Source organism: Nocardia sp. NPDC050710, assembly GCF_040654375.1.
Taxonomy (GTDB): Bacteria; Actinomycetota; Actinomycetes; order Mycobacteriales; family Mycobacteriaceae; genus Nocardia.
Map to the genome: position 1 here is coordinate 1 of NZ_JBFAHV010000005.1, position 57,671 is coordinate 57,671.

Below are 57,671 nucleotides of genomic sequence, written 5' to 3' on the forward strand. Positions count from 1 at the left end.
CGCGTGTGCTTCGGCCGTTCGGCGGCGAGACGGCCGCGAACGGTCGCTCGTAAGACTCGCTCCGTGCGGGGTTGGGTTGGGGGCGGATGGTTGCGTAGCTGTTCACAGCCCGTATGTCTTGCGTCGGGCGGTCGGGCTTGCGAGTGCGTCGCGTGCGCTTCGGCTGTTCGGCAGCGAGACGGCCGCGAACGGGTCGCTCGTAAGACTCGCTCCGAACAGGGCTGGGAGGCCGTCGGACAGTTGGGGCTGCGGCGTTCGGTGTTCGCGGCCCCGGGCTCGGGATGCGGGTGGCCTTATATATCTGTGCTGCTCCGGAGGTCGCGCCGACAAATCGATTGGCCGGGCTCGGTAAGCTGCCTTTTCGTGGTTTCGCCCAAGTCCGAGGATGACGCAGCACTGGATCGACGTACCCGATTGCTGGCCGCGGCCGCGGTCACGCTCGGGAGGCTATCCGATGTGTTGACACCCCTTGGCGAATTGTTCGCGGCGCGCGGATTCGAGCTGTATCTCGTCGGCGGCAGCGTACGGGACGCCGTGCTGGGACGGCTCGGCACCGATCTGGATTTCACCACCGACGCCCGGCCCGAGCAGGTGCAGGAGCTGATGCGCGGCTGGGCCGATCACCTGTGGGATACCGGGGGGTTGGCATTCGGCACGGTCAGCGCCGCGAAGGACGATCAGCAGTTGGAGATCACCACCTTCCGCAGCGACAACTACGACCGGGTGTCACGCAACCCCGAGGTCACCTTCGGCGACAGCCTCGAGGGTGATCTGGTGCGCCGGGACTTCACCGTCAACGCGATGGCGGTGAAGATCGGCGCCGACGGTGCGCTGGAGTTCATCGATCCGCTCGGCGGTATCGAGGCGTTGCTGGCCGGGGTACTCGATACGCCTGCGGCGCCGGAGGATTCGTTCAACGACGACCCGCTGCGCATGCTGCGCGCGGCCCGCTTCGTTTCCCAGCTCGGCTTCGAGCTCGCTCCCCGGGTGCGGTCCGCGATCGCCGCGATGGCGGAGCAGATCGACCGGATCACCGCCGAGCGGGTGCGCACCGAGCTCGACAAACTGATCGCGGGCGCACACCCGATCGACGGCATCAATGTGATGTGCGAGACGGGCCTGGCGCAGCGAGTGCTGCCCGAGGTGCCCGCCATGAAACTGGAGATCGACGAGCACCACCAGCACAAGGACGTGTATTCACATTCGCTGACCGTGCTGCAGCAGGCGATCGATCTGGAGGACGGCGACCCCGACCTGGTGCTGCGCTGGGCCGCGCTGCTGCATGACATCGGCAAGCCCGACACCAAGCGCAACGAGCCGGGCGGCGGCGTCAGCTTCCACCACCACGAGGTGGTCGGCGCCAAAATGGTGCGCAAGCGGATGCGGGCGCTGAAGTACCCCAAACAATTCACCGAGGACGTAGCACGACTGGTCTTCCTGCACCTGCGGTTTCACGGTTACGGCAAGGGCCAGTGGACGGATTCCGCGGTGCGGCGCTATGTCACCGACGCCGACGATCTACTGCCGCGCCTGCACAAGCTGGTCCGCGCCGACTGCACCACCCGTAATAAGCGTCGCGCCGCCGCACTGCGCGCCACCTATGACGAGCTGGAGCAGCGCATCGCGCGGCTTCATGAGCAAGAGGATCTCGCGCGGGTGCGCCCGGACCTGGACGGCAACGCCATTATGGAGTTGCTCGGACTGGCGCCGGGTCCGGAAGTCGGCAAGGCCTGGAATTACCTCAAGGAGTTGCGACTCGATCGCGGTCCGATGACCAGGGATGAGGCCGAGGCGGCCCTGCTCGAATGGTGGAAGGCCAGGGGCTGATTCGCCGAGATCGGAAACGATCGGGTCAGAAAACGATCAGCGTGGTGCCGGTGACAATGGCGGAGCGGATCTGGGCCAGATCGAAGGATCCGGTCATTTCGGGCAGGTCGATGCGGAAGCGGACCAGATCGCCGTCGCGGGTGGCGTGCGCGATGCGCGCGTGATTCGGCAGCTGGTCGAGCAGCATATTGGGTGCGGTGATCAGTTGGCGCGGCATCCGGATGCCCAGCCAATTGGCCCGGCGGATCTCGACGGTGAGCAGGTTGTTCGTCACCGATGCGTCGACCTGCGCGGTCAGCCGTCGCCTGCGATGGCTGGCCTTGATCAGTCCGTTCTCCGCGACGCTCAGTTCCCAGTCCAGCTGTTGCTTGTTGAGCCAGCCGACCAGCGCGGCGATAGTGACTGTGCCGTCGAGGTCCAGGTGCGAGGCGCGCAACCTGGTCGGCACGCCGGGGATGAGCCGGACCCCGTGTGCGATCACGGTGACCGTCTCGATCGGGTGATCGTCCCAGCGCATCCGCGACAGCACGGTCTTGGTCTGGAAGTGCGCGCCGCGGCGGCGCACCTTGAGCACCTGAAGGGTGGCGTGCAGATCGTGGCCGAGCACGGTGGCGCTGACCTCTTGGCCGCCGAACCGGCTCAGGATGCCCTCGCTGAGCATGGTCATCAGGACGTCCGGCATCAACGCGGTGACGGTGCCCGCGCCCAGGTCGGCCATGGGATCCACCCAGGAAGTGCTGACGGAGATCCATTGCTCCAGCCAGGACTGGTCGAACAGACGCTTACCGAGATCGACGGCCCGTAATGGCGACCATGACTTCGGATCGAAATACGTGGCCATGATTGCTCCGAGGGTACTTGGCGGCGGCCGACACGACCATCCATGCGGATCCGGACCCGGTGCGTCGCATCCGACGCGCTGGCGGCCGGTCGTTGCCAGGTGGAAGTGATCCGGGTCACCGACGAGAATGGCTCTGGGACCGGATCGGTGTGAGACTCGGAGGATGCACATGCCGCTGGATCTGAACAGTGACCTCGGGGAGGGATTCGGCGCCTGGGCGATGGGCGATGACGCGGCCATGCTCGACATCGTCACCAGCGCCAATATCGCCTGCGGTTTCCATGCGGGCGATCCATCGATCATGCGCCGCACCTGTGCGCTCGCGGTCGAGAAGGGTGTGCGGATCGGCGCGCACGTCGGGTACCGCGATCTGGCGGGCTTCGGACGCCGCGCGATCGCGATGGAGCCCGGCGAGTTGCGCGACGAAGTGCTGTACCAGATCGGCAGCCTGGACGCTTTCGCGCGGGCGGCGGGCGATCGGGTCCGATATGTGAAACCGCACGGTGCGCTCTACCATTCGGCGGCGAAGGATCTTCAGTTCGCCGACGCGGTGCTGGCCGCGCTGGCCGAATACGATGCGGACCTGGCGTTACTCGGTCCCGCGGGTAGCCAATTGGAGCGGGCCGCGATGGATTTCGGATTGCGTTTCGTCGGCGAGGGATTCGCCGATCGCGCGTATACGCACGCGGGCACGCTGGCGCCACGGGGTGTGGCTGGTGCGGTGCTGCATACCAACGAGGCCGTGGCGCAGGCAGTTTCGATCGCATTGTCGGGCCGGGCCCATTCGGTGGACGGTGGCGGTAAGGTGAAGGTGGTGGCGCAGAGCATCTGCGTGCACGGTGATACGCCCGCCGCCGTGGAGATGGCGAGGCTGATCCGGAGCGCATTGGACGATGTCGGCGTACCGGTCGAGTCCTTCGCATGATCGGCCGCAGCCCTCGGGCCGTGGGGTTCACCCGGTGAATGATCGGCGCGCTTGCTCGGCGGCCGAATCGGATGCCGGGCAACGGATTCGCGCGGCGGGCGATCGAGCGTTCCTGGTGATCGCACCGGTGCCGGAATTCGTCTCGGCATTGCGCGCCCATCCGGTCGACGGTGTGCAGGATGTGCTCCCCGCAGCGGAAACGGTTCTGGTGACACTGGATTCGGTGCGTATGGCGGAATCGGTGCGACGTGAATTGGAAGCGCTGCTCGGCACGATCCAGCCGACCGGCGCCTCCGGTGTTTCCCGTGGAACACCGTTACCCGAGACTTCATCGCGCGAGCCGGTCCTGATCCCGGTCCACTACGACGGCGCCGACTTGGATGATGTGGCCCGCCTCCTGGGGATGACCGTGGCCGAGGTGATCGCGGCGCATACCGGAACCGTATGGCGCTGCGGATTCGTGGGCTTCGCACCGGGTTTCGGTTACCTGGAGTCCCCGGACGGACGTCTGACCGTGCCCCGCCGCGATCAGGCGCGCACCGCGATACCGGCCGGTGCCGTCGCGCTCGCCGGCGGCTATTCGGCGGTGTATCCGCGCGGCACGCCCGGCGGGTGGCAGCTCATCGGCCGCACCGAGGTTCCGATGTGGGATGTGGATCGCGATCCCCCCGCCCTGATCCGCGCCGGTGTCGCGGTCCGGTTCGTCGAGGTGGATCAATGATTCTGGTCGAGGGAATCGGCCCGCTGGCCACCATCCAGGATCTGGGGAGACCGGGCTGGTTCGATTCCGGTGTCGGTGTCGCCGGTGCCGCCGACTGCGGTTCGCTGCGGCTGGCCAACCGGCTGGTGGGCAACCCCGAGGGTGCCGCGGCGATCGAGGTGCTGCTCGGCGGTTTGGTGCTGCGCGCCCTTCGGCATCACACCATGGCGGTCACCGGCGCTCCCGCGCCCGCGACCGTGGACGGAATGCCGGTCGGTGCGGCGAGTCTGCTGGAACTCGAAGCCGGACAGACTCTTCGGCTCGGTCTGGCCGAGACGGGTCTGCGCAGCTACGTCGCGGTACGCGGCGGCATCGACGTCGCGCCGGTACTCGGCTCCCGCAGCCGCGACACCATGTCCGGTATCGGGCCGGAGCCGTTGCGCCCCGGTGATCGGTTACCGATTGGGCCGGTCCCGCCCGCCATACCGATAGTCGACGTCGCACCGGTCGCCACTTCGACCGACGAGATACTCACGGTCCGCGCGCTGCTCGGCCCCCGGGACGACTGGTTCACCGATGCCACCGCGCTTTTCGACGGTGAGTGGGCGGTATCCACCGACATCGATCGCATCGGCGCCCGCCTCGACCGGCGGTCCGGGCCCCCGCTCGAACGCCGGATCCGCGATGAATTGCGTACCGAGGGCATGGCTCTCGGATCCATTCAGGTACCGCCGAGCGGTCAGCCGGTGGTCTTTCTCGCCGACCATCCGATCACCGGCGGTTATCCGGTCATCGGGGTGGTCGTCGACGCGGACGTCGACGCGGTCGCGCAGGCCAGGCCCGGCCGGATCGTGCGCTTCCGGCCTGCCGGGTGACCACGGGATTCAGTTCGGCGAATCCAGCTGCGCGCGCATGAGATAGACGTTGTAGCTATCCCACGCCGACATGGTGAAGTACAGATCGTCGCCGGTCGACCACGGATGAATGAAGCCGCCGTAGGCCTTCGGATAGTCGGCGGTGTAGACCAGCGGTACGGCATCGGTCCAGATGCCCTGCGGGGTGGCGGATTCCCGCAGCACGATAGCGCCCTGCGCGGAATCGAGATACATCATCTGCCACTGCCGCGCGGCCGCGTCGTAGCGCACCGACACCTCGCTGGCGATGCCGAAGAACAATGGCGTGGCCTGGTTCTCGGCCGCAGGCGCCCAGGTACCGCCGACCCAGTACTGGTAGGCGGTCTTGTTCAGCACCTCGTTTTTCGGCACCCTGGCCAATCCGGTGACGCCGACGCGGCCGTTGGGCGTGCCGAACATGTAGACGTAATCGCCCTCCGGCACCATCGCGGCGACCTGGAACCGGCCGAGTCCGAAGAGGTTGTCCCACCTGGCGTGCTGATCTTTGGTCCAGGTGCGGCCGCCGTCGTCGGAGTAGGCGATGCCGCCGTAGTTGGTCGACCACATGCCGGGGATGCGGCTCCAGTGGTTGACCGACATATAGCTCAGGTACTGCCGGTTGCCGAGGGCGAATCCGGATGTCGGGATAACCGTGGTCTCCCAGTTCTTGATCTTGCGGCTGGCCAGGAACTCCGCGGCGTGGCATCGGCTGTCCTGCACCATGGTGTCCAGGGTCAGCCCGTCCGAGAGGTCACGGTCGGTGCTGAACCCCAGCACGTTGCTGCGCCAGTCGGGGCCGCCGGCGCCGCCGGCCTCCCAGCCCTCGCCGAAGGTATCGCCGAATACCACGGCGACCTCGCCCGGCTTGGTCTCCCACATCAGCCCGAGGTCGGTGCCGTCGACCTGCCAGCGCATATCGGTGCGGTTCTGCGATCCGTGCCCGGTCACCTGCTCGACCAGCTCCACCGATTCGACCCGGGGCGTGGCCACGGGTTCCGCGACCGGTCCCGGTTCGGCCGGATGAACGACCAGCGGCGGCGCGGGTTGCGGTGCGTCGCCCTCGCCGCCGGGCACCGGGATCGGGATGGGTTCGATCTCCGGCCGGATCTGGATGCGCGGCAACGAGAACATGCCGGATCCGGAGTCCGGTCCCGAACCGGAGCTGGAACCCGAGCTCGAACCGGAGGCGGACCCGGTATCGGGTGCGGTCCGCGGCTCGGCCGTCTCGACGGGTTCGGGCGTATCCCGGACGTCGGGGCACGGGTTGCGGCACGGATCCTCGGGCAGCGGCTCCGGATCGATCCGGGTGTTGTCCTGCGGCGGATCAGGCACCGGAACCGGCGTGAGCTCCGGAACCGGGATCGGGATGTCGATCTGCGGCGGTATCCGGACCATCGGGGGAGGTGGCAGATTCGGATCGGGTTCCCGTGCCAGCGGATCGAATCCGACCTCGCCGCAGCGGTTCACCGGCGGTGGCGCCCAGGGGGCAGGCGCGCCCTGGGCGGCGGGCGTCGGCACGGCGAGCAGTCCGAGTAGCGAGACACCGAAGAGCGCCGGTGACACCAGCCCCTTCGGCAGCACACCCATGATCTGTTGACTCCCTGTCGATTCGGATCGCGGCGAGATCAACTTACCGGAACGGGTCGCGCCGGGCCGGGCGGCTGGCGGAGCCGAATGTATCGAATTGTCCGTATCTCGGCGCCGGAATTCGAGGCCGAGGGAACCGGATGCTCTCCGGCCGCGTCCAACCAGATATGAACGAGATCGAGTACGTGTTCGGGACGGGTGACGGCACCGTTCACGTCTGGTCGTCCGAGGCGGACCTGGACTTGGCCCGAACCGGCACGGCCGATGCGCTGCAATTGGATTTCGACGGCGACGGCTTGGCCGACGACGCGCTCTGGGACCCACACGGCACCGGGGTCGCCGATATCGCCGCCCTCGATCTGGACGACGACGGCCTGCTCGATCACTTCTATACCGACCCCACCGGCCTCGGCACCTGGGGTCATCAGATCACCGGCTCCGCCGCCGACGCGGTGGACGAACCACTGGAATGGATCGTGCGCAGTGGTCCGTTACCGGACACGAGTTCTGAAACGCACAATGTGGTCGGTGGCGAACTCGCCGACGTGCTCGCCGATTACCCACTGAACCAGCATGATTCCCCGCAGGCCGGCTGGGACGCGGACCGGCTCCTGGATCATGTGGGCCTGTCGGTCGACCAGCGCGGCCGCGTCTCGGCGGGTGACGAGCATCCGCAGCACGCCGCCGACATGCCTTTCGGCATCTAGTCCAGCGCCGCCGGGCGCGTGCCGCGCCGCAGCGTGAATGCGATCGCCACGATTCCACCGCAGTAGACGGCCGCACCGGCGAGCACCACCGGCAGCGATCGTCCGTCGGCCGGGATGACCGCCGCGGTGATCGCGATCGCCAGGACGAACGCGATATTGAAGACGGTGTCCTGTAGTGCGAAGACCTGCCCACGCCGGGTGTCATCGATATCGATCTGCATGGTCGCGTCGCCGGTCAGTTTGATCGTCTGACCGGCCAGCCCGAACAGGAACGCACCGACCAGCAGCAGTTCGTGCGCCCGCTGTGCCCCTGCCTCTGCTACCGCGATGGGGGTGACCAGCGTCAGCTGCACCACCGTCGCGGTGAGTAGTCCGGCGACCACCGTGCGCGGCCGCCCCAGCCGCGGGATCAGCAGGGGCGCCACGATCGCCGCCACCAGCATGCCCGCCGCGGTCGCGGCGATGGCGACGCCGAAGCCGACCAATCCACCGCTGAGTCCGGAACCGTCCATGGGCACCTGGCGCAGGACGAGCACCATGATCAGGGTGTTGATGCCGAAGACGATCCGGTGCGTGCCGATGCCGAGCATCGCGGTGCTCACCTGCGGGGATTGCCAGACCGCGAGGGCACCGGTACGCAGGCCGGTGGCGATGGCGTGGATCGCGCTCTCCCCGGCCGCGGCACGGGCCTCCGGTCCCAGCACCCGGGCCCGGAATCGGGCCGCGACCACCACGCTGAGCACCGAGCCGACGCCGCTGACCGCCACCGCCACCGCCGAGCCGAAGTCGCCCGCACCGACACCGCCGATGATCGCCACCGATGTGGCGGCGCCCAGGCCCGCGCATCCGGAGGCCACCGTCGCGAGCACCGAATTCATCGGAACCAACCACTCCTGAGCGAGAACCTTGGGCAGCGCGGCGGACACCCCGGCCAGCACGAATCGGCTGATTCCGACGACGGCCAAGGCCAGCAGCAATAGCGGCGTCTCCCCGACGCCCATCAGCAATCCGAGGGCGACCACTCCGATCAGCCCGGCGCGGAGCACATTGGCGACCAGCAGCACATTGCGCCGATCCCAGCGATCCAGCAGCGCGCCCGCGTAGGGGCCGATCAACGAGTACGGCAGGAGCAGCACGGCGAATCCGGCCGCGATAGCCAGCGGATCGGTCTCCCGTTCCGGATTGAACAGGATGGCGCCGGACAGCGCCGCCTGGAACATGCCGTCGCCGAACTGTCCGGCGAAGCGCACGATCGCCAGGCGCAGCACGGCCGGATGTTCGCGCAGCGCCAGACGCCAGGCCGCACGCCGCGACGGGGGTCGCTCGTCGGCCGGTAGCGAGCCTTCGGGACGACCGGTGGACACGTTGCCGATTGTGCCGTGTTCGATGCCGTTCCCGCTCACGCGGGATGCGGCGAATCGAGCGTATCGACCAGGGTGCTGATGGTGGGACGCATGTCGGGTGGCATAGGGAGCCGGTCCAGGTCGGCGGCGTCGATCCAGTCGAAGGCGTCGTGCTCGCCCGGCGCCAGTGCCACGTCACCCGGATCGGCCTCGACCACGAATGTGAACTTGCGCACCCGGGCCTTGGTGCGGGTGGCGTAGTCGACGGCGCCGAGGAACTCGGTGATAGCGCGCACCCGCAGGCCGGTCTCCTCGAAAAGCTCGCGCGTCACGCATTCGGCGAAGCTCTCCCCGGATTCGACTCCGCCACCGGGCAGTTCGTACATTCCGCCGTAATAATCGTCCGGGACACGGCGGACCACCAGGAGTTTGCGGTCGCGGAACACCGCGACGCCGACAACGAAATCGCCGATGCCATCGGTGCGCGCGGCGGCGCGGAGTTCGTGCTCGACGTGCGCGATCTGCTCGGGTCGCACCTGGCTGTCACCTCCGGTTTCGTTGTGCCGCATCACGTTACGAATCCGGCGTCGCCACGGTCGGACTCCATGCCGCGGTACCCTACTGGCCCGCGCGCCGATTCGACGTACCGGTTGGTACTCCTCACCTGCCGTTCACCCGCTGGTCGCTCGCGTAAAATACCGAGTGCAGGACAATTTACTAGGAATTCGGAGTACCGCGTCGGAAGTGCTCCTACCCTGAAAGGTGATCGGTGCACGGTCCCGAGAGGAGGACCACGATGTCCACACTCACGACACCACACATCGATGTCCATCGTGGCGGCGACCGCATGAAGACCCGCGTTTCGTGGCTGGATTCGAAGCATTCGTTCTCCTTCGGGGAGCACTACGATCCCGAGAACACCCACCATGGCCTGCTGCTCGTGAACAACGAGGACGTGGTTTCACCTGGTCAGGGCTTCGACACCCACCCGCACCGGGATATGGAGATCGTCACCTGGGTGTTGGGTGGGAGCCTGGTGCACCAGGATTCGCTGGGGCACAGCGGCGTCATCTATCCCGGTCTGGCGCAGCGGATGAGCGCGGGCACCGGAATCCTGCATTCGGAGAAGAACGACTCCTGGCGACTGGACGGCGCTATCGAACATGACGATCCGGTGCATTTCGTGCAGATGTGGGTGGTGCCGGACGAACCCGGCCTCGACCCCGGCTATCAGCAGCTCGAGATCGATGACGAACTGGCGGGTGGCGGACTGGTGACCGTCGCCTCCGGTCTCCCGCGCTATCGGGACCGCACCGCCATCGCGATCAACAGCAGCCATTCCGCACTGCATGTGGCACGGATGCCGGGTGATCCGGAACACGTCGTCGACCTGCCCGACGCGCCGTACACGCACCTGTTCGTGGCCCGCGGCGAGGTCGAGATGGAAGGGGTCGGCACCCTGTACGAGGGCGACGCGGTGCGCCTGACCAGGACCGGGGGCCAGCGCGTCGAGGCGAACGGCCCCGCCGAGATCATGGTGTGGGAGATGCACGCACGGCTCGGCGGTCAATAACGCGCCATGTCACGAGACCGGTGCCGCACGGTGCGTGTGGACGTACTGTCCATCCCATTAACATCCCAGCGTAGGCAGTGCGATCAGTAGGCACGTAGCCGCGCGAGCGCGCCCGTATATCGCCAGCGGCACCGACTGAGAGGAAGTCCATGTCGCAGTATCCGCCGCCCGGTCAATACCCACCGCCGCCGCCCGGTCAGTACCCGCCACCACCCTCCGGCGGCCAGTACTGGCAGGAATCGCCCAAGGGCAAGGGCATGGCGGTGACGGCACTGGTGCTCGGCATCCTCGCGGTCCTCGGCCTGCTGGTGGTGGTCGGCGGCTTCCTGTTCGGCATCTTCGCGGTGATCTTCGGCATCATCGCGCTGGTCAAGGTGCGCCGCGGCACCGGCGGCGGCACCGGTATGGCCGTAACCGGTCTGATTCTCGGCGTGCTCGCGCTCATCGCCGCGACGGTCATCTCCATCGTCGGGTGGAGCATCTTCGTCGATTCCGGTGGTAAGGACTTCTTCGACTGCATCAACAAGGCGGGCAACGACCAGGCCAAGCTCGACGAATGCGAGCGGCAGTGGAATCAGAAGCTCGAGGACAAGTTCAGCATTACGCTCACCCCGCGGCCGACCCCTTAGCCGCGGATCCGGCGCAGGCCCTGGTCGCGCCGACCACTTCGCCGAACTCCGGGCGGTAGTCGTGTTGCGGCAGCGCGATCCAGGCCCGGTAGCCGCTGTGCTCGTCGGCGGGTGAGGGCAGCACGATGTGGCTGCCGGGCAGTGCGACCGACGCGCAGACCCGGAACAGGTCCGCGAACAGGGTCATGTCCTGGTAGGAGTTATCGGTCGGACCGGTCAGGAAGGTCCAGCGGTCGGAGCGCGGATGCGCGATGATCGGTCCGCTGCACTGCTGCCCGCGCGCCGTCATCAGGTCGCGCACTCGTTCTCCCAGCGTGGCGGGCATGACGACCGCGCCGACCGCGCCGATCTCCAACATGATGCGTCCGAGCGCCGGATCCACCACGCCGTACAGCCCGTGCTCCTTGCGGTACTGCCGGCAGCGAGCGATGGCGTCCTGGGTGGCGGCGTACTCCTCGACGGCCGCGTGCGGTGGTCGAACCGGCGTGGTCGTGCTGGAAGTCCACTCGCTGCGCTCAGTCATGACCGCTCGGCTCCGCCATGACTGAGCAATGCTCAGCTGGGTTCGTTTTTCGTTCGCTGCGCTCACTCATGACGCACCTCGCCTCGGGTCGACGTGACGGTGAATCGGCTGCTGAATCCGACCATAGACCTGGGCAACTGGGTTGACAATAGTCACACGAGGGTGTGTTGACGGGCGTAATATCGCTGGTCATGGCACCCGTCTCGCCTACTGTCGCGCGCTGGGAGCTGGTGCTCCGCCTGCGGGAACTGCGCGAGCAGCGCGGCTTCGACTCGGCGACCTTCGCCAAGCGGGTCGGCTTCACCCCGGCCAATTGGTCGCATGTGGAGAAGGGTCGCCGGGTGCTCACCACGAATACGATCGGTCCGGTGCTCGAGCTGCTCGAGGTGGACGCCGAGGAGCGCGAGGAGCTGCTCACGCTGCTCGATGCCAGTAAGCAGCGCGGTTGGTGGGCGAAATCCTCGGCGCTGATCGGTCCGGAGTTGCAGCGCCTCTATGGCATGGAATACGGCGCGCAGAGCATCCGCAGTTACGACAGCCTGGTGGTGCCGGGGCTGCTGCAAACCGAGGCCTATGCCAGGGCGCTCATCAGCGCCGACGTCATGATCCGGCCCGTGCAGGTAGAACAGCTGGTGGCGATCCGGCTGCGGCGTCAAGAACGGTTGCGCGGCAAGGAGCCGGTGGAGCTGACGGCGGTGATCGGCGAGGGCACGCTGCTGCAACAGACCGGTGGCCCGCGGGTGTTGCGCGGACAGCTCAGCCATCTCGCCGCGCTGATCGACGAACTGGACAGTATCGAGGTTCGGGTCATCCCGTTCGCCGCCACCGCCGGCGCGATCTTGGGTGGATCCAGCTTCCACCTGATCGATTTCGCGGGTGAGCAGCTACCCACATTCGGCTGGGCGGAGAGCGCGGTATTCGGCGGCGCGGTCGACGATCCGGATCTGGTGCGGGATCTGAGCTTCGCGTACGTGCGCGCACTCGAGCAATCGCTCGACCGTGCCGAATCATTAGCCCTGATCAGGTCCTATGGAGGGGTGTAAAATCCGGCCCATGGCCACCACCGCTAGCCTCCGGTCGGTTTCCACCGGCTGGTTCACATCGACTCGCTCCAACAACGGCAACCAATGCGTCGAGGTCCGGTTCGCTGGTGATGCGGTGCTCATCCGTGACAGCAAATACCGCCGCAACCCGGCCAACCGCACCGCCGAAGAGCCCATCATCACCGTCACCGCGAGCGAATGGACCTCGTTCCTGACCATGCTCATCACCGGACGATCACACGATCGTTTGATCGCCAGGACCGCTGCGGACGGCGCCACCACGCTTACCGATGGCGACATCACCCTCACCTACACCCCCGAAGAATGGGACGCCTTCCTCGAAGGCGCCCGCGACGGGGAATTCGATCGCATCATCCTGCCCGCCTGACCGCCCTCCCCCGGCCGTCGCCACGGCCGGGGCCCATTCCGGTGACGCGTCGGCGACCCCGGCCCGCGGGTTCTCGGCATACTGGAAATCGTGACTTCCGAGCTGAACAGTCCCTCCGGTATCGATCTGTCCTACCTCGATGACGCCGTGCGGGTACAGGACGACCTGTTCGCGCATGTCAACGGCAAATGGCTGGACGAATACGAGATCCCCGCCGACCGCGCGGTGGATGGCGCCTTCCGAACGCTCTACGACCAGGCCGAACTGGATGTGCAGAAGATCATTCAGGACGTCGCGGTGCGAGCGACGGGCCCGGAGGAGGCAGCTCGCGTTACCACGCAGGGCCCCGGGAGCACCGCCATCGATACAGCGGCCGAGCGGGCCGAGCCGGGCACCGACGCACGCAAGATCGGCGATCTGTACTCCAGCTTCATGGATACCGAGGCCATCGAGGCCGCCGGGCTCGGCCCGATCTCGGCCGAACTCGCCACCGTACGCGGGGTGGGTGAACGCAGCTCGTTCGCGGCGCTGCTCGGCCGGTTCCAGCGCACCGGTATCGGCGGAGCACTCGGGTTCTACGTCGACACCGACGACAAGAACTCCACCCGCTACCTGCTGCACACCACCCAGTCCGGCATCGGTCTGCCCGACGAGTCCTATTACCGGCAGGACGAATTCGCCGAGATCCGCGGCAAGTACATCGCGCATATCGGCCGCATGTTCGCCCTGGCCGCCGCCGATCCGAGAATCGCCGCACTGCTGCCGGAGGACCTCGACACCGTCGGGCAACGCGTATTCGAACTGGAACGCAAGCTGGCCGCGGGTCACTGGGATGTGGTGCGTCGCCGCGACGCCGAACTGAGCTACAACCTCACCACCTTCGACACGCTGGTCGCCGAACACCCCGAATTCGATTGGGCCGCTTGGACTGGCGCGCTCGCCGAGGGCGTCGACCCGTCCGGCCCGGAGCTCTTCGCCGAAGTGGTGGTGCGCCAGCCCGATTACGTGCGCGTCTTCGCGCAGGTATGGGCTTCGGAATCGCTCGCGGACTGGCAGGCCTGGGCGGCCTGGCGGGTACTGCGTTCGCGCGCCGCGTATCTCACCGATGCGGTGGTGGAGGAGAGCTTCGATTTCTACGGCCGCACGCTCACCGGCGCCCAGGAGAATCGGGAGCGTTGGAAGCGCGGCGTCTCCCTGGTACAAGATCTGCTGGGCGAGGCGGTCGGCAAACTGTATGTGGCCGAGCACTTTCCGCCCGCCGCGAAGGCGCGGATGGTGGAGCTGGTCGCCAATCTGCAAGAGGCCTACCGGCGTAATATCGCCGAGCTGGACTGGATGGGTCCGGACACCCGCGAGGCCGCGCTGACAAAGCTGGAGAAGTTCACTCCGAAGATCGGCTACCCGGACCGCTGGCGTGACTACTCCGCCGTCACCATCGATCCGGCGGATCTGGTCGGCAACTACCGCAGCGGCTACGCGGCCGAACACGATCGCGACCTGAACAAGCTCGGCGGACCGGTGGACCGCGACGAATGGTTCATGACCCCGCAGACGGTCAACGCCTACTACAACCCGGGCATGAACGAAATCGTCTTCCCCGCAGCGATTCTGCAGCCGCCGTTCTTCGATATGAACGCCGACGACGCGGCCAACTACGGTGGCATCGGCGCGGTCATCGGCCACGAAATCGGTCACGGCTTCGATGATCAGGGCGCCAAATACGACGGCGACGGCAATATGATCAACTGGTGGACCGACGCCGACCGCGCCGAGTTCGCCAAGCGCACCAAGGCATTGATCGAGCAGTACAACGTCCTGTCCCCGCAGGCGCTGCCCGACGAGCACACCGTCAATGGCGAGTTCACGATCGGCGAGAACATCGGTGACCTGGGCGGTCTGTCCATCGCCCTGGCGGCGTACCGGATCTCCCTCGAAGGTGCCGAGGCTCCGGTGATCGACGGCCTCAGCGGTTTGCAGCGCGTCTTCTACGGCTGGGCTCAGGTGTGGCGCACCAAGGCTCGCACCGAGGAGGCCATCCGCCGCCTCGCCGTCGACCCGCACTCCCCGCCCGAGTTCCGGTGCAATGCCGTCGTCCGCAATATCGACAGCTTCCACGAAGCCTTCGATGTACGGCCGGGCGACACCCTCTACCTGGATCCGGCTGAGCGCGTGAAGATCTGGTAGCACGATGTGCCGGAGTGACTCGGCCGAGGGTTACCCCTAACATCGGGCTGATGCGGGTACTGGTGACGGGTGGGACGGGCTTTGTCGGCGCATGGACGGCGAAGGCGGTGGCCGATGCGGGGCACCGGGTGCGCTTCCTGGTCCGCGACCCGGGCAGGCTGGAGACCAGCGCGGCCGCGCTCGGCGTCGATGTCTCCGATCACGTGGTCGGAGACATCACCGACGCGGCCTCGGTGCGGCGGGCGCTGGACGGCTGCGATGCGGTGATCCACTGCGCCGCGGTGGTCGCGACGGACCCGAGGCGGGCGCGGGAGATGTTGACGACCAATATGACCGGGGCCCGGAATGTGCTCGGGGCGGCCGCCGAACTCGGGTTGGATCCGATCGTGCACGTCTCGAGTTTCACCGCGCTGTTCCGGCCCGGCGACGAGGTGCTCACCGCGGATCTGGACGTGGTGGGCGGGACGGATGCGTACGGGCAATCGAAGGCACAGGTCGATCTGTATGCGCGTGGCATGCAGGATGCCGGGGCGCCGGTAGTCATCACCTATCCCGGCATGGTGCTCGGCCCGCCCGCCGGACAGCAGTTCGGTGAGGCGGCCGACGGTGTGGAAGCCGCGGTCAAGATGGGCTTCCTTCCCGGCCGCGGCGCGGGATGGACGATCATCGATGTGCGCGACCTCGCGAATCTGCACGCCGCCCTGATGTTTCCGGACCGGGGCCCACGCCGATACATGTGCGGTGGGATCCGCGCCGGTGTCGACGAACTAGCGGCCATCTTCACCGAACTCACCCCCGGCACCACCCGTGTACTGCCGGTACCCGACACCGCCCTGCGGCTGATCGGCAAGCTGAGCGACGCTGTCACCCAATTCATTCCGCTCACAACCCCGCTCACCGAGGCCGCGATGCAGTACTACACCCAGATGCCCGAATCCGACGACACCCCGAGCGAACGCGACCTGGGCGTCCACTACCGCCAACCCGCCGAAACCCTCGCCGACACCCTCACCGGCCTGCGCACCGTCGGCAGACTCCCCGAATAGGTCGGAAGTTCGCAGCCCATCGCCGACGCGCGTCGGATCGTTCGACTGCTCTACACCGAGGCGGTGGGGCGGAGTCGGGGTGCGGCGCGATCAGTGGAGGCGGGATTCGGAGTCGGCGTCGAAGAAGAAGACTTCTTCTAGTTTCGGGCGCAGGTGGAGGCGGTCGCCGAGGGCGATTCGGAAACGTCGGTCGACACGCACGACTACCTTGCCGGAGCGGCTGTTCCATGCCTGAGGCTGGTTGCGCCCGCCGTCGCTCTCGCCGGGGGTGGCGGCGTGGCTGTAGACGTAGGACTCCGCACCCAGCTCCTCGAGTAGTTCGGCGTCCACGGTGAGGCTGTTGTCGGCGTCGGTGGTGACCTCCCAGGACTCCGGGCGGATGCCGACGACGACGCGGTTACCCGTCTTCGCCGTGCGCGGCAAGGGAATTCGCAGATTGCCCAGCACCGCGGCACCGTCGTCGACGGGCGCGTCGAGCAGATTCATGCCCGGGGAACCGATGAAGCCCGCGACGAAGGTGTTGACCGGGTTGTCGTAGAGCTCGCGCGGGGCCGCGATCTGTTGCAGCTTGCCCTCGCGCAGCACCGCCACCCGGTGACCCATGGTCATGGCCTCCACCTGGTCGTGGGTGACGTAGACGGTGGTGGCGCCGAGCCGCTTCTGTAGTGCGGCGATCTGGGAGCGGGTGCTGACGCGCAGTTTGGCGTCCAGATTCGACAGCGGCTCATCCATGCAGAAGACCTGCGGGCGGCGCACGATGGCGCGGCCCATGGCGACCCGCTGACGCTGACCACCGGAGAGTTTGGCGGGTTTGCGGTCGAGCAGCGGCTCCAACTCGAGCATCTTCGCGGCCTCGCGTACTCGAACCATGGTGTCGGACTTGTTCATTCCGGCATTGCGCAGCGCGAATCCCATATTCTCCGCGACCGTCATATTCGGGTACAGCGCGTAGCTCTGGAATACCATCGCCACGTCGCGGGCGCGCGGCGGTAGCCCGGTCACATCCGTGTCGCCGATCAGGATCCGGCCCTCCTCCACCGATTCCAGTCCGGCCAGCATCCGCAGGCTGGTCGATTTGCCGCACCCCGAGGGGCCGACGAGGACGATGAACTCCCCGTCGGCGATCTCGATGTCGAGGCTGTCGACGGCGGGCGTCGGTGCGCCGGGGTACAGGTGCGTCACCCGGTCGAATTGCACTGTGGCCATGCTGTCGATCTCCTCGTGTGGTGTGGTCGGGTGGTTACTTGGGCAGCTTCGGCGTGATCTGCCGATCGATGATCGCCTGCAACTGGCTGCCGACATTGGCGAATGTCGTTGCCGGATCGGCGTTCTGCAGGCCGATCTGCTCGAGTCCGGTACCGATGATCTGATCGCCGCCGGGTACGAAGACCCGCGCGTAATCCTGCGACTTGGTCAGCGGCAGCTGTTCGATGGCGACCTTCGCATTCGGATTCTTCGCCAGGAAGTCCTGTTCGCTGGGGTCGGTCACGGCCGACTTGCGCACCGGCATATACCCGGTGTTCTGCGAGAAGTACGCGGTATTCGCCGCATTGGTGACGAACTCGATGAACTTGAGCGCGTTGACCTTCCGCTGATCGGAGATGCGCGCCGGGATCGCCAGGCCCGCGCCGCCGGTGGTGACGCCGGGGCCGGTGGGGTGCGGCAGGAAGGCGGTGCCGAATTCCAGCTTGCCCTCGGCATTCTTCTTGATGCCGCGCAGATCGCCGGTGGAGGCGATGGTGGAGGCGATGACGCCGGTGCCGAAATCGACGGCGATCTGCGGTTTGATACCCGCGTACTTCTTGGTGTGGATCATGTCGCGCAGGAATTGGCCCGCCGCAATGGTTCCCGGGGCGTCGAACTTCAGGTTCCAGCCATCGGAGTAGGCGCCGCCGAAGGTCCAGTTCGGTCCTTGGAAGGTCCAGGCCAAGTAATTCTTGGCGTCACCCCAGCCGTGCGCGAGCTTGCCTTCACCAACGATCGCCTGGATCCGCGGGCCCCATTCGTCGAATTCCTGCCAGCTCTGCGGGCCGCGGTCGGGCAGACCGGCCTTCGCCCAGACGTCCTTGTTGTAGTAGAACAGCGGGGTCGATCGGGCGTAGGGCAGTGCGTAGTGCTTGCCGTTGAACTTGTAGTCCGAGACCAGCGAATCCACGTAGTCGTCCAGCTTCACACCGGCCTCGCCGAAGTGTCCGTCCAGGGGTTCGATGGTGCCGTTGAGCGCGTAGTTGAACCACCAGACATCGGACAGCACAACGACATCCGGTAGGTCACCACCGGAGAGCGCCGCATTGAACTTCTGCGACACCTCCTCGTAGTTCTTGCCCGCGTCGACCAGGGTGACCTTCAGGCCGGGGTGCTGGCTCTGGAACCGGTTGATCAGCTCGGTCTCGAATTCCTTCGAGGTACCGGGGTGATTCGACCAGAAGGTGATGGTGTCGGCGTCGCCGCCCTGTGTGCCGCCACCGCCACTGCCCGCGCACGCGGTGAGCGCCGCGCCCGCGGCGACCGTGCCTGCCAACCCGATGAATCCGCGCCGCGACAGTGCGGGGAACTGTGAAGTGGACACTGCTATCTCCTTCGGTTTGTATCGCGTAGCGATGCCTCGAGGGCGGCGGGTGTTCTCAACCCTTGACCGCACCCGAGGTGAGGCCCTTGATCATGTGGCGTTGCAGCACCAGGAACACCAGCAGAATCGGCAGCATGGTCAGCAGCGTGCCCGCCATCACCGGACCCCAGTTGGTGACGCTCGGGTTCTCGGTGTTCTGCAGCAGGGTCAGACCAACCGGCAGGGTGGCGACGGTGGTGTCGTCGGCCATCAGGAACGGCCAGAGGTACTCGTTCCACTCGTTGACCAGCGTGACCACCGCGAATGCGACCATCGTCGGCCCGGACATCGGCAGCACCACCCGGGTGAGCAGCCGCCACCAGGTGGCCCCGTCCATCCGGGCCGCCTCGATCACCTCCGAGGGCAGCGACAGGAAGTGGTTGCGCATCAGGAAGGTGCCGAAGGCGACGCCGCAGAGCGGAATGATGATGCCCTGGAAGGTGTTTCGCCAGCCGAACTGGGCGATCAGCGCGTAGTTGGAGATCACCGTGATCTGGTTGGGCACCATCAGCGCGGCGATGATGACGAGAAAGACGATGCTCTTGCCGGGGAAGCGCAGGAAGACCAGCCCGTAGGCGCTGAACACCCCGAGTACGAACTTCACCGCCGCGATGATCCCGGTGATGATCAGCGAATTGCGCAGGAACGTCCAGAACGGCAGCGTGGTGGTGGCTTCGGTGTAGTTCTCCGGGTGCCAGCTGTGCGGCCAGTACACCGCGGGCTGGGTGTAAATATCCGGGCGCGCCTTGAACGAGGTGATGAAGATCCAGAACAGCGGGACGCCGACAATGATCAGCACGCACACCATGGCCGCATAACCGAGCAGGGTGATCGCCCGCTGCCGCCTGCGATAGGACTCTGTCGTCACGGTCATTGCTCGCCCCGATCCATGACGCGCACCTGGAACAGCGTGACGACCAGCAGCACCAGGAACATGATGGTGGCGACGGTCGCGCCGTAACCCGCGCGGAAGTTGCGGAAGGATTCCTCATACACCTGGTAGACCATGGTCGTGGTGCCGGTGCCGAGCGGCCCGCCGCGGGTCATCACATTGATGATGTCGAAGACTTGCAGCGAGTTCAGCAGCACCGTGATCGAGAGGAAGAACGTGGTCGGGCGCAGCTGCGGCAGTAGCACTTTGGTGAAGGTCGTCCACCGGCTCGCCCCGTCGATCTCGGCCGCCTCCATCAGCTCGGCTCGAACCCCTTGCAGCGCGGCCAGATAGATGACGAAGGTGTAGCCCAGGTTCTTCCAGATGTAGGTCACCGTCACCATGAACAGCGCCCAGTGCGGGTCCTGGTAGAAGTCCGGCACCTTGTCGACGCCCATGCGATGCAGCAGGTCTTGGATCAGGCCGAAACCGGGATCGAAGATGAACTGGAAGGCGACGCCGATCGCCGCGCCGGAGATGACGAACGGCGCGAAGATGGCCGAGCGGACTACGTTGCGGCCGAACAGCTTCCGGTCCAGCAACAGCGCGAGCGCGAGGCCGAGCACCATGCTGCCGACCACGGCGGCGAGGGTGAAGACCACCGTATTGGTGACGATCTGCCAGGAGTCCGAGCGCCCGAACCATTCGCTGTAGTTCTCGAACCCGATGTAGGTGACGAACGGGTCGGAGATGTTCCAGTCGGTGAAGGAGAGCCGGATGTTGTCGATCAGCGGGCGATAGACGAACAGCGTCAGCAATGCGAGGTTGGGAGCAACGAGTACGAAGAACAGCGCGTAGTCCTGCCACGGCCGATTCCGCAGGCCCTTACCTCGGGGTGGGGGCAGCACTCGCTCCGGGCTGGTTCGCACGGCGGAGACTTTACGGCGCACAGCAAATAATTGGTTAATGTGCGCCGACCGTCCGCTGAACATCTTCCCCGCCGCTGCGCGCTTTATGCCGATGGCTGATGCGGTGGGGGTTTCATATCGAGTCTGCGGTCGGTGGGGTGGCTGGTTTCTGGGCGTACCCGACGAGTTACCCATGTGCTCCCGAAATCCGTCGTCGTATTACACCGATACGGGAGATTATTCGAGCAACTGGTCATTCGTCCGGTAAATGCCGAAAACCCGCAACCAGCTGTGGGTTACGGGTTTTCGGCTGCCTATGTCCGGCGTGTCGGCGCGCTAATTCCAGTCGCCGAAGCCGTCGCTGGTGCTGAGCGTGCCGCCGGAGGTATTCACCACGATGACCGGGTCGCCCTTCTTGGTGTTCTCCAGGAACCACCGGGCGTTCGCGGTGCTCACGTTCAGGCAGCCGTGGCTGGCGTTCGAAACCCCTTGCTGCGCAGCCGACCACGGGGCCGCGTGCACGAAGATTCCGCTGTTGGAGAGCCGGGTCGCGTACTCGACCTCGAGCTTGTAGCCCTCGGGATCGGTGATCGGCACGCCGTAGGTGGACGAATCCATCGTCATCTTGCGCAGCTGTTCACCGACGTAGTAGGTGCCGTTCGGGGTCTCGTACTTCTTCTTGCCCATCGAGGTCGGCATTTCCTTCACCACCTCGCCGTTGAGGGTGATGGTGATGGTGTGCGTGGTGTCGTCCGCGGTGCTGACCAGCGCGTCGCCGATGCGGAAGGAGCTCGTGGTGCCCCCGGCCTCGACCTTCACGTCGGTGTTGTCCGGCCAGAATTCGTAGGGCTTCCAGCGCACCTGCTTGTTACCACGCCAGTAGAAGTCGCCGGGCGCCGACTTCGACGAGGTGATCTTGATGGCCTTCTCGGCGGTGGCGCGGTCGGTGACCGGATCCTGGAAGTTGATGATGATCGGCTGCGCGACGCCGACGGTCTCGCCGTCGGCGATATTGATGGTCGGCGGCGCGAAGTTGGCCTCTGGGGTGGTGAGGGTGGCCGGACCCGTTGCGGAGCCCGATCCGTGGCCCGACAGCGTCTGGTCGGCCTGAGCGGGGGCGACGATCATGACGCCGGCAGCGGCGATCGCCGCGGACAATAGGACGCCTCGACCGATCCGGCGGGTGCGCCGGCCCTGTCTGGTGGAAGTCGGCAGCGTCCTGTTGTGCGAAGCGGCTTGCATAGGTTTCTCGTCCATTTCCTACTCCCGCACGCGCGACGACGCGCCCGGGATTATTCATTGGCGTGGGTCCTGCGGAAGCGCCCACGGGTACTGACGCGGGGGCCTGTGAAGCAGCCCCACGGGTATTGACGGCCCGCCCCTGTCGTTCCTTCCTACCGTCCCGATATGACAGGAAGCCAGCGCCGTTCGCGAGTTATGCGTCTCAATCATCAAATGTGGCGCGCGCCACATATGCCATTGGTGGGGGCCAACTTTGGTGAAACCGCCCGGTCACACCCATTGGCCGCGATCGGTGCGGCCAACCTGCGGCCCGTCCGGTTTTCTCGAACACCGAACAGATTCGTGACGTAAATCACGCCACCACGTCGAATGGGATAGACCGATGCGGTCCGGTCGCGATGTTGTGCGGCACCGAGAGCGGCGCCCGGCCCCGCGCGTACCGCGGCGGGAGTGTCAGCCGGACCCGGTCCAGGATCCGGGCCAGCACGATCCGCAATTCGTACTCGGCCAGCGTCGCGCCGACACAGCGGCGATGTCCGCCGCCGAAGGGTGCGAACTCGAAGGGACTGTAGCGGCGCTCGAGGAATCGTTCCGGCCGGAAGCGCTCCGGATCCTGCCACACCCCGGAATCGGAATGCAGTAGCGGCACCGCGACCCCCATGGTGTCCCCGGCCGCCAGCGCGACGCCGCGCAGTTCGAACGGCCCGGTCAGCCTGCGCAGCACAATCGGCACCGCCGGATGCAGACGCAGCGTCTCCTGACAGACCGCGTCCAGGTACGGCAGACGCGCCAGCTCCGCCGGATGAGCTCCGGGGCCCGCCGCGCGCAGTTCCGCACGCAACCGCTCCAGCACCGCGGGTTCACGATGCACATGGAATAGCGCCCAGACCAGGCTGGTCGCGGTGGTCTCGTGCCCGGCGACCAGCAGTGTGCGCAGCTGTTCGCAGAGGTCGTTGTCGGATATCGCGGTGCCGTCGTCGTAACCGGTGCTCAGCAGCAGGCCGAGGATATCGGTGCTCGCAGGCCGGGGCGCGCCGCGGCGCCGCGCGATATCGGCGTGGATCAGCCGATCCAGTCGCGCCCGCGCCGCGACGAACCGGTCCCAGGGCGCCTGCCCGAACAGCCCGCGCCGCAGCGCGGGCACCAGCATCAGCGGACCGGAGAACGCGGTGAGGAATTCGGTGACGGCGGCGGTGTACTCGCCGCGTCGCTCATCGCTGTCCACCCCGAATACCGCGGTCAGGATCACCCGCAGGGTGATGGACCTGGCAGCGGCACGCGAGTCGACCCGGACACCGGGCCGCCACGCGGTGGATCCCGCTGTGTCGCCGGATATTTCGTCGTCGGCCGAATCGCCGATGAGCTCGCCGTAGGCACGGATCCGGGCGCCGTGGAACGCGGGCGCGAGCAGCGTCCGGTCACGCCGGTGCCGCGCCCCCGCGGCCAGGATCAGCGAGGCGGTGCCCACCATGGGTTCGATCGGATTCGGACGCGGCGGTTCCGTCAGGTCGGGCGGCGCGCGAAAAATCTCGCGCGCGCCCGCGGGCGTCCCGGTGAACAGCGCCGATCCGAAACCCGGGAACCGGACGAAGAAGGGGTCGCCCGCACGGGAGCGCCGCCACCGGAAATACCGCTCGAAATCGACGCCGGCCGCCAGCGCGTGCAACACGGCGAACCGTGGTACCGAAGGCAGGCCGTCATCCATACCCATACCTACGAACTCACCCGCGCGGCGGTTCGACGACTATCCGGGATCGGTTGGATCTGCCGGAGCACGCCGAACGGGGTGGCCAGGCAGCTCGCGCCGGTCGCCGCATTCCACGCGAAGGCCGCCGAACCCAGGCACACCACGGTATTTTCGACGGAGCTGACCTCCGCGCGGGAACCGTCCATGGCGACCGACACCCCGAATGTCGCGGGGGTGCCGCCCGCGCCATCGGCGACCGAGGTCAGCGCGATCGCGTCCGGGCCGAGCCCGATGGCGATGGGGATCCCGCCCGCGCCTTCACTGGCCCCGACACCGCCCGCCGCGCCGATGCCGAATGCGATCGCGCCGAGTGTTGCGTTTGCGTAGCCGACACCGTCGAGTCCCGCCGCCCTCGACTGTCCGTTTTCGTCGCTGGCGGCCCGGCACGCAGTGCGTCCGTCGACGATGGTGACGTCGGCGCCGCGCTCCGAAGCGCAATGCAGATCGGTTGCTGAGGCCGTCGCGTGGAGACAGAAAGAGGTGCCGATGGCCGCGGTTGCACAGCAGATTGCGCTGATCAGCTTCACGGACAACCCCTTTCACCTCTGAGTTCCCACCATACCCAAATAGGTTGCTGGAATTGTGATTCCGCTGGTCGACCGGCTGGCCGTCATTGTCGAGTCGACGGCCGCGTTAACGATGGTGTATGCATGGCGTGATATTTCAAGTACAGGTAGGTCAACTTCGGATTCTTACGGGGGTGTTGAGTTCGGAGCGTCACAGCTCGGGAGGACTGTTACGTGTCTCGTCATCTGCTCATCGGTCGGATCGCGCTCGGTGCGTGCACCGCGGTCGCCGCGCTAGCCCTCGTGGTGGGCTGTAGTTCGACCATCAGCGGCACCGCCCAACCCGCGGTGGACAACGGAACGGTCGACGCGGTCACGACCAGCACCCCGAAGACCTCCGCTCCGCGCGCGAGCGGCAGGCCCACCTCGGGTCGGCCGACCACCACGGCGCGCGGCGGCAATACCGACTTCCAGGCCAATGTCGGCGACTGTGTCACTCTCGGCGGCACCACCAACGACGCCACCATCTCCAAGGCATCCTGCGGCAGCCGGTCCGCGAACTACAAGGTCATCGCCAAGGCGCCGACCAGTTCCGCCTGCGTGAGCGATCGCGACAACTACTACGCCGAGACGCTCAACGGCGTCCAGCAGGGCGCGTTGTGCCTGGATATCGACTGGGTGGTCGGCGGCTGCATGGACGTGGGTGGGGACGACCCCAAGCGCATCGACTGCACCGAACGCGGCATCCAGGGCATTCGGGTGACCAATATCGCGCAGGGCGCCTCCGACGCGGGCGCGTGCAGCACCGGAACCGGCTTCACCTATAAGGAACGCAAATTCGTGGTCTGCGTGGAGGAACTCTAGAGCTTCCGAGGATTCGGCCGACGCCCGATCGGCAGCGCCGCGCGAAACGTTCTAGGCTCTCGACGGTCAGCGGAACACGCGGATAGGCGGGACTGTGAGCACGACCTCGGAGCTACCCCGGTTGAAGTCGGCCACAGGTCGCTGGATCCTGTTGGCCACCATCCTCGGATCGTCGGTGGCCTCGCTGGACGCCACGGTCGTCAATATCGCACTGCCGCGCATCGGTGAATCGCTGGACGCGGATGTGTCCGGCCTGCAATGGACGCTGAACGGCTACACCCTGACGCTGGCCTCGTTCATCCTGCTCGGCGGTTCCCTCGGCGACAAACTGGGGCGTCGCAAGGTTTTCGTCTGGGGCACCATCGGTTTCGCCCTCGCCTCGGTGCTGTGCGGCGCCGCGGTGAATATCGAGATGCTGGTCGCCGCGCGCATCCTGCAGGGGGTCGCGGGCGCCATGCTGACCCCGGGCAGCCTGGCGCTGATCTCCTCATCCATCGATTCGCGCGACCAGGGCGCGGCGATCGGCCTGTGGTCCGGATTCGGCGGTGTCGCGGGTGCGCTCGGTCCATTCCTCGGTGGCTGGTTGATCGATGTGGCGGGCTGGCAGTCCATCTTCTTCATCAATGTGCCGCTGGCGCTGGTGGTCGTACTTGTCGCGCTGCGCCATGTGCCGGAGAGCCGCGACCCCGATGCCGTTGCCCGATTGGATATTCCGGGTGCGGTGGTGGTCGCGCTGGCGCTCGGCGCGCTGACCTTCGGACTGATCGATTCGATGCCGCTGCTGACCGTGACGGGTCTGCTGCTGCTCGCGGCCTTCGTCGCGATCGAACTGCGCAGCGACCACCCGCTGGTGCCGCCCTCCCTGTTCGCCGGGACGTTTTCGCGGGCGGGGCAGTCCGGCTCCGCCCCTTCCGGCGGCCGGGTCTTTACCGCGGCGAACCTGGTCACGCTGGCGGTCTACGCCGCGCTGGGCGGGGTGTTCTTCCTGCTGGTGCTGGAATTGCAGCTGGTGGCCGGGTATTCGCCGCTGATGTCCGGGGTGGCCACGGTTCCGGTCACGCTGATCATGCTGGTGCTCTCGGCGCCCGCGGGCCGCTGGGCGCAGGTGCACGGTCCGCGGCTGCCGTTGACGGTAGGTCCGCTGCTCGCCGCGGCGGGCCTGGTACTGCTGATGCGGATCGGGTCGGATACGACGTATCTGATCGACGTGTTGCCCGGCGTCCTGGTCTTCGGCCTCGGCCTGTCCGTACTCGTCGCCCCGCTCACCGGGGCGGTGCTCGGCGCGGTGCCGTCCAGTGAGGCGGGTATCGCGTCCGGGGTGAACAATGCCGTGGCCCGCACGGCCCAGCTGCTGGCCGTTGCCGCGCTGCCCGGCCTGGCGGGCATTTCCGGATCGCTCGGCGATCCGGTCGAATTCGATCGGGGATTCACCGTCGCGATGTGGATCTGCGTCGGACTGCTGGTCACCGGCGCGATGCTGGCGGCGGTACTGCTGCGGACCCCGAGGCATGTCCCGACCCTGGACAATGTCGATTGCCTTCCGCAGTGCGGGGTGGCCGGACCCGCGGTCGCACCGGCTCGATCGTTGGGCGGGTCATGAGCCCCGTACAACGCAATGAGCGGGCGCTCGGCGCCCGCTCATTGCGTTCGATACTCCGACAGCTGTCGTCGCGATCTAGATGGGGTGGAATCCCGCTCCCACGCTGCCGCGCGCGTTGACATCGCCCATGATCGCGCTCATATTGGTGCCGACCTCGGGGCCGAAGCAGGCGATCGCCAGGTACGCGTTCACCATGCCGACCAGGGTCGTTCCCACTACGACGGGCGCGCCGGAATCGCCCTCGACCACGCACATCTGCGACCAGGTCTCGATATTGGTGCCGAAGACGTCGCCCCAGGCGATGCCGCAGGTGTTGCCCGTGGTGCGGCCTTCCTTGCAGACGATCATCGGGAACTGGGCGGGTGCGCCGATTCCGGTGATGGTGACGTTGCCGATCCGGTTGACCGGGGTGATGGCACCCGGCTCGAACTGGATGACCGCGTAGTCCAGCTCGCGGTTGGAGTAGACGAATTTGCCGATCTGCCCCGCCCCGCGGTCGGCCTCGGAGTACACCTTGGCACCGGCATCGCCGCAGTGTCCCGCGGTGAATCCGACCAGCCGACCCGCGCCGTCGTATCCGACCGTGGTGAGAGTGCACTCGAACTGGTTGTCGATGATGATCCCCGAACCACCGCCCATCACCGGCGGACCCGGATCGGCGTCCGCGGTGCCTGCACCGAGTAGCGCCGCACCCAGTGCTACGGCGAAGACGGCGTTGGCCGCCTTGGCGAGTTTGCTGAACATGTCCCTCCAGACGTCGGAAGTCCGCACGATATCAATCTGTCTCGCCCATCGTGTCAGTATTCGGTCTCGGGCGCGTCTCGTACTTGTCGCAGTCGGTAGCGGCCTACACCCGGTAGCATTTTTCGACAGTTCGGGCGACACGTCTCTTAATCAATCGCGATAGCGAAGTTCTATTACTAATCTCATCAGAAGTGGCGCACTTTGTGTTTCGTACACAACTTTGTGTGGTTCAACTGTGATCAGAAAACAAACCATTTTTAGATGAATGTTTTCCGCGTAATTAACCGGTGATAGTTCCGCGGGCCTGCGATCGGTGCAGGTAGGCTGTAACTTGTTCTAGAAACATAGTGTCGAAATTAGGGTTGACCACCACGTTCGATGTCGCGCGTCATAGTGATATTGCCGTAGTGAGATCAATCTATGACTGCAATCACAGAGTCATGGTGTGTTCTGGCTTACTACGTAGTAAGGTGCCTCAAGCAAACAAGTCGTCGGGGCAACCAACCGGCGTCGAGAGGGGTTAGCCAGTGCAGTCGACCAAGAGTCCACCCGCAGAGTCACGTATAGGTGTCGCGGTCGATTGGACGAAGGCCTACTGGGCGGACCATCCGAAGCGGTCGCTGGAGACCTTCGGGCGTCAGATCACGATGGGATTCGCGGCGGTAGCCGAGTTGTTCGTCGCCATCTTCCGTCGTCGTTTCCCTTACCGCGAATTCATCCGCCAATGTGCCTTCATGTCGAGCGTCGCGGCCGCGCCCACCCTGCTGGTCGCGATCCCGATCGGTGTCATCGTATCGATCCAGGTCGGTGCGGTGGCAAGTCAGGTCGGTGCGACCTCGTTCATCGGTGCGGCCAACGGCCTCGGCATCATCCAGCAGGGCGCGCCGCTGGTCACCTCGCTGATGATCGCGGGTGCGGTCGGATCGGCCATCTGCGCCGACCTCGGCTCGCGCACCATTCGCGAAGAGATCGACGCCATGAAGGTGATGGGCGTTGATCCGCTGCGCAGGCTGGTCGCCCCTCGACTCGGCGCTGCGATGCTGGTCAGCGTTCTGCTCTGCGGTTTCGTGGTCTTCGTCGGCTTCCTGACCGGCTATATCTTCAATATCTTCGCCCAGGGTGGCACCCCGGGTTCCTATGTCGGCACCTTCTCATCCTTCGCGGTCACCCGTGATCTGTTCGTCGCATTGGTCAAGTCGCTGATCTTCGGTCTGCTGGCCGCGATCATCGCCTGCGATACCGGACTCAACACCCGCGGCGGCCCGGGCGGCGTCGCGAACTCGGTCAACTCGGCGGTGGTCAGCTCCGCGATCATGCTGTTCGGCGTGAACCTGATCATCACCCAGATCTACAGCGCACTCTTCCCTCCACAGGTGGTCTGAGCCGGTGTCATCAACTTACGTACCCCCGCTCCTGCGGCCGCTCCAGTCGCTCAAGCGCGGCGCGACGGCTCCGGTCGACATGCTCGCCCGACTCGGCCATCAGGTCTTCTTCTTCCTGCGCTCGCTCGGCTCGATTCCGCTGGCGCTCAAGCAGTACCCGAAGGAAGTGTGGCGGCTGCTCTCCGACGTCACCTGGGGTAACGGCAATCTCGTCGTCGGTGGCGGCACCATCGGCGTTGTGGTGATCCTGAGCGCGTTCGGCGGTATGACCGTCGGCATCCAGGGGCACACCTCACTGAACCTGCTCGGCCTGAGCCCGATCACCGGCGCCATCTCCGCCTTCGCCACCACCCGTGAGCTCGGCCCGCTGCTCGCGGCGCTGGCCTTCGCGGCACAGGCGGGCTGTCGATTCACCGCCCAGCTCGGCGCGATGCGGATCTCCGAGGAGATCGACGCGCTGGAGTCGATCGCCATCCGGCCGCTCCCCTACCTGGTCAGTACCCGGATGTTCGCGGCGATCGTGGCCATCGTTCCGCTGTACTGCCTCGGCCTGGCCGTCGCCTATATCTCCTGCGCGGTCACCGTGCAGCTGATCGGCGGCACCGCGAGCGGTACCTACGCGCACTACTTCTATCAGTTCCTCATTCCGACCGACGTGCTCTATTCGCTGCTCAAAGCGATCGTGTTCGTCGCGATCACCACCTTCATCCAGTGCTACTACGGGTTCTTCGCCTCGGGCGGCCCGGAAGGTGTGGGTGTCGCGGCGGGCCGGGCGATCAAGATGTGCATCATCCTGGTCGTCTTCGCGGACCTGTTCATGACATTGGCGATCTGGGGAGTCAACCCCGGCATCCGGATCTCGGGATAAGGCGAGATGATCATTGATCCCAGTGGGCGCGGGCCCACGATGCGGCAGTTGCTGATCGCCGGTGTGTGCGGGCTGGTCGTCTTCGCACTGATCCTCGGCTTCCTGATGGCCAGATACCGCGGCTATTTCGTGCCGAAGGTGAATGTGGTCGCCAACCTGACCACCACCGGTGACGGCCTGCCCGCCCAAGCGGACGTGAAGTTCCGCGGCGTGCTGGTCGGCGCCGTCGACAAGGTCGAGGTGGCGGACAAGGGCGCACTGCAGGAGGTGCAGATCGAACTGAAGCCGGAGTTCGCCGAGGGCATCCCGGCCAATGTGACCGCGCGGGTGGTGCCGAGCAACCTGTTCGCCGTCACCTCCGTCGAATTGGTGTTCAACGGCCCCGCCGACAACTACCTGCACGAGGGTTCGGTCATCGAGGAGGATCCCAGCCAGGTCGCGCTGCAGGACACCCTCACCACGGTCCAGCGAATTCTCGACGCCATCGACCCGGTCCAGTTCGGCCGTGTGCTCGGCACGCTGTCGCAGGCCCTCGACGGTAGCGGCCGAGTGCCCGGCTCCACCGTCGAACGACTCGACCGCTGGATCCTGTCCGTGGACGAGTCGATCCCGGATCTCGGTGTGATGCTCGGTGACTTCTCCGCCTCGTTCCACGCGCTGAATCAGTCCGCGCCGGAGCTGCTCGATGTGCTCGGCAGTTCGGTGCAGACCGCGAGCACCATTGCCGATCGGCGCAACGAGCTGGTCGCGCTGATCACCGGCGCGAGCGGCACGGTCGATACGGTGAACGAACTGTTCGCTCGCAACCCCGATGTCGGCAAGCAAGTCACCGCGGGCACCAGCGAGACCTTCGGCGCCCTCGCCGCGGACCCGCAGGCGATCACCCAGGCGGTGATCAACCTCGGGGATTCCACGGCCAAGCTGAACACGGTGTTCCACTGGGGCCCGCAGAAGCAGATGGTCTGGAATCTGGGCCTCACCTTCACGCCGTACCAGCCCAATACCGTCGCGGACTGCCCGCGCTACGGCGACCTGGCCGGGCCGAGCTGCTTTACCGCACCGGCGGAGGCCGAACTGCCGCCGCTGCCGGAGCAGCTGAGGCCGCGCAGCCTGGCTTCCGCCGCGGGCCTGCCCCCGGTGGTGCCGATGCCCGGGCTGCCGTTCATCCCCGGTGTCACCGCTCCCGGTTCGCCGTTGCAGACGACCGCCGGTGATACCCCGAAGCCCTTCGCGGGCACGCCACTCGAAGGTCTGTTCCCGGTACTGCCGCCGCTGCTCGGCGGTCCTGCCGCCGCCCCGGCGCCCGCGGAAACCCCGGCCCAGCCGGAGGTCAAGCCGGCCGCCGCGCCGATCTCCTATCGGGGTGAGGCGGCGATCCAGCAGCTGCTCGGACGCAAGCCGACGACCACCGAGTATCTGCTGCTCAGCTCGATCATGAGGAACGGAACCCTGCAAGTGACCGAAAGTGGAGGCGGCCGATGAGCGTTCGCAAACCGCTGATCGGCTTCAGCCTCTTCGCTGTGGTCTCGATCCTGGTGACCGTCGTCGTGTGGAATACCCTGGCCCGCACCGTGGACGGGGATACCAACACCTACACGGCGACCTTCAGTGATGTGCTCGGCCTCCGCGAGGGCGACGACGTCCGGATGGCGGGCGTGCGGGTCGGCAAGATCGAGAAGATCCGGCTCGACAGCAAGAACGACGCTGAGGTGACGTTCATCGTGCAGCGTGACCAGACGATCTACGACGACACCAAGGCCCTGGTCCGTTACCAGAACCTGATCGGTCAGCGCTATGTCGCGCTGGCCCCGGGTAAGGCGGCGAGCCCGGCTCCGCTGAAGAACAACGCGTCGATTCCGCTGGAGCGCACCGAGCCGTCCTTCGACATCTCCGCACTGCTCAACGGATTCCAGCCGCTGTTCCAGGTGCTGCAGCCGGAGCAGGTGAACCGGCTGTCGGAGACCTTCATCCAGGCATTGCAGGGTGACGGTGTTTCGTTGAGCGCGTTCATCACCCAGGCCGCGACCCTGGCGACGGACTTCCAGCGGCGCGACGCGATTCTGAGCGATGTGATCACCAACCTGTCCGGCGTGATGTCGGGGTTGGCCAAGCGAGGTGATGAATTGGAGACGCTGGTGACCCAGACTCGATCATTGATCGGCGGGCTGTACGAGCAGGGACAGTCGTTGCAGCAGTCGACAGTTCAGATCGCCGACGCGACCGGTGCGCTCGTCGACATGATGGGCAAGGTCCAGCCCAAGCTCCAGACGGCGCAGAACTCGACCAGCGCCGCGCTGACGCTGTTGCTGGCCAACGGCGCCAAGCTCGACAACGCGGCGGTCGATCTGCCCGCGGTCCTCGCCAACGCGGGTCGATTCAGCTCCGAGGGCACCTACGCCAACGCCTACCTCTGCGGTCTGGATGTCTCGCTCTACGGGGTGTTGTTCCCGCGCGGGCTCTTCTCGCAGATCGGCGGCAACTCGCACTCGGCGGTGTGCCGCCCATGATGACGAAGCTCAAGGACCGGTTCGACAGCAACCGCTATTTCTGGCTCGGCGTCGTCGGCGGTGTGCTGATCGTTGTCCTGCTGCTGGTTTCCAGCGTCTACAAGATGCTCGGCGTCGGCGAACAGACCGTGAAGGTCGAGTTCGTGCAGGCCGCGGGCATCAAGGTCGGTGACAAGGTCGACGTATCCGGCGTTCCCGTCGGCACCGTGGCGCGCGCCGAACTCGAGGGCTCCCATGTACTGCTGACGCTGAATGTCGACAAGGACGTGAAGTTCGGTCCGGACGCCCGCGCGTCCATCAAGATGGCGACGCTGCTCGGCGCCCGCTATGTGGATGTGGACCCGGGCGACGGCTCCGGTCTGAAGGACAAGCGAATTCCGTTGTCCAACACCGCCGTTCCGTACAACCTGGCGGATGTGGTCCAGATCGGCACCCCGAAGTTCGAGGCGCTCGATACCGCGAAGCTGGCCGAGTCGCTGAATCTGTTCAACCAGCAGATCAATGGTTCCCCGCACCTGGTGGCGCAGGCGCTGGACAGCGTCGGCGCGCTGGCGAAGGTGGTGGACACCCGCAAGACCGAGGTCGACAGCCTGCTGAAGGATCTGAACCGGGTCACCCAGCTGCTCGCCGACAATCGCAACAGCGTGCTGCTGGTGATCACCCAGGGCGAGGCCATCGCCAACCGGGTGATGGAGCGTCAGGAACTGCTGCGCCAGCTGCTCGACAATATGGCCACGCTGACCAGGCAGTTGCAGGAGATCGGCGCGGAGAACAACGCACAGCTCGGCCCGACGATCGAACAGCTCAACACCATGGCCGAGGGTCTGCAGAAGAATAAGGAGAACCTGGACCGGATGCTGTCCATCATGCCGCCGTCGGTCCGGTATCTGGCCAACTCCTGGGGTAACGGCAACTACGCCGAGGTCGCGCTGCCGTGGCTGTTCCCGGACAACTGGCTGTGCTTCCCGCAGGTGATCGAGGGGTGCCAGTGATGAAGTTGCGACTGCGAAATGACGACGGGACCACGATGAAGTCCACGATGCCGGCCGTCTCGAAATCCAAGATGTTCGGCCGGTCGCTCATGGTCGGCGTCACCGCGCTGGCCATCGGCAGCTGCTCGATGCTGCCGGGTTCGGTGAACGACGCGCTCGGCAATACGATCCGGGTCACCGCCGACTTCGAGAACATCGCGGGTATGTACGAGGGCAATCCGATCACGGTGCTCGGCCTCGATGTCGGCAAGGTCGAGAAGATCGTGCCGAAGGGCACCTTCGTCGAGGTGCATATGTCCATCGATTCCGGTGTGAAGGTGCCCAAGGACGCGATCGCCGCGATCGTCTCGCCCTCCATCGTCACCGACCGGCATATCGAGCTCACCCCCGTCTACACCGAGGGCGAAACCCTCTCCGACGGTGAACATCTGCCGCTCAGCCGAACTCGGACACCGGTCGAGCTGGACACGATGATCAAGACCATCGACCAGTTCGCGGCGGCGCTGAAGCCGCAGCCGGGCAGCGAAGGTCTCGGTCCGCTCTCCGGCCGGGTGCTCTACCCGATGTTGAACGGCCAGGGCGAGAAGATCCGCGACACCCTCAATGCGCTATCCGGCGCGCTGCAGGTCGGCGTCGACAATAAGGACGCGGTCTCCAATATCATCATCAAGCTCAACGAGCTGACCACGATGCTGGCCGAGAACGACCAGTCGGTGCGGGATTTCAGCGATAAGGTGACGCAGATGACGGGTCTGCTCGCCGAGCAGGCGCCGGGTCTGCAGGCCACCCTGCAGCAGATCAACGACTTCCTCGCCAACACCAGCTCGGTCTTCGTGCAGTACCAGGATCAGCTGGGCAGCACCCTCACCGGATTGACCAATGTCACCGATCAGCTGCGGCAGAACGCCTTCGGTATGACCGAAATCGTCGACGTGGCGCCGATGTTGCTGCAGAGCATCGACGGGACCATGAACCGCCAGGGCGGCTTCATCCGCCTGCACGGCCTCATCGGCACCGCGCTCTCCGGCGAGATCGTGACCCTGTTCTGCCAGCGGATCCAGATGCGGGCCGATGGCTGCCAAACCGGCAATATGCAGGACTTCGGACCGGATTACGGGCTCACCGCCGCATTGCTGGGACTCACGAAATGACGAACCGAATGCTCGAGGCGCGCAAGGCAATGGTCGCGGCGGCGGCGGTGGCGGGCATCGCCATCACCTCCGGGTGCAGTTTCACGGTGGAGGACCTACCGCTGCCCAAGCCCGGTATGAACGGGGACACCTATACGGTGCACGCGATATTCGAGAACGCGTTGAACCTGCCGGACCAGGCCAAGGTCAAGATCGGCGGTTCGGATGTCGGCGTGGTCACCAATATCAAGACCAAGAACTTCCAGGCCGTCGTCGACCTGACCATCAGCTCGGATATCGCACTGCCCCAGGGCAGTACCGCCGAACTGCGTCAGGCGACCCCGCTCGGTGACGTATTCGTCGCGGTCTCCAAACCGAAGGCGGAACCGGGCACCCCGATGTTGAAGGAGGGTGACACCCTCACCCTGGATTCGACCTCGGCCGGCGCCACCGTGGAGGAACTGCTGGTTTCGGTCTCCATGCTGTTCAACGGCGGCGGCATCGCCTCGCTGACCAAACTGGCCTCCGAGTTGGACTCCATCGTCGGTGGCCGCGGCCCGCAGCTGGCGCACCTGATCACCGAGATGACGGGCGTGGTCGGCAGTCTCAACGAGAACAGCGCCCGGATCGACAGCGTGCTCAGCGGTTTCAGCGAGCTGGCCACCACCATCGAGACCAGGCATGACGAGCTCGGCCAGGTCGCGGATACGCTGCCGCAGATGATCGGCGCCATCGCGGAGAACAACAAGGCGCTCGGCGAACTGCTGGCCAAGGTCTCGGTCACCAGTGCGGCGCTGGGTGATTACGCCGATACCACCTCCGATCAGCTGGCCAGCCTGCTGGACAACCTGGACGCCCTCATGGGCGCACTCGCGGCCACCGGCGACAAGTTCGGGTTCGCGCTCGACCAGCTGCACGAGATCCGGCCCAAGACCGATGCCAGCTTCAAGGGCAAGAGCCTGGCGGTCTACACCACCCTGAGCAACCTCGATATCGGTCTGCTGACCGACCCGGCCAACAGCAAGTTCCCGGATCTGAAGGATTTGGAGGACTTCGTCGGCACCTTCATCCAGGTGCTGCAGGTGGTCCAGGGCCGGGTGCAGGGGGGCCATCGATGAGTCGTGTCGGCACCCTGTTGCGCAGCAAGATCTTCCTGTCGAATGCCGGGCTCGTCCTGGTGTTGTTGATCGGAGCCAGTTATCTGCTGGTGAATGTCATGCGGGTCAATCCGTTGCAGTCGAAGTACACCGTCACGGTGAATCTGGACCGCTCCGGCGGTCTGCAGCCCGGTAATGACGTGACGTTGCGCGGCTACCGCGTCGGCAAGGTCACCTCGATCGAGCTGACCGATCGCGGCCAGGCCATCGCGGCCAAGGCCGAAATCGATAGTGACTACAAGATTCCGGCGGATACCGTGATCGCGGTGCAGGCCCTGTCCGGCGCCGGTGAGCAGTACATCGACTTCCGGCCCGTCAGTGAACAGGCGCCGTATCTGCGTGACGGCTCGGTGATCACCTTCGATCCGGAGATGATCAAGACCCCGACCCCGGTCTGGTCCGTGCTGGACAATGCCAGCGCGCTGATCGGCCAGGTGGACCCGGAGGTATTCGGGACCATCCTGGCCGAGCTCGACATCGCGGTCAGCGCCGGTCCGGATCAGCTGCGCGGGATGGTCAACGGGATCAGCCTGGCCACGGCGGGTCTGGACAACCTGTTGCCGCAGACCACGAATCTGATCGCCAATCTGCGCACCATCGCCAATACCACCTCGCACGCGCAACCGGATCTGGCCACGCTGACCAGCAATTCGGGCACGCTGTTCAACCAGTTCAACAATGCCAACGCGGAGCTGATCGCGATTCTGGAACAGGCTCCCGGCCAGCTCGCCAGCCTCGGTGCGGTGCTGGACAAGACCTCCGATCCGATCACCAGCCTGGCCACCAACTTCGCGGCGATCACCAAGGCCGCGCAGCTGCGCACGCCCGCGCTGCGGGCACTGTTCCCGTCGCTCGAGGTCGGTCTCAGCGCGCTCGGCGTGCCGGCGCACGACGGGGAGTTCCACACCATCGTGGATATCTGGCCTCGCCCGACGTGCCAGTACGCGTCGACGCCGATGAAGAACGAGGTCGTGCAGGACGGCACCCTTCCCAAGTGGAACTACTGTGTGAACCCGCCTCCTGGCCAGCAGATTCGCGGTGCGGCGAACGCCCCGCGGCCGAACGTGCCGAATAACGGCGCGAATATGCCACCCGGTGTGGATCCGAACGAACGGACCCTCCCGCCGGTGCGGTGAGTCGAACCCCGGTCCGGTGGCGTCGCCACGGACCGGGGCATACTCGCCGAGAGAACGCGTACGGTTCGTCCCATGCGGGCCGGCCATCCGATCGGTGCCCCCGCGCCGGGAAAGTGCAGGATTGTATCGATGTCCACCGACGACGCCGACACCAATGAAGACGCCGAGACCGAGAAGGATGCCGCGCTCGAAGACACCGCGGCCACCGATGACGCGGTGACCGGGGAGAAGTCCGCGGCCGATGCGAAGACGGCCAAAGTGGACATGGGGAAGGCGACGAAGGACCAATCGCGGACCGAGTCCGAGAAGTCCACCGAGGCGGACGAATCCGAGAAGAAGCCGACCGCCTCGGGCGAGTCGAAGTCACTGCCCCTCGTCGCCGCGTTCGTGGCGGGTGTCCTGCTGGTCGGCGCCATCACCGCGGTGGTGGTCTTCTTCCTACAGGCGAAGAATCGCGGCGAAGAACTCGACGCGATTCATGAGTCCACCGCCGCGGCATGCGCCTTCGGCAAGGATGTCTCGGTCTACGACTACTCGAGGAACCTCGATGAGTACTTCACCAAGGTGAAGGCCGGTGCGACCGGTGAATTCCGCAAGGAGTTCGAGGACGCGAGCAAGGCGCTGACCGATGCCATGGTTCAGGCGCAGGTCAAGTCCTGGGTCGACGATGTGCAGTGCGGTTACCAGTCCGGCGACGAGACCTCGGCCAAGGTGCTGGTGACCCTGACCCAGTACCGGACCAACTTCACCCAGACGACGCCGGACCGGCAGTTCGTCGTGGTGATCGCGGATCTGGAGAAGTCCGACGGTAAGTGGCTGGTCTCCAAGCTGGACTCGCCGATGCTCAAGGGCGGCACCGGTCTGCCCGGCGGCGCGCCCGCACCTGCCACGCCCGCGCCGACCGGTGCTCGGCCCGCGCCGGGTAACTGAGAGATACGTCAGCCGAAGCACCTCCGGCGGTGGGCCGAGCCACCACCGCCGGAGGTCTTTCGGGCGGTCCTGCCAACGCGGTCGCGCCGGCTCCTCAGAACAGGGTCAGGGTCTGAGGAGCCGAAGGCGCGACCGCCTTCCCCGAGGCCCGCGGCCCGGTGGTCTTGTCCTGTGTCGCCGCGAGGGTCTCCTCCGCGGCCACCACGGCCAATTCGACGGTTTCCGCCTCGGCGACGGCCGACGAGACGGCGGCCTGCCGTGCCGCCGCGCCCGCCAACGCGTCGGCCTGCTCGTTGAAGTAGTTGCCGACATGACCGCGCACCCAGCGGAAACGCACCGGACCCGGGCGGCTCGCGATGGCCCGGTCGATCTGCTTGATGATCTCGACGTTCTTCACCGCGGCGCCGCTCGAGGTGCGCCAGCCGTTGATCCGCCAACCGGAAATCCATTCCGACGCGCACTTGATCGCGTAGAGGGAGTCGCTTTCGATGAGTAGCGGTTCGGGGCCCGGATGCGCGACGATGGCCTCGTGCACCGCGCGTAGCTCGGCGATCTGATTGGTTCCGGTCGCGGCCCCACCACTGCGCGACGACCCCTGATGATTGACCCAAGCCCAGCCGATGGCGCCGCCGGGATTTCGCAGGCAGGATCCGTCGGTGCTCACGATGATCATGCTCCGCACCCTACGCAATCCGACCGACAAGATCGGTACCGTGGAATTCCTCTATCTCCCTACGCAATTGCGACTCGGTGCGTCGTAGCGCCGATTTGACGGCGGAGTCGACCAGGCCCGCGCACAGGCGGCCGGGGAATCGGCGCGGTGGAGCGTACTCCGCCTCTGAGGTGAGTACCGAGCGCCCGTACCCCAGCGGGTCGAACCGCAAGGTGAGGGTTCCCGAAAGTCGCCCGCGCAGCGTATAGGCGATCACCACGTTGCGGCGGTATTCGGTGATTTCGCAGGCCGCCTTCGGATGCCAGAGTGCCAGTCGTGCGGTGGTCGAATATACCGCGCCGAGGCCGTTGTCGATGTCGCTGGTCGGCACGAACTCGGTGACCCCGAACATCCAATCCGGCACGAACTGGTGATTGTCCGTATAGCTGAAGGCCACTTCGACCGGTGCTCCGACGTCACTCGCGTACTTGATGCGGCCCATCAGGCCCTCCCTGTTCCACGGCTGCGGACAAAAGTACTACAACTCTCCTCTTTATTGGAGGGTTGCATGGGATTTGATTGGGGGGGTTTACCCGTCGCGACCGGCCGGTTGCTTGGTTGCTGGGCGGTTATCTCCGCTCAGAGCGCGTCGACGATATGCTCGGCGATCGGCATCGCCGAGGTCGCCGCGGGCGACGGCGCATTGAGCACATGCACCGACCGCGGCGTGCGCTCGATCATGAAATCGTGCACCAGGGTGCCGTCGCGCAGCACCGCCTGCGCCCGGATACCCGCCTCGCGCGGCAGCAGATCCGCCATCGTCAGCTCGGGGCAATAGCGTCGGCATTCGGCCAGGTAACCGCGCTTGAACAGTGAGTTGCGCAGCTCGCGCGCACCGGTCCGCAGATGCGCGCGTGCCACCCGATGCAAGCCGGGGAAGCCGATGACGTCCCTGGCATCCCGCAGATCGATGCTGCCCTTGGGATAACCTTCCCGCGCCAGTCCGAGCACGGCATTCGGGCCGACGGTCAGCTCGCCGTCGATGGTCGGGCTGAGGTGCACCCCGAGGAACGGCAGATTCGGGTCGGGAACCGGATAGATGAGTGTGCGCACCAGATCGGCCCGCTCCGGCGGCAGCCGGTAGTACTCGCCGCGGAAGGGGACGATCCGGAAATCGGTGCGCAGCCCGGCCAGCCTGGCCATGCGATCGGCCTGAAGGCCCGCGCAAACCACCAGGGTGCGCGCGGTCCACGAACCAGCCGGGCCGGTCGCGGTCACCGCTTCGGAGGTCTCGGTGAGCTCGGTGATCTCCGCGCCGAGCACGATCCGCCCGCCCGCCGCCCGCACGGCATCGGCCAGCGCCGTCGTGATCTTGGTGAAGTCGACGATTCCGGTGCCCGGCACATACAGCGCGCCGACGCCGGACACCCGTGGCTCCCGGCGCGCCAGCTCGGCGCGGTCGATCAGCTCGACCTCGACGCCGTTGGCGACCGATCGCTCGTGCAGTGCGAGCATGCGCTGGAACTCCGCCGCGTCGGTGGCGACCAGCAACTTTCCACAGACCTCGAACGGAATCCCCTGTGCCGCGGCGAATTCCTTGGTCCACTGGGCGCCGCGGCGGCACAGCTCCGCTTTCAGGCTGCCCGGCGGATAGTAGATGCCGGAATGGATGACGCCGCTGTTGTGCCCGGTCTGATGGGTGGCCAGCGCGGCGGCCTTTTCCACCAGTACCAGGCTCGCGCCGGGATGACGCCGCAGGATCCGGTGCGCGGTCGCGACGCCGACGATCCCCCCGCCGATGACGCAGAAGTCGAGGATCCGGCTGCCGTTGTGCATACCGAGCACAGTAGCGGCGGGCTATATCGCGACGGTGGGCTCCGGTGCGTTACCGGCGGAATGGTGCGAAGCCACCGAATCATGCGGCGTCGCAGTGGTATCCGGCGCACCGGCCGAACCGTAGCCGACCACCCCTTCGGCGCCGGGTCGCAGTGCCGGGGACGGTGCCGGGTTCCGGTCCAGGCGCAGGCTGTGCTCGCCGAGGGCGGGGTCGGAGAAGACCAGCGTCACTTCGCCGCGATGGGTGTCGATTTCGGTGCGCACCCGGGTGATACCGGACGGATCGACATGGACGCCGAGGCCGTTGCGGACGGCGTCCGATAGCAGCAGGTTCGATAGGGCCGACAGCATATTGGTGTCCACGGTGAATGCCACGGTATTGGTGCGGATCGATGCGAGCTGGGCGCCGACATAGGCGGCGCCGAGTCCCAGCCGACCGCCCACACCGCTGGACAAGCTCGGGGCGACGGCCGGATCAGATTGTGGCCCAACGGGTTTGATATCTGTCGCGAGGTCGATCGACCTGGTCGAGAAGGCCGACAATTGGATGGCCTCCCCCGTGAACGCCGTCTCCGTCGCTCGGAGTCCGGTGCGCGGGGCGGGTTCGAATACGGGTGCGGCGTTCGGCGCGGCGGGGCCCGCGACCGATCCGAAGCCCTGGGTATCCGCCATCTGGTTGACGATGTAGGTCCCGGCGGCGACGGTAAGGCTGAGGCTGGCGGCACCGGCCAGCACGATCGCGGCATGACGCACCAGCTGGACAGGATTGTGTGCTGTCACGATGCGTTCCTTTCCCTCCGCCCCTGATCCCCTCGCGTAGAACGACCCGCATCGTTGGAAGTCGTACGCATGTCCAGGTTACGTCCAGGGCGGAAGGCGCACCGAACCGGTGCGAGCAGGATCACAATCCCTACCGTCGTCAATGTTTCCGCTGGCTGACGGCAGGGTAAAAGACGGGTAGCTGGCGAGCGTCATTCTCGACTGCCATCGAGACACCCGGCCAACGGCGTCCGGCCGTCGACACGAACGGCGCACCCAAGTGTGGCGCTCGCCCGCTCCCGAATCCCGGGCCGGGTGATTCCGGTCGGGTGGTCACCCGGTCGGATGCTCCCGGGAGTTTCAGGCGAACTGGCCCGCGGCCCGGCCTTCCCCGGTGGGGCCCGCGAAGGCCTGCGCGATGGTCAGCCAGTTCTCGGCGTCGGTGCCGATCGCGCGCAGGGCGAGATCGTCACGGTGCCTGCGCTGGGTCACCAGCAGGCAGAAGTCCAAGGCGGGCCCGGTGACCCGCTGCGCGGCATCCTCGGGCCCCCAGCTCCAGATCGTGCCGTCCGGGGCCGTGAGCTCGACCCGGAAATCCTCGGCGGGCGCTGTTCGGCCGCGGACCGTATAGGCGAAATTCCGGGTGCGGACGCCGATGTGGGCGATATTGCGCAGCCGGGCGGTCGGGGTCCGCCGCGCACCGAGCGCATCGGCCACATCCTGCCCGTGTGCCCAGATCTCCATGATGCGGGCGGTGATCATCGACGCCGGGCTCATCGGCGGCCCGAACCAGGGCAGTTTGGTGCCCGCGGGCACCACGCGCAGTGCGGCGGCGAGTGCGTCGCGGCCGCGGCGCCAGCGATCGAGCAACTCGGGTGCGGGCGAGAGGGCGGCTTCCGCCGCGGCCTCGTCGACGAAGGTCAGTGCCTTCGGACCGGCCGCGGTCAGCAGTTCGGTGAAGCGGTCGGAGTCGGTGGCCGCGACCGTGGCGATCTCATCGGTCCAGGCCAGGTGGCCGATCTGGTGGGCGATGGTCCAGCCCTCGGCCGGTGTCGGGCGGGCCCACTCTCCCGGTGCCAGCGGGGCGACCAGTCGTTCCAGATCCGCGCATTCGCCGGCGAAATCATCGAGCAGCGCCTCGAGGTCAACCATCTGTTTCCCTTACCGGTAGCGGCGCGCACCACGGCGTACGCGTCATCGCCGATTCAGCATTGCATCGCAATCGGGAAAAATGCAAGCGTGCCCGCTTGTTTTTCTGGCGGTGCCGGACTACCAGCCGAAAATGATCAGGTGGGCGGCGCCGACCGCCAAGCCGAGCACCGCACCGTGCAGGTACAGCAGCCAGGCGTCCTGCTCGACCGACGCGTAGAACATCTCCATGAACTCGCCCGGACTCAACTGCTGCAGTTTGCGCGCGGCGAACTCGTCGATCTTCTTCGCCTGCTCCAGCGCGAACTGCTCGTCCTCCACCATGCTCGGCGCCAGCCCCACCGCGGCCCCTGCCGCGCCCACCTTGAGATTGTCGAACTGGCGTTTGCCGAAGGCGGCCCGCACCATCGAGGCCGTCGGGCCGAGCTGACGGTGGATCTCGTCGGAGACCAAGCGCTCGATCAGTTGACGGGTCTTATCGCCGTTCGGGCCGTCGAGCAATTCGGTGGAGAGATTGGGCAGGGTCAGCACCTGGTAGGCCAGGATATGCGCGAGGTCGACCGCCGCCTGCGGCTGGCGCTTGGCCAGCAGCGCCTGCTTCCACAGGTATTTGTAACGTGGCTGCGGATCGCCCGGTTCGAACACCATCTTGACCGCGATCACATTGACGATCACGCCGATCGCCGCCGCGCTGGCCAGCACGATCACCCAGGAGGGCAGCCAGCCGATGATCGGGATGTCGTGGTGCACATGCAGATACAGCGCCATGATCAGACCGAACGGAGCGCCCAGCAAACCGATCCGGACCATGAACTTCAGCTCGGGGGCGGCGATGGTGGTGGTCAGATCCTTCAGGATGTACGGATTCTGCCGCAGGTACCGGATAACGAAGCTCTTGATGTCGATGAGCTGATCGATATTGTCGCCGAGGCTGTCGAAGGCACGCCGGGTCAGCTGCGGCAGCTGCCGATCCACCCGCTGGTAGATGACCTGCTTCACCTGCTTCGGCACCGTGCGCCACAGATCCGGGTTCTCCCGGTACATGATCTCGTCGACGATCGGTTTGACCTGCTTACGGGCGAGTTCGGCGATGTAGTCGGCGATTCCGTCCAGATCCAGCTCGTGGATGAAGTCCTTGGGACTGCCGATCCGCATCAGCGCCTTATCGACGCAGATGCTGGCCATCTTCTCCGCCCGCGCCGGAATGAAGCCCTGGAAACCGAGTTGCCGCCCGTCGCCGGAGAAGGTGGGCAGCACCTGCACCCGCCGCGGAAAGTAGGGGTACAACACCTGCAACCCGGGAATCCGAAAGCCACGGAACTGCACCGGCCAGAACAGCATCAGCACGCCGGTCCAGTTGGTGAGCCATCCCGCCAGCGCGCTGAAGATGGGGAAGGTGATCAGATCCACCACGAACTTGGACTGGCCGGTCAACTCTTCCCAGTCGATGAACACGCCCGCGGCGAGTGTCGTCATCCTGGGAGCCCCCTGTCTGAGATAGTGAGGCCCCCACATTCTCATTGGCCTGGTGGGGGTGTCAACGCGGCCCGGTCGGCGGCATTCGGCCGGGGATCCCGCGTCGCGATGATTCGCTCTGAGCGAACCGGTCCGGGGGACGGAACAAACGGGTGATGGCCGGGGTTGAGTAGGCATCGCTCAACTTTTAGAAGGGTCGAACTCGTGACTACACCTCAGAACCTGCCGGTGCTGTTCCTGACCGATCCGATCGTGCTGCCGGGCATGGTCGTGCCCATAGAACTGGATGAATCCGCACAGGCCGCCATCGACGCCGCGCGGGCCGGGAAGACCGAAGCGGTCTTGCTCGCGCCCCGGCTGGCGGAGGGCTACGCCACCTACGGCGTGGTCGCCACCATCGAACAGGTCGGCCGGATGCGCGGCGGCGCGCCGGCGGCCGTACTGAAGGCCGAACGGCGCGCCAAGATCGGTCACGGGGTGACCGGGCCGGGCGCCGCCCTGTGGGTCGAGGCCGAACCGGTCGAGACGCCCACCGCCGACGGACGCACCAAGGAACTCGCCGCCGAATACAAGAAGCTCGTCGTTTCGGTGCTCCAGCGCCGCGAGGCCTGGCAGATCATCGACGCGGTCAATCAGCTGACCGATCCGTCGGCGATCGCGGACACCGCGGGATACGCGCCGTACCTGACCCCCGACCAGAAGCGGGAACTGCTCGAAACCCCGGATGTGACCGCGCGTTTGACCACGCTCATCGAGTGGACCAACGCGCATATCGCCGAGACCGAGGTCACCGAGAAGATCAGTGACGATGTGCGCGAAGGCTTGGAGAAGAGCCAGCGCGAGTTCCTGCTGCGCCAGCAGCTCAACGCCATCCGCAAGGAGTTGGGTGAGGACGAGCCGGACGGCGCGGACGACTACCGGACCCGTGTCGAGCAGGCCGATTTGCCCGCCGATATCCGGGAGGCCGCCCTGCGTGAGGTCGGCAGACTGGAGCGGGCCAGCGATCAGAGCCCGGAGTCGGGCTGGATCCGCACCTGGCTGGATACCGTGCTGGAACTGCCGTGGGCGGTGAAAACCACCGACAGCACCGATGTTTCGGCCGCGCGCGCGGTGCTGGACGCCGACCACCACGGCCTGGACGAGGTCAAGGACCGCATGGTCGAGTACCTGGCGGTGCGGGCCCGGCGGGCTCGACGCGGCCTGGAGGTCGTCGGTGGACGCGGTTCCGGCGCGGTGCTGGTGCTGGTCGGCCCGCCCGGTGTCGGCAAGACCTCGCTCGGTGAATCCGTGGCGCGGGCGTTGGGCCGGAAATTCGTGCGCGTCGCCCTGGGCGGCGTGCGCGACGAGGCCGAGATCCGCGGTCATCGGCGCACCTACGTGGGCGCCCTGCCGGGCCGGATCGTGCGCGCCATGAAGGAGGCGGGATCGATGAATCCCGTTGTCCTGCTGGACGAGATCGACAAGGTCGGCTCGGACTTCCGTGGTGACCCGGCGGCCGCGCTGCTCGAGGTGCTGGATCCGGCGCAGAACCACACCTTCCGCGACCACTACCTGGATCTGGATCTGGACCTGTCCGATGTGCTGTTCATCGCGACCGCCAATGTCATGGACACCATCCCCGGGCCGCTGCTGGACCGGATGGAGTTGATCACCGTCGACGGCTACACCGAGGCCGACAAGGTGGCCATCGCCCGTGACTTCCTGGTGCCGCGGCAGTTGGAGCGCAATGCGCTGACCGCCGAAGAGGTTTCGATCACCGAGGAGGCGTTGCGCGAGATCGCCGCCAACTACACCCGGGAAGCCGGGGTGCGGCAGATGGAACGGTTGATCGCGAAGGCCCTGCGTAAGGCGGCGACCAAACTGTCCGAGATCGGAACGGCCGCCGAATCCGACGCCGTGGTGACCGATATCGGGTCGGGTTACGATCCCGAGCTCGGCTACGACCGGTTGGTGAAGGCCGAAACCACGGGCTCTTCGACGATCGGTCTCGGTGATCTGAAGGAGTACCTCGGCCGCCCGCGTTTCACCCCCGATTCGGTGGAACGCACCGCGGTGCCGGGTGTGGCGACCGGGCTCGCGGTGACCGGCGCCGGTGGCGATGTCCTCTACATCGAGGCCAATGCCGCCGAGGGTGAGCGCTCGCTGACCCTGACCGGCCAACTCGGCGATGTCATGAAGGAGTCGGCGCAGATCGCCCTGACCTACGTGCGCTCACACCTGGAGGAAATCGGTATCCAGCCGTCGGTGCTCACCCACCCCGCCGACTCCGTCGGCAACCGTCCCCGTGTATTGGATCGGAATATCCACATCCACTTCCCGGCGGGCGCGGTGCCGAAGGACGGACCCTCGGCGGGCGTCACCATGGTCACGGCCCTGGTCTCGCTGGCACTGGGCAGGCAGGTGCGCGGCGATGTCGGCATGACCGGTGAGGTCACGCTGAACGGCCGGGTGCTGCCGATCGGCGGCGTGAAGCAGAAGCTGCTCGCCGCGCAGCGCGCCGGATTGAAGACCGTGTTCATCCCGGCCCGCAACGAGCCGGACCTGGACGAGGTTCCGGCCGAGGTGCTGGCCGCACTGGATGTGCGCCCCGTCGCCGACGTGGCCGATATCCTGGCCTACGCCATCGAGCCGGTCGCCGAACCGGCCCTGGACCGCGCGGACTTCGCGGCGACGGCGTAATCCCACCAGAACGGGCCGGGCACGAGAACCTCGCGTGCCCGGCCCGTTTCGTCTGTCACCGCTTCGGGCGGGATCGAGCGTCCGGGTGCTGAATTCGAGTACCGGCGGCGCGACGAACTACCCGGCCAGTTCCCGCTCGACGGTGCGGGTGGTGCCCTGGGCGACCGCGCACAGCACCGGATCCGCGCCATCGCTCTCGGCATAGATCTCGCAGTTGACCACGGCCTGGCGGCGGGTCGCGCCGGTGACCGATGCCTCGGCGCGCAGCCGGTCACCCGCGGCCGGGCGCAGATAGGTGATGGCGAACCCGCCGGTCAGCACATTCGCGCCGAGGACGGTGCCCGCGGCGAAGGTGAGCGCGTTATCGGCCACATAGGACAGCGCCCCACCGTGCACGTAGCCGAATTGCTGGCCGAGTTCCGCGCGGATCGCGACGATCAGGGTCGCGCGGCCGTCGCCGAATGCGGTGAGCTCGGTGCCGACCAGGTTCGCGAAGGGTTGGGCGGCCAGCACCTGGCGAGCCAGGTCCAGGTCGAGGGTCATCGACTGTGCGGTCATCGCAATGCCTTTCGTTGTCCTCAGTGATCGGTGGCGCGCAGCGTGAGCCATGCGGCGTCGGCCAGTTCCCGTGCGACTTCGATCGGGGCGGTACGCATATCCCCGGCCAGCCACTGGCGCGAATACTCCTGCGCCGGGCCGAGCCACAGTGCGTAGACCAGATCGAAGGGCAGATCCCGCACCGCGCCGTATCCGGCGTGGGTGCGCCACCACCGCCAGGCGTTGGTCATGAATTCCCGGTTGCTGTCGCTGTCCTGTACGCCCGGCGGTCGTGCCGAGATGAGAATCTTTGCCCGGTCCCGGTTTTCGCTGACCCAGCGCAGATGCTCACGCACCCCCGCGGTCACGCCTTCGCGTGCGCCGGCGCTCTCGGCGACCGCCACCCAGAAGTGCTGCTGATAGTCGGTGAGCGCGTGCGCCCACACCTGCCGGTACAGATCGGCCTTATCCGGGAAGTGGTGGTAGAGCGCGCCGACGCTGGCACCCGCCGCATCCCGGATCTGCGTCAATGTCGTATCGAGTGCCCCCTGTTCGGCGAACTGATGCTCGGCTGCCAGCAGCAGCCGATCTCGAATCTTCATATACAGAATTTAGTTCTGTCTGCTGGGCCGTGCAAATGCCCGCGGACGGCCCCGGCGGTCGGGCAACTTTGTCGCCCCTCGTCCTTACGATGGTTACGAAGGTATGCGCAGCACAACGGTGGCTCGCTGTGGTCCCAGGTGATGCCGTGGCGCCGAGTGATGCGGAGGTGCCAGGCGATGCGGAGGTGCCGAGTGATTTCGAACGAGCATGGGTGACCCGGCTGGTGCGCCCGAAACCCGTCCCGAGACTCGACCGGCTGTCGAGGCGCCCGGCGGACAGCGGTCGCCCACGGCCCGGTGGCTGTTGCATGTCGATCTCGATCAGTTCCAGGCGGCGGTGGAGTTCCGCCGTCACCCGGAATTGCGTGGACTGCCGGTCATCGTCGGTGGCCACGGCGATCCGACCGAGCCGCGCAAGGTGGTGACCTGCGCGTCCTATCCGGCGCGGGCCTTCGGTGTGCGAGCCGGGATGGCGCTGCGTTCGGCGCAGCGCAAATGCCCCGAGGCGATATTCCTTCCGTTGGATATGGCCAGCTACGAGGAGGCGTCCGAGGAGGTCATGTCGCTGCTGCGCACCTTTCCCGGCCGGGTCGAGGTGTGGGGCTGGGACGAGGCGTTCCTCGCCGCCGAAACCGATGACCCGGAGCGCCTCGCCGCCGAAATCCGCGGCGCCATCGCGACATTGGATCTGACCTGTGCGATCGGTATCGGCGACAACAAGCTCACCGCCAAATTGGCCACCGGATTCGCCAAGTCGTCGGGTAAGTCGTCGGCCGCACCCGCGGAAGGCGCGGGCTCGGGTGCCGGAATGTTCCGGCTCACCGCCGCGAATTGGAACGAGGTAATGGCGCACCGGCCGACGAACGCGCTGTGGGGCATCGGAAATCGGATCGCCGCCCGGCTCGCCGACCTCGGGATCGAAACCGTCGCCGACCTGATGGCCGCCGACCGGAACCGCTTGGCCGCGGAATTCGGCCCGAACACCGGCCCGTACCTCTGGGTGCTCGGCCACGGCAAGGGCGATACCGATGTCACCACCGAGCCGCGAGTTCCGGTGGGCCGCAGCAAATCCGAGACCTTCCCGCATGATCTCACCGAACGCGCCGATATCGACGCCCAGGTGGCGCGCCTGGCGCAGGAGGTCGCCGAGGAAATGGCGGCCGCGGGCCGGATCAGCACCCGGGTTTCGGTCACCGTGCGCTCCAATACCTTCTTCACCCGCAGCAAGCAGGAGAAACTGCCCGAGCCGACCACCGATATCGCGCGAATAGTCGATACCGCGCTGCGCATCGTCGACCGTTTCGAGCTGGATCGTCCGGTCCGGCTGCTCGGTGTCCGCCTCGAATTGGTACCCGAGTAGATCCACCACCCCGGGCGCGGACGCTCGTATGCTCGACCGCATGGAGTTCTCCGCGATGGTGGCACACGAATCGGACAGCGGGATCGTTCTGACGAAGCAGCAGGTAGACGAGGATTTCCTCGGACCGGGCGACGTGACGATCAAGGTGCATTACTCGAGCGCCAACTTCAAGGACGGGCTGGCCATCACCCCCGGCGGCGGGGTGGTGCGCAAATATCCGATCGTGCCCGGCATCGATATCACCGGCGAGGTCGTCAGCTCCGAGGACGATGATTTCGCACCGGGAGATCAGGTCGTCGCGCACGGCTACGGCATCGGCGTTACGCAACACGGCGGCTTCGCCGAATACGCCCGGGTGCCCGCCGAGTGGGTGGTGAAGCTCGACGGACTGAACACGCGGGACGCGGCCATTCTCGGTACCGCCGGCTTCACCGCCGCGATGAGCGTGCAGGCCCTGCTCGACCGCGAGCTGACACCCGAAACCGGCGCCATCCTCGTCACCGGGGCGACGGGCGGTGTCGGCAGCGTGAGCATCGACATCCTCTCCGGTCTCGGCTTCGAGGTCATCGCCTCCACCGGAAAAACCGACGCGGCCGACCTGCTCGCCGAGATCGGTGCGAACGAGGTCATCGGCAGGCTCCCGGAAGATCCGGAGGCGAAGCTGCGTCCATTGTCGAAGGCACGCTGGGCCGGTGCCGTGGACAGCGTCGGCGGTAGGTCCCTGGCCTACGTGCTCAGCGCGATCGGCTACGGCGGCACCGTGGCCGCGAGCGGTCTGACCGGCGGCACCGATCTTCCGGCCACCGTAATGCCGTTCATCCTGCGCGGGGTGGCCCTCGTCGGCATCGATTCCGTCGCCCTGCCCATCGAGAAGCGTCGAGAGCTGTGGGGCCGCCTCGGCAATGAACTACGCCCCCAGCATCTTTCGGTGATCGAGAGCTATGCGCCGGTCACCGAGGCGGAGCGGGTCCTGCACGCGATCCAGCGCGGAACCCACTCCGGCCGCACGGTATTCGGTGTCGCGGGCGAATTCTGAGGGCGACCCGGTCTACGCGGACAGTTCCGACGCGTATTCCCCGGATTCCGCCGGATGCGCACGAAAATTGTCCGCTCACACCAGCTCTCCCAGTGCGGACTGCTCCGTCGTCCCGGCTTCCGGCGCGGTCGTGTGCTTACGCATCACGAACAGTGCCAGCACCGCGGCGGCCAGGACACCGGCGGCACCCACGACGAAGCTAGCGGACATGGCGGTGGTGAAGGCATCCCGTGCGGTGGCGGCCAATTCGGCATCGCCGGTGCCGGCGGCGATGGCCAGCGCTTCGCCGATCGAGTGCCGGGCCGCCTCGGGCGCCGACTCCGGCATGGCGCCGGTGAAACTGCTGGACAGGATGCTGCCGAGGACTGCGATGCCGAAGCGGCTCCCGCCTGCTGGATGGTGTCGTTGAGGGCAGAGCCCGCACCGGCCTGTTCCGCGGGAACGGCGCTCATCAGCGCGGCGATCGCCGCGGGCGCCGCCAGACCGGAGCCCGCGCCGAGGACCACGAGGGCGACCGCGACCATGGTGAACCCGCTTTCCGCCGCGAGGGTGGCGAGTAGCCCCAGGCCGACGGTGGTGATCAGCATGCCGGTGACGGCGAGGACGCGGTTGCCGACCTTGGTTGCGAGTCCGGCACCGAGGCCGTTGAACACGATGGAGGACAACAGCATCGGGATCAGCGCCAGGCCCGCCTCGGTGGGCGTGTAGCCGAGCACGAACTGCAGGTACTGGGTCAGCACCAGCAGGAGGCCACCATTGGCGACCTGCACCAGCGTGAGCGAAAGGCTGCCGCCCGCGAAGTTGCGGTCCCGGAACAGATTCAGCGGAACCATCGGGTGCTCGACCCGCTTCTCCCACACCACGAACGCGACGATGCTGACGACGGCGATGGACAGTGTGATCAGGGTGCTCGCGTGATCGAAACCGCCCTTGGGGAATTCGATGATGGTCCACACCAGCGAGGTCATACCGATCATCGACAGGATCGCGCCCGGCACATCCGGCTTGGTCCACGGACCCTTGGATTCCGGCATCAGCGTCAGCGCCGCGATGATGGCGATCGCCGCGACCGGGATATTGATCAGAAACGCGGCGCCCCACCAGAAGTGCGCGATCAGCATGCCGCCCAGTACCGGGCCACCGACCACGCCGAGCACCGAGGCCGCACTCCATGCGCTCATCGCCTTGCGGCGTTCCTCGTCGTCGAAGACGGTGATCAGGATGGAGAGCGTGCTCGGCAGCACCAGCGCTCCGCCGATGCCCATCACGGTGCGCGCCGCGATCATTTCGACCGCGCTGCTTGCCAGGGTGGCCCCGAGTGAGGCCAGCCCGAACAGGGCCAGTCCGATGATCATCACCCGCCGCCTGCCGAACCGGTCGGCCAGTCCGCCCGCGGTGAGCAGCAGTCCGGCGAATACCAGGATGTAGGAGTCCAGGATCCATTTGGATGTCCTGGGCGCTGGCGTTCAGATCCTCGGCCAGCGGCGGTACCGCCACGGCCAGGACGAAATTGTCTATGACCAGAACCAGCGTGCTGAGGCACAGCACGATCAGGATCCACCAGCGTTTCGGGTTGCGGGTGTCGATCGCGTCCATCGGAAATCTCTTCTCTCGCAGTGATGCGTACGATGTTCTGGTGCTGCGAACAGCGTACGCATGTGAGTTGAGCGTTCGCGAGAGCGAACATTGTGCGCTAGCATGAACGCAACGGAAGGAGTCGCCATGTCGGGGGAGAAACAGCAGGTCGGATCGGTGTGGACGCGTCCGCGCCGGACCAGGGAACAGCCCGTCCTCACCCGCGAGCACATCGTCGCCGAGGCGGTATCGCTCTTGGATGCCGAGGGTATGGAGGCGCTGACCATGCGCCAGCTCGGCGCCCGCCTCAATGCGGGCGCAACCTCGCTCTACCGGCACGTCGCCAACCGCGACGAACTCATCGAACTGGTGGTCGACGCGGTCTACGGCGAGATCCAGGTCCCGGAGATCGACGATCGCGCGAACTGGCGTTCCGCCACCGTGGAATTCGCCGCCGAAATGCGCGCCATGATTCTGCGGCATCCGTGGATGGCCGCCAGCCTCGGTCAGGTCGGCCTGTCCTATCTCGGGCCCAATGTCATGCGGATGACCGAACGTATGGTCGCCCTCTTCGAGATCGGCGGATTCGATCCGGCGGAAATCGGCGATGCCGTCGGCACCGTGGTCGGTTACGTTGTCGGCGTCGGCATCAGTGAGGCCGCCTGGCTCACCACGCTGGCGCGCAGCGGCCAGAGCGAGGACGAGATGGTGGCCGGATTGCGTCCCGCCGCCGAGCGGGCCGTCGCCGAATTTCCCCATCTGCGTGGCACGACCACGGGCGGCGATTGGAGCGAGTCGCCCGCCGCGATCAGGGACCGCAAATTCGACTACGGGGTCCAGCGCGTGCTGGACGGTCTGGAGTCCCGCCGTCGCTGAGAGTTATCGGCGCATAGGGTCTTCGAGATCGGAACGCGGGGCGCGGGTGTGAGGTGCCGGTCTCGTCGGCCGTCGCGGTGATCGCGGACCCGGTGGGTGCACGCCGTGCCCGGAAGCGACCGTCACGGCGCGCTCACCTGGGGGGCGGTCCGTTCGATCGCGTCGGCGAGCGAGCGGACGCCGGTGGCCACCTCGGTGGCGGTGCTCAGGTCGAAGCGGAGTTCCAGGTCCGGGGTGGCGGCGGGCCCGTCGTGGTGGGTGATGCCTGCCTCGGTGATCACGTAGTGGAATGCGCTGTCGCCGATGTGGACCGTCGCCGTGCCCGCCGGAATCCGTTGCGCGATAGCGCGGCCGAGGGGGAGGGCGAACCAGTGAGCGCGCACCGCGTCGGTGGCGCGGCGTTCGCCGAGTTGTGAGGTCCCCCATGTCGAGAGCGAGTCGAGCACCGGGCGCAGGGCGGCGCCATCGGCGGTGAGTTCGTAGACCGCGGTGCCCGCGCGCGGGCCCACCTTGCGGCGGGTGAGTATGCCGTCGCGTTCCAGGTCTTTCAGGCGGGCGGCGAGCATATCGGTGCTGATCCCGGGGAGATCGGCGAACAGGTCGCTGTATCGGCGCGGGCCGGAACACAATTCGCGGACGACCAGCAGACTCCAGCGGTCCCCGACGACATCGAGGGCCCGGCTGACGGCGCAGTAGTGGTCGTAGCTTCGGCGTGGCACGCTACCCACTGTAGCCAACAACTTGGAATAACCAAGTGCAAACTTGGAAGTTCCAAGTAGAGTGTGCGGCAACAGTGTCCGAGAAGGGGTTGTCCATGCAGGTGAAGCAGTCGAGCAAGCTCGCGGGAGTGTCCTACGAGATCCGCGGCCCGGTAGCCGAGCACGCGGCGCGCCTCGAGGCCGAGGGCCACCACGTGGTGAAGCTCAATACCGGCAACCCGCTGCCGTTCGGGTTCGAGGCGCCGGCGGAGATCCTGCAGGACATTGTCCGGAATCTGCCCGCATCCAGCGGCTACTCATCGTCGAAGGGCCTACTCGGGGCCCGGCGCGCGGTGGTGCAGTATTACCAGACGCTCGGTCTCACCGATGTCGATGTCGAGGACGTCTTCCTGGGCAACGGCGTCTCCGAACTGATCATGATGGCCATGACCGCGCTGCTGGAGAACGGCGACGAAGTCCTGGTTCCCGCGCCGGATTTCCCGCTGTGGACGGCCGCGACCACGCTCAACGGCGGGCGGGCCGTGCACTACATCTGCGATGAGGCCGCCGACTGGTATCCGGATCTCGCCGATATCGAATCCAAGATCACCGACCGTACCCGTGCCATCGTCCTGATCAACCCGAACAACCCGACGGGCGCGGTCTACCCACCCGAGGTCCTACGTCAGATCCTCGAGATCGCGCGCCGCCACAGCCTCGTGGTCTTCGCCGACGAGATCTACGACAAGATCTATTACGACGGCCTCACCCACACCTCGGTGGCCTCGCTCGCCCCCGACCTGCTCTGCCTGACCTTCTCCGGTCTCTCGAAGTCCTACCGTTGCGCCGGTTTCCGCTCCGGTTGGCTGGTGGTCTCCGGCCCCACCCAGCACGCCGAGAACTACATCGAGGGCCTCACCATGCTCGCCGGCCTCCGCCTCTGCGCGAATGTCCCCGCGCAGCAAGCCATTCAAGCCGCACTGGGTGGATATCAGAGCATCCACGACCTCACCCTCCCCACCGGCCGCCTCGGTGACCAGCGTGACCGCGCCTACGAGGCCCTCAACTCCATCCCCGGCATTTCCTGTGTGAAGCCGAAGGGGGCGCTGTACGCGTTCCCGCGCATCGATTTGTCCATGTACCCGATTCACAACGACGAGCAATTCGTCCTGGACCTGCTGCTCCAGGAAAAACTCCATATCGTCCAGGGCACCGGCTTCAACTGGCCGCGCCCCGACCACTTCCGCATCGTCACCCTCCCGCACGCCGACGAACTGGAGGCCATCATCGAACGCATCGGCCGCTTCCTGGCCACCTACCGCCAGTAGCCACGTCGCCGCAGTGGACTGCCCTGGTCTACATGGACAGTTTCCGCACCAATTCCATGGTTTCCGCCGAATTCGCACGGAAACTGTCCGCCCACACCGGTGAATCTAGGCCGCCACCGTATCCGGTTCATCGGCGAACTGGGTGCGGTACAACTCCGCGTAGCGCCCGTCGGCGGTGAGCAGCTGGGTGTGGGTTCCGCGTTCCACCACCCGGCCCGCTTCGAGCACGAGGATCTGGTCGGCAGCGCGAATCGTGGAGAGCCGGTGTGCGATGACGAGGGCGGTGCGGCCTTCCAGGGCCTCCGAAAGTGCCTCCTGCACCGCCGCTTCCGAGGTCGAGTCCAGTGACGCGGTGGCCTCGTCCAGGATCACCACCCGTGGTTGCTTCAGCAGCAGCCTCGCGATGGTGAGGCGCTGGCGTTCGCCACCGGAGAGCCGGTAACCGCGCTCGCCGACCACCGTGTCCAGCCCATCGGACAGCGAGCCGACGAGATCGCGTAACCGAGCCCGCTGCAACGCATCCCACAGCTGCTCCTCGGTCGCCTCCGGCCTGGCCAGCAGCAGGTTGGCGCGGATGGTGTCGTGGAACAGGTGTCCATCCTGGGTGACGAGTCCGACCGTTTCGCGCAGCGATCGGGTGCTCAGGTCTCGCACATCGGCGCCATTGAGGCGCACCGCTCCGGAGTCCACGTCGTACAGCCGGGAAACCAGCTGGGCGATAGTCGATTTGCCCGCGCCCGAGGATCCGACCAGCGCGACCAACTGCCCGGGTTCGGCGCGCAGCGACACCCGGTGCAGCACCTCCACCCCACCGCGGGTGTCCAGCGTCGCCACATCCTCCAGTGAGGCCAGCGATACCTTGTCCGCGGATGGGTAGCCGAAGCTCACGTCGTCCAGTTCCACCGCGACCGGTCCCTCGGGCACCGCGACCGCCTCTGGCGCGTCCTCGATCAGCGGCTTCAGGTCGAGCACTTCGAAAACCCGCTCGAAGCTGACCAACGCCGACATGATCTCCATCCGGGCGCTGGCCAATGCCGTCAGCGGGGTGTAGAGCCGGGTGAGCAGCAGTGACAGCGCTACCACCGCACCCGCGTCCAACTGCCCGCGTAGGGCGTACCAACCACCGAGGCCGTAGACGAGCGCGATCGCGAGCGCCGAGACCAGGGTGAGCGAGGTGACGAATACGGTCTGCAGCATGGCCGTGCGCACGCCGATATCGCGCACCCGTCGCGCCCGCACCGCGAACTCGTCCGATTCCTGCTCTGGCCGTCCGAACAGCTTGACGAGGGTGGCGCCGGGGGCGGAGAACCGTTCGGTCATCTGGGTGCTCATGGCCGCGTTCAATCCGGCCGCTTCGCGCTGGATCCCGGCCAGCCGATTGCCCATCCGCCGTGCCGGAACGACGAAGACCGGCAGCAGTACCAGCGCCAACAGGGTGATCTGCCAGGAAATGCCGACCATCACCGCCAGCGTGAGCGCGAGTGTCACCAGATTCGCGACCACCCCGGAGAGGGTGTCGCTGAATGCCCGCTGCGCGCCGATCACATCGTTGTTCAAGCGGCTGACCAGCGCGCCGGTCCGGGTCCGGGTGAAGAATGCGATCGGCATCTTCTGGACGTGATCGAAGACCGCGGTCCGCAGATCGAGGATCAGTCCCTCACCGATTCGGGAGGAGAGCCATCGGATCACCAGCCCGAGCCCGGCATCGAATACCGCCAGCGCGCCGATAACGGCCGCGAGCGTCACGACCACCCGGGGCGCCGCCCCGCCGACGATGTCGTTGACCACCCGGCCCGCCAGCACCGGCGTGGCCACCGCCAGTAGCGCCGACAACACGCTGAACAGCAGGAACGCCCCGATCCTGCGGCGATGCGGCTCCGCGAAACGCAAGATGCGCTTGGCCGTGGCGAGGCTGAACGGCCGCTCCTCCTGCGGCGCGTTCGCCCGCCGATACATCTGGCTCCACGCCACCGACTCGATGCTCATGCCCGCGCCTCGCTGACGCTCGGCTCCATCACCGATCTTCCCGCATCGCGCTCACTCACGTCCCGATTCCTCTCGCTCCCCGCCATCCAAACCCTGGCCTCCGACATTAAGACCTCAACAAAGGTTGAGAGCAAGTCGATTCCTGGCCGATCCCGAATTCCTCCGACAGCGAAAGCCGCGCGGGCTGAACAGCGCGTTTAGGCTGACAGGGTGATCGAGGACGGGATGGTGCGGGAGTTGCGCGGTCGCCTCGACGGCGAGCTGGACCTGTCGCCGCGCCGCCGCGCCGAATACTCCTCCGACGCCTCCAACTACCGCGTGCGGCCGACCGCGGTGGTATTTCCGCGCGTGGACGCCGATGTCGCGGCCACGCTGGAGTTCGCGCGCGAGCACGGCCTGACCGTGACCGCGCGTGGCGCCGGAACCTCGGTCGCGGGCAATGCGATCGGGCCGGGCATCGTGCTGGATTTCAGCAGGCATATGAACCGGATACTGGAGCTGGACCCGCGGCGGCGGCTGGCGCGGGTCCAGCCCGGTGTCGTGCTGTCGGAACTGCAACGCGTCGCCCGCCCGCACGGTCTGCGGTTCGGGCCGGACCCGTCCACGCAGAACCGCTGCACCCTCGGCGGCATGATCGGCAACAACGCCTGCGGACCGCATGCCGTGGCGTGGGGTCGCACCTCCGATAATGTGACCGCGTTGCGCCTGTTGGACGGTACGGGCGCCGAGCGAACCCTCGCGGCCGATCCGGCGGTGCTGCCCGGCCTGGCCGAATTCACCCGGGCCAATCTCGCGGTGCTGCGCACCGAGTTGGGCCGCTTCGATCGGCAGGCCTCCGGATACGGTCTGGAACACCTACTGCCGGAACGCGGTTCGGCGGTGGCGAAATCCTTCGCCGGCACCGAGGGCACCTGTGGGCTGCTGTTGGCGGCGACGGTCGAATTGGTCGAACTGCCGCCGGTCACGGTGCTCACCGTGCTCGGGTATCCGGGGATGGCCGACGCCGCCGACGATATCGCCGCGGTCATGGCCTGCGCGCCGATCGCGGTGGAGGGTATCGACGCGCGGTTGGTTGATATCGTTCGCGCCCACCGCGGTAGCGTCCCGGAGTTGCCCCGCGGCGACGGCTGGCTATTCGTCGAGACCGCCGGTGCGACCACGGACGAGGCACTGGCCGCGGCTCGGCGATTGTGCCGAACCGCGGGGGCGCTCGATTCCCGCGTCGTCACCGATCCCGCCGCGGCCGCGGCACTCTGGCGTATCCGCGCCGATGGCGCCGGGCTGGCAGGGCGCACCGCCGACGGGCATCCGGCCTGGCCGGGCTGGGAGGACGCGGCGGTGCCGCCGCCGCAGCTGGGCGCCTATCTGCGCGACTTCGCCGAGCTCACCGCCGAACACCGGGTGGACGGATTGCTCTACGGTCATATCGGCGACGGCTGCATTCACGTGCGGCTGGATCTGCCGATCGTCGATGCGCCGCAACGGTTCCGGTCGTTCCTGTTCGACGCGGCCGAATTGGTGGTGCGCTACGGCGGATCGCTCTCCGGGGAGCACGGCGACGGCCGCGCCCGCTCGGAGTTGCTGTCGGTCATGTACTCTCGGAATGCGCTGGACGTATTCGCCGGGTACAAGGCGCTGTTCGACCCCGGCAACATACTGAATCCGGGGGTATTGGTCGACCCGCGCCCGATCGACGCGGATCTGCGCGTGGCGGGGCTGCC

Annotated in this window: 52 protein-coding genes (1 of these 52 running past the window's edge); 28 read left to right on the forward strand and 24 right to left on the reverse strand. The window is 66.5% G+C overall.

Annotation, left to right across the window (positions count from 1 at the left end; translation table 11 throughout):
* Positions 1-363: 363 nt before the first annotated feature.
* A complete protein-coding gene (locus AB0H61_RS11840; protein WP_357302336.1) occupies positions 364-1,827 on the forward strand; it encodes a CCA tRNA nucleotidyltransferase in 1,464 nt (487 codons plus the stop codon).
* A gap of 25 nt (positions 1,828-1,852) precedes the next feature.
* Here AB0H61_RS11840 and AB0H61_RS11845 read toward each other — a convergent pair whose 3' ends face one another.
* On the reverse strand, positions 1,853-2,668 hold the full coding sequence (locus AB0H61_RS11845) for a hypothetical protein (protein ID WP_357302339.1): 816 nt from the start codon (positions 2,666-2,668) through the stop codon (positions 1,853-1,855).
* A 169-nt stretch (positions 2,669-2,837) separates the two neighbouring features.
* Here AB0H61_RS11845 and AB0H61_RS11850 point away from each other — a divergent pair, with 169 nt between their 5' ends.
* Genes AB0H61_RS11850 through AB0H61_RS11860 form a run of 3 tightly spaced genes read left to right on the forward strand, consistent with a single transcriptional unit; the run spans position 2,838 to position 5,168 of the window.
* The gene (locus AB0H61_RS11850) at positions 2,838-3,593 is read left to right on the forward strand and encodes a 5-oxoprolinase subunit PxpA (protein ID WP_357302342.1); all 756 of its coding nucleotides are present in this window, start codon (positions 2,838-2,840) and stop codon (positions 3,591-3,593) included.
* A gap of 34 nt (positions 3,594-3,627) precedes the next feature.
* Positions 3,628-4,314, forward strand: a complete 687-nt coding sequence (locus AB0H61_RS11855; RefSeq protein WP_357302345.1) for an allophanate hydrolase subunit 1 — start codon at positions 3,628-3,630, stop codon at positions 4,312-4,314.
* On the forward strand, positions 4,311-5,168 hold the full coding sequence (locus AB0H61_RS11860) for a biotin-dependent carboxyltransferase family protein (RefSeq protein WP_357302348.1): 858 nt from the start codon (positions 4,311-4,313) through the stop codon (positions 5,166-5,168). Before AB0H61_RS11855 ends, AB0H61_RS11860 begins: the two co-directional genes overlap by 4 nt.
* Positions 5,169-5,177: 9 nt before the next feature.
* Here AB0H61_RS11860 and AB0H61_RS11865 read toward each other — a convergent pair whose 3' ends face one another.
* Positions 5,178-6,773 (reverse strand): DUF4185 domain-containing protein, encoded by a 1,596-nt coding sequence (locus AB0H61_RS11865; protein WP_357302351.1) that lies wholly within the window; start codon positions 6,771-6,773, stop codon positions 5,178-5,180.
* A 167-nt stretch (positions 6,774-6,940) separates the two neighbouring features.
* On the opposite strand from AB0H61_RS11865, the gene AB0H61_RS11870 reads away from it, so the two are divergent.
* The gene (locus AB0H61_RS11870) at positions 6,941-7,480 is read left to right on the forward strand and encodes a pullulanase (protein WP_357302353.1); all 540 of its coding nucleotides are present in this window, start codon (positions 6,941-6,943) and stop codon (positions 7,478-7,480) included.
* On the opposite strand, the gene AB0H61_RS11875 is transcribed toward AB0H61_RS11870, so the two are convergent.
* Complete coding sequence (locus AB0H61_RS11875) at positions 7,477-8,772, reverse strand: MFS transporter (RefSeq protein ID WP_357303156.1); 1,296 nt, start codon at positions 8,770-8,772, stop codon at positions 7,477-7,479. The genes AB0H61_RS11870 and AB0H61_RS11875 overlap by 4 nt on opposite strands.
* Positions 8,773-8,879: 107 nt before the next feature.
* Positions 8,880-9,392: an NUDIX domain-containing protein gene (locus AB0H61_RS11880; protein WP_357302356.1), complete on the reverse strand. Its 513-nt coding sequence runs from the start codon at positions 9,390-9,392 to the stop codon at positions 8,880-8,882.
* 227 nt (positions 9,393-9,619) lie between these two features.
* On the opposite strand from AB0H61_RS11880, the gene AB0H61_RS11885 reads away from it, so the two are divergent.
* Both AB0H61_RS11885 and AB0H61_RS11890 read left to right on the forward strand, forming a co-directional pair.
* A complete protein-coding gene (locus AB0H61_RS11885) occupies positions 9,620-10,396 on the forward strand; it encodes a pirin family protein (RefSeq protein ID WP_357302359.1) in 777 nt (258 codons plus the stop codon).
* Between the two features lie 149 nt (positions 10,397-10,545).
* Entirely contained in the window at positions 10,546-11,025 is a 480-nt protein-coding gene (locus AB0H61_RS11890) for a DUF4190 domain-containing protein (RefSeq protein WP_357302361.1), read from the forward strand.
* Here AB0H61_RS11890 and AB0H61_RS11895 read toward each other — a convergent pair.
* Positions 11,003-11,548: a hypothetical protein gene (locus AB0H61_RS11895; protein ID WP_357302364.1), complete on the reverse strand. Its 546-nt coding sequence runs from the start codon at positions 11,546-11,548 to the stop codon at positions 11,003-11,005. The two genes, AB0H61_RS11890 and AB0H61_RS11895, sit on opposite strands and share 23 nt — an antisense overlap.
* A 191-nt stretch (positions 11,549-11,739) precedes the next feature.
* Here AB0H61_RS11895 and AB0H61_RS11900 point away from each other — a divergent pair, with 191 nt between their 5' ends.
* From AB0H61_RS11900 to AB0H61_RS11915, 4 genes are all read left to right on the forward strand, one after another.
* Positions 11,740-12,591 (forward strand): Scr1 family TA system antitoxin-like transcriptional regulator, encoded by an 852-nt coding sequence (locus AB0H61_RS11900; protein WP_357302367.1) that lies wholly within the window; start codon positions 11,740-11,742, stop codon positions 12,589-12,591.
* 10 nt (positions 12,592-12,601) lie between these two features.
* Entirely contained in the window at positions 12,602-12,979 is a 378-nt protein-coding gene (locus AB0H61_RS11905) for a DUF397 domain-containing protein (protein WP_357302369.1), read from the forward strand.
* A gap of 90 nt (positions 12,980-13,069) precedes the next feature.
* Positions 13,070-15,163, forward strand: a complete 2,094-nt coding sequence (locus AB0H61_RS11910; protein ID WP_357302372.1) for a M13-type metalloendopeptidase — start codon at positions 13,070-13,072, stop codon at positions 15,161-15,163.
* Between the two features lie 50 nt (positions 15,164-15,213).
* The gene (locus AB0H61_RS11915) at positions 15,214-16,209 is read left to right on the forward strand and encodes an SDR family NAD(P)-dependent oxidoreductase (protein ID WP_357302374.1); all 996 of its coding nucleotides are present in this window, start codon (positions 15,214-15,216) and stop codon (positions 16,207-16,209) included.
* Positions 16,210-16,299: 90 nt separating this feature from the next.
* On the opposite strand, the gene ugpC is transcribed toward AB0H61_RS11915, so the two are convergent.
* The 7 genes from ugpC to AB0H61_RS11950 form a co-directional block, all read right to left on the reverse strand.
* Entirely contained in the window at positions 16,300-17,415 is a 1,116-nt protein-coding gene (ugpC, locus tag AB0H61_RS11920; protein WP_357302376.1) for a sn-glycerol-3-phosphate ABC transporter ATP-binding protein UgpC, read from the reverse strand.
* A gap of 34 nt (positions 17,416-17,449) precedes the next feature.
* On the reverse strand, positions 17,450-18,778 hold the full coding sequence (locus AB0H61_RS11925; protein WP_357302378.1) for an ABC transporter substrate-binding protein: 1,329 nt from the start codon (positions 18,776-18,778) through the stop codon (positions 17,450-17,452).
* Positions 18,779-18,833: 55 nt separating this feature from the next.
* Complete coding sequence (locus AB0H61_RS11930; protein WP_357302380.1) at positions 18,834-19,691, reverse strand: carbohydrate ABC transporter permease; 858 nt, start codon at positions 19,689-19,691, stop codon at positions 18,834-18,836.
* A complete protein-coding gene (locus AB0H61_RS11935) occupies positions 19,688-20,617 on the reverse strand; it encodes a sugar ABC transporter permease (RefSeq protein WP_357302383.1) in 930 nt (309 codons plus the stop codon). Before AB0H61_RS11935 ends, AB0H61_RS11930 begins: the two co-directional genes overlap by 4 nt.
* Positions 20,618-20,932: 315 nt before the next feature.
* Positions 20,933-21,853 carry a L,D-transpeptidase gene (locus tag AB0H61_RS11940; protein ID WP_357302386.1) on the reverse strand — a complete coding sequence of 307 codons (921 nt, stop codon included), beginning with the start codon at positions 21,851-21,853 and terminating at the stop codon, positions 20,933-20,935.
* Positions 21,854-22,190: 337 nt separating this feature from the next.
* Positions 22,191-23,543, reverse strand: coding sequence for a cytochrome P450 (locus AB0H61_RS11945; protein ID WP_357302389.1), 1,353 nt, complete (start codon positions 23,541-23,543; stop codon positions 22,191-22,193).
* An 8-nt stretch (positions 23,544-23,551) separates the two neighbouring features.
* Positions 23,552-24,112: a DUF6764 family protein gene (locus tag AB0H61_RS11950; protein ID WP_357302392.1), complete on the reverse strand. Its 561-nt coding sequence runs from the start codon at positions 24,110-24,112 to the stop codon at positions 23,552-23,554.
* 213 nt (positions 24,113-24,325) lie between these two features.
* Between AB0H61_RS11950 and AB0H61_RS11955 the strand changes: the two genes are divergently transcribed.
* The gene (locus tag AB0H61_RS11955; RefSeq protein ID WP_357302395.1) at positions 24,326-24,955 is read left to right on the forward strand and encodes a hypothetical protein; all 630 of its coding nucleotides are present in this window, start codon (positions 24,326-24,328) and stop codon (positions 24,953-24,955) included.
* 94 nt (positions 24,956-25,049) lie between these two features.
* Positions 25,050-26,555, forward strand: a complete 1,506-nt coding sequence (locus tag AB0H61_RS11960; RefSeq protein WP_357302397.1) for an MFS transporter — start codon at positions 25,050-25,052, stop codon at positions 26,553-26,555.
* Between the two features lie 75 nt (positions 26,556-26,630).
* Here AB0H61_RS11960 and AB0H61_RS11965 read toward each other — a convergent pair whose 3' ends face one another.
* On the reverse strand, positions 26,631-27,299 hold the full coding sequence (locus AB0H61_RS11965) for a S1 family peptidase (RefSeq protein WP_357302400.1): 669 nt from the start codon (positions 27,297-27,299) through the stop codon (positions 26,631-26,633).
* 527 nt (positions 27,300-27,826) lie between these two features.
* Here AB0H61_RS11965 and AB0H61_RS11970 point away from each other — a divergent pair.
* The 9 genes from AB0H61_RS11970 (at position 27,827) to AB0H61_RS12010 (ending at position 37,401) form a co-directional block, all read left to right on the forward strand.
* Complete coding sequence (locus tag AB0H61_RS11970; protein WP_357302403.1) at positions 27,827-28,681, forward strand: ABC transporter permease; 855 nt, start codon at positions 27,827-27,829, stop codon at positions 28,679-28,681.
* A gap of 4 nt (positions 28,682-28,685) precedes the next feature.
* Positions 28,686-29,549: an ABC transporter permease gene (locus AB0H61_RS11975; RefSeq protein WP_357302406.1), complete on the forward strand. Its 864-nt coding sequence runs from the start codon at positions 28,686-28,688 to the stop codon at positions 29,547-29,549.
* Positions 29,550-29,555: 6 nt separating this feature from the next.
* Entirely contained in the window at positions 29,556-31,031 is a 1,476-nt protein-coding gene (locus AB0H61_RS11980) for an MCE family protein (RefSeq protein ID WP_357302409.1), read from the forward strand.
* Entirely contained in the window at positions 31,028-32,056 is a 1,029-nt protein-coding gene (locus tag AB0H61_RS11985; protein WP_357302412.1) for an MCE family protein, read from the forward strand. Before AB0H61_RS11980 ends, AB0H61_RS11985 begins: the two co-directional genes overlap by 4 nt.
* Positions 32,056-33,048, forward strand: coding sequence for an MCE family protein (locus tag AB0H61_RS11990; RefSeq protein ID WP_357303160.1), 993 nt, complete (start codon positions 32,056-32,058; stop codon positions 33,046-33,048). Before AB0H61_RS11985 ends, AB0H61_RS11990 begins: the two co-directional genes overlap by 1 nt.
* A gap of 47 nt (positions 33,049-33,095) precedes the next feature.
* Positions 33,096-34,199 (forward strand): MlaD family protein, encoded by a 1,104-nt coding sequence (locus AB0H61_RS11995; RefSeq protein WP_357303163.1) that lies wholly within the window; start codon positions 33,096-33,098, stop codon positions 34,197-34,199.
* Positions 34,196-35,296: an MCE family protein gene (locus AB0H61_RS12000; protein WP_357302416.1), complete on the forward strand. Its 1,101-nt coding sequence runs from the start codon at positions 34,196-34,198 to the stop codon at positions 35,294-35,296. The genes AB0H61_RS11995 and AB0H61_RS12000 overlap by 4 nt, the downstream gene beginning before the upstream one ends.
* Positions 35,293-36,471, forward strand: coding sequence for an MlaD family protein (locus AB0H61_RS12005; RefSeq protein ID WP_357302419.1), 1,179 nt, complete (start codon positions 35,293-35,295; stop codon positions 36,469-36,471). Before AB0H61_RS12000 ends, AB0H61_RS12005 begins: the two co-directional genes overlap by 4 nt.
* Before the next feature lie 129 nt (positions 36,472-36,600).
* Positions 36,601-37,401, forward strand: a complete 801-nt coding sequence (locus AB0H61_RS12010; protein WP_357302422.1) for a hypothetical protein — start codon at positions 36,601-36,603, stop codon at positions 37,399-37,401.
* Between the two features lie 94 nt (positions 37,402-37,495).
* On the opposite strand, the gene AB0H61_RS12015 is transcribed toward AB0H61_RS12010, so the two are convergent.
* The 6 genes from AB0H61_RS12015 to AB0H61_RS12040 all read right to left on the reverse strand — a co-directional run bounded on the left by AB0H61_RS12015 (position 37,496) and on the right by AB0H61_RS12040 (position 43,273).
* Positions 37,496-38,074, reverse strand: coding sequence for a ribonuclease H (locus tag AB0H61_RS12015; RefSeq protein WP_357302425.1), 579 nt, complete (start codon positions 38,072-38,074; stop codon positions 37,496-37,498).
* Positions 38,075-38,084: 10 nt separating this feature from the next.
* Complete coding sequence (locus tag AB0H61_RS12020) at positions 38,085-38,555, reverse strand: SRPBCC family protein (RefSeq protein WP_357302427.1); 471 nt, start codon at positions 38,553-38,555, stop codon at positions 38,085-38,087.
* Positions 38,556-38,692: 137 nt separating this feature from the next.
* A complete protein-coding gene (lhgO, locus tag AB0H61_RS12025) occupies positions 38,693-39,889 on the reverse strand; it encodes an L-2-hydroxyglutarate oxidase (protein WP_357302430.1) in 1,197 nt (398 codons plus the stop codon).
* A 21-nt stretch (positions 39,890-39,910) separates the two neighbouring features.
* Positions 39,911-40,669, reverse strand: coding sequence for a hypothetical protein (locus AB0H61_RS12030; RefSeq protein WP_357302433.1), 759 nt, complete (start codon positions 40,667-40,669; stop codon positions 39,911-39,913).
* Positions 40,670-41,008: 339 nt separating this feature from the next.
* Positions 41,009-41,800, reverse strand: coding sequence for a TIGR03084 family metal-binding protein (locus AB0H61_RS12035; protein ID WP_357302436.1), 792 nt, complete (start codon positions 41,798-41,800; stop codon positions 41,009-41,011).
* 117 nt (positions 41,801-41,917) lie between these two features.
* Positions 41,918-43,273 carry a hypothetical protein gene (locus AB0H61_RS12040; RefSeq protein ID WP_357302439.1) on the reverse strand — a complete coding sequence of 452 codons (1,356 nt, stop codon included), beginning with the start codon at positions 43,271-43,273 and terminating at the stop codon, positions 41,918-41,920.
* A gap of 264 nt (positions 43,274-43,537) precedes the next feature.
* Between AB0H61_RS12040 and lon the strand changes: the two genes are divergently transcribed.
* Positions 43,538-45,952 (forward strand): endopeptidase La, encoded by a 2,415-nt coding sequence (gene lon, locus AB0H61_RS12045; protein ID WP_357303165.1) that lies wholly within the window; start codon positions 43,538-43,540, stop codon positions 45,950-45,952.
* Between the two features lie 117 nt (positions 45,953-46,069).
* Here lon and AB0H61_RS12050 read toward each other — a convergent pair whose 3' ends face one another.
* Together AB0H61_RS12050 and AB0H61_RS12055 are read right to left on the reverse strand one after the other, a co-directional pair.
* Positions 46,070-46,495, reverse strand: coding sequence for a PaaI family thioesterase (locus tag AB0H61_RS12050; protein WP_357303168.1), 426 nt, complete (start codon positions 46,493-46,495; stop codon positions 46,070-46,072).
* 35 nt (positions 46,496-46,530) lie between these two features.
* Positions 46,531-47,091, reverse strand: coding sequence for a TetR family transcriptional regulator (locus AB0H61_RS12055; RefSeq protein ID WP_357302441.1), 561 nt, complete (start codon positions 47,089-47,091; stop codon positions 46,531-46,533).
* 208 nt (positions 47,092-47,299) lie between these two features.
* Between AB0H61_RS12055 and AB0H61_RS12060 the strand changes: the two genes are divergently transcribed.
* A complete protein-coding gene (locus AB0H61_RS12060) occupies positions 47,300-48,451 on the forward strand; it encodes a DNA polymerase IV (RefSeq protein WP_357302445.1) in 1,152 nt (383 codons plus the stop codon).
* 40 nt (positions 48,452-48,491) lie between these two features.
* The gene (locus AB0H61_RS12065) at positions 48,492-49,487 is read left to right on the forward strand and encodes an oxidoreductase (protein ID WP_357302449.1); all 996 of its coding nucleotides are present in this window, start codon (positions 48,492-48,494) and stop codon (positions 49,485-49,487) included.
* Between the two features lie 143 nt (positions 49,488-49,630).
* Here AB0H61_RS12065 and AB0H61_RS12070 read toward each other — a convergent pair whose 3' ends face one another.
* Positions 49,631-50,926: an MFS transporter gene (locus AB0H61_RS12070; RefSeq protein ID WP_357303170.1), complete on the reverse strand. Its 1,296-nt coding sequence runs from the start codon at positions 50,924-50,926 to the stop codon at positions 49,631-49,633.
* Between the two features lie 283 nt (positions 50,927-51,209).
* On the opposite strand from AB0H61_RS12070, the gene AB0H61_RS12075 reads away from it, so the two are divergent.
* The gene (locus AB0H61_RS12075; RefSeq protein ID WP_357302452.1) at positions 51,210-51,938 is read left to right on the forward strand and encodes a TetR/AcrR family transcriptional regulator; all 729 of its coding nucleotides are present in this window, start codon (positions 51,210-51,212) and stop codon (positions 51,936-51,938) included.
* A 122-nt stretch (positions 51,939-52,060) separates the two neighbouring features.
* On the opposite strand, the gene AB0H61_RS12080 is transcribed toward AB0H61_RS12075, so the two are convergent.
* Positions 52,061-52,657, reverse strand: a complete 597-nt coding sequence (locus AB0H61_RS12080) for a helix-turn-helix domain-containing protein (protein ID WP_357302455.1) — start codon at positions 52,655-52,657, stop codon at positions 52,061-52,063.
* Between the two features lie 95 nt (positions 52,658-52,752).
* Between AB0H61_RS12080 and AB0H61_RS12085 the strand changes: the two genes are divergently transcribed.
* Positions 52,753-53,964 (forward strand): pyridoxal phosphate-dependent aminotransferase, encoded by a 1,212-nt coding sequence (locus AB0H61_RS12085; RefSeq protein WP_357302458.1) that lies wholly within the window; start codon positions 52,753-52,755, stop codon positions 53,962-53,964.
* Positions 53,965-54,069: 105 nt separating this feature from the next.
* Here the strand turns inward: AB0H61_RS12085 and AB0H61_RS12090 are convergent, their stop codons facing one another.
* On the reverse strand, positions 54,070-55,950 hold the full coding sequence (locus AB0H61_RS12090) for an ABC transporter ATP-binding protein (RefSeq protein WP_357302461.1): 1,881 nt from the start codon (positions 55,948-55,950) through the stop codon (positions 54,070-54,072).
* 225 nt (positions 55,951-56,175) lie between these two features.
* On the opposite strand from AB0H61_RS12090, the gene AB0H61_RS12095 reads away from it, so the two are divergent.
* Positions 56,176-57,671, forward strand: the 5' portion of a protein-coding gene (locus tag AB0H61_RS12095) for an FAD-binding and (Fe-S)-binding domain-containing protein (protein ID WP_357303173.1). It continues 1,315 nt past the right edge of the window; 1,496 of the gene's 2,811 nt are visible here — the first part of the coding sequence; its start codon is at positions 56,176-56,178; its stop codon lies off the right edge, out of view.

What these genes read in the sequence shown, in the direction of transcription:
- AB0H61_RS11845 (WP_357302339.1), bottom strand. Translation starts at nt 2,668, where the DNA reads ATGGCCACGTATTTCGATCCGAAGTCATGGTCGCCATTACGGGCCGTC.
- AB0H61_RS11850 (WP_357302342.1), top strand. Translation starts at nt 2,838, where the DNA reads ATGCCGCTGGATCTGAACAGTGACCTCGGGGAGGGATTCGGCGCCTGG.
- AB0H61_RS11860 (WP_357302348.1), top strand. Translation starts at nt 4,311, where the DNA reads ATGATTCTGGTCGAGGGAATCGGCCCGCTGGCCACCATCCAGGATCTG.
- AB0H61_RS11865 (WP_357302351.1), bottom strand. Translation starts at nt 6,773, where the DNA reads ATGGGTGTGCTGCCGAAGGGGCTGGTGTCACCGGCGCTCTTCGGTGTC.
- AB0H61_RS11870 (WP_357302353.1), top strand. Translation starts at nt 6,941, where the DNA reads ATGAACGAGATCGAGTACGTGTTCGGGACGGGTGACGGCACCGTTCAC.
- AB0H61_RS11880 (WP_357302356.1), bottom strand. Translation starts at nt 9,392, where the DNA reads ATGCGGCACAACGAAACCGGAGGTGACAGCCAGGTGCGACCCGAGCAG.
- AB0H61_RS11885 (WP_357302359.1), top strand. Translation starts at nt 9,620, where the DNA reads ATGTCCACACTCACGACACCACACATCGATGTCCATCGTGGCGGCGAC.
- AB0H61_RS11890 (WP_357302361.1), top strand. Translation starts at nt 10,546, where the DNA reads ATGTCGCAGTATCCGCCGCCCGGTCAATACCCACCGCCGCCGCCCGGT.
- AB0H61_RS11895 (WP_357302364.1), bottom strand. Translation starts at nt 11,548, where the DNA reads ATGACTGAGCGCAGCGAGTGGACTTCCAGCACGACCACGCCGGTTCGA.
- AB0H61_RS11900 (WP_357302367.1), top strand. Translation starts at nt 11,740, where the DNA reads ATGGCACCCGTCTCGCCTACTGTCGCGCGCTGGGAGCTGGTGCTCCGC.
- AB0H61_RS11905 (WP_357302369.1), top strand. Translation starts at nt 12,602, where the DNA reads ATGGCCACCACCGCTAGCCTCCGGTCGGTTTCCACCGGCTGGTTCACA.
- AB0H61_RS11915 (WP_357302374.1), top strand. Translation starts at nt 15,214, where the DNA reads ATGCGGGTACTGGTGACGGGTGGGACGGGCTTTGTCGGCGCATGGACG.
- ugpC (WP_357302376.1), bottom strand. Translation starts at nt 17,415, where the DNA reads ATGGCCACAGTGCAATTCGACCGGGTGACGCACCTGTACCCCGGCGCA.
- AB0H61_RS11930 (WP_357302380.1), bottom strand. Translation starts at nt 19,691, where the DNA reads ATGACCGTGACGACAGAGTCCTATCGCAGGCGGCAGCGGGCGATCACC.
- AB0H61_RS11940 (WP_357302386.1), bottom strand. Translation starts at nt 21,853, where the DNA reads ATGGACGAGAAACCTATGCAAGCCGCTTCGCACAACAGGACGCTGCCG.
- AB0H61_RS11945 (WP_357302389.1), bottom strand. Translation starts at nt 23,543, where the DNA reads ATGGATGACGGCCTGCCTTCGGTACCACGGTTCGCCGTGTTGCACGCG.
- AB0H61_RS11965 (WP_357302400.1), bottom strand. Translation starts at nt 27,299, where the DNA reads ATGTTCAGCAAACTCGCCAAGGCGGCCAACGCCGTCTTCGCCGTAGCA.
- AB0H61_RS11980 (WP_357302409.1), top strand. Translation starts at nt 29,556, where the DNA reads ATGATCATTGATCCCAGTGGGCGCGGGCCCACGATGCGGCAGTTGCTG.
- AB0H61_RS11985 (WP_357302412.1), top strand. Translation starts at nt 31,028, where the DNA reads ATGAGCGTTCGCAAACCGCTGATCGGCTTCAGCCTCTTCGCTGTGGTC.
- AB0H61_RS11990 (WP_357303160.1), top strand. Translation starts at nt 32,056, where the DNA reads ATGACGAAGCTCAAGGACCGGTTCGACAGCAACCGCTATTTCTGGCTC.
- AB0H61_RS11995 (WP_357303163.1), top strand. Translation starts at nt 33,096, where the DNA reads ATGCCGGCCGTCTCGAAATCCAAGATGTTCGGCCGGTCGCTCATGGTC.
- AB0H61_RS12000 (WP_357302416.1), top strand. Translation starts at nt 34,196, where the DNA reads ATGACGAACCGAATGCTCGAGGCGCGCAAGGCAATGGTCGCGGCGGCG.
- AB0H61_RS12005 (WP_357302419.1), top strand. Translation starts at nt 35,293, where the DNA reads ATGAGTCGTGTCGGCACCCTGTTGCGCAGCAAGATCTTCCTGTCGAAT.
- AB0H61_RS12010 (WP_357302422.1), top strand. Translation starts at nt 36,601, where the DNA reads ATGTCCACCGACGACGCCGACACCAATGAAGACGCCGAGACCGAGAAG.
- AB0H61_RS12015 (WP_357302425.1), bottom strand. Translation starts at nt 38,074, where the DNA reads ATGATCATCGTGAGCACCGACGGATCCTGCCTGCGAAATCCCGGCGGC.
- AB0H61_RS12020 (WP_357302427.1), bottom strand. Translation starts at nt 38,555, where the DNA reads ATGGGCCGCATCAAGTACGCGAGTGACGTCGGAGCACCGGTCGAAGTG.
- lhgO (WP_357302430.1), bottom strand. Translation starts at nt 39,889, where the DNA reads ATGCACAACGGCAGCCGGATCCTCGACTTCTGCGTCATCGGCGGGGGG.
- AB0H61_RS12035 (WP_357302436.1), bottom strand. Translation starts at nt 41,800, where the DNA reads ATGGTTGACCTCGAGGCGCTGCTCGATGATTTCGCCGGCGAATGCGCG.
- AB0H61_RS12040 (WP_357302439.1), bottom strand. Translation starts at nt 43,273, where the DNA reads ATGACGACACTCGCCGCGGGCGTGTTCATCGACTGGGAAGAGTTGACC.
- lon (WP_357303165.1), top strand. Translation starts at nt 43,538, where the DNA reads ATGGTCGTGCCCATAGAACTGGATGAATCCGCACAGGCCGCCATCGAC.
- AB0H61_RS12050 (WP_357303168.1), bottom strand. Translation starts at nt 46,495, where the DNA reads ATGACCCTCGACCTGGACCTGGCTCGCCAGGTGCTGGCCGCCCAACCC.
- AB0H61_RS12055 (WP_357302441.1), bottom strand. Translation starts at nt 47,091, where the DNA reads ATGAAGATTCGAGATCGGCTGCTGCTGGCAGCCGAGCATCAGTTCGCC.
- AB0H61_RS12060 (WP_357302445.1), top strand. Translation starts at nt 47,300, where the DNA reads ATGGGTGACCCGGCTGGTGCGCCCGAAACCCGTCCCGAGACTCGACCG.
- AB0H61_RS12065 (WP_357302449.1), top strand. Translation starts at nt 48,492, where the DNA reads ATGGAGTTCTCCGCGATGGTGGCACACGAATCGGACAGCGGGATCGTT.
- AB0H61_RS12075 (WP_357302452.1), top strand. Translation starts at nt 51,210, where the DNA reads ATGTCGGGGGAGAAACAGCAGGTCGGATCGGTGTGGACGCGTCCGCGC.
- AB0H61_RS12085 (WP_357302458.1), top strand. Translation starts at nt 52,753, where the DNA reads ATGCAGGTGAAGCAGTCGAGCAAGCTCGCGGGAGTGTCCTACGAGATC.
- AB0H61_RS12090 (WP_357302461.1), bottom strand. Translation starts at nt 55,950, where the DNA reads ATGAGCATCGAGTCGGTGGCGTGGAGCCAGATGTATCGGCGGGCGAAC.